Genomic DNA, 56752 nt, shown 5'->3' on the forward strand with positions numbered 1-56752 from the left:
GGGATGGTGATGGTCTGTCCGTTGGACAGGGTGACCGCGAACGGCGAGCCCGTGACCGGGTTGTTSACCGMGACGGTGTACGTGAGCGAGCCACCTTCGGCGATGGTGCCCGCCGACGCGGTGAGCGTCACCGTGGTGGTGTCGATCGTGTCGTCGATGCGGGTGACGGCGGCGGCCGGGTCGACGGCCAGCGCGATGCCCCCACCGGCGGTGCCGGTGATGGTGGCGCTGACGCTGGACGCATCGAGGTAGACGTCGTCGCTGCCGGCCACCGGCAGGCTGTAGATGCCGGTGGTCTGGCCGGCCAGCACGGTGATGACACCGCCGTTGGACAGCGACACGGTGAGGTCGGACAGCGGCGCCTGCGTGAGCGTGGCGGTGTAGACGATGGTGCCACCGGCTTCGGTGATGGCCGCGGTGGCCGTCAGCGTGACGGTGGAGATGTCGTTGTCGACGATGCCGGTGGTGAGGCTGCCATTCGTGCYGCTGACCACCAGGTTCTCGAAGCCGCCGCCGGTGGCGGTGCCGAGCGTGAGGGTGAAGCCCTCGGCACCTTCGGCGAGGGTGTCGTCGAGGGTGGCCAGGCTGAAGTTGGCGCTGCTGGCGCCGGCCGGAATGGTGACGGTGGCCACGCCSGTGAAGTCGGCGCCGTTGGCGGCCGTGCCGGTGTAGGTGASCTGCACGGTGACCGGGGTCAGCGTGGGGCTGGTCAGCGAGACGGTGTAGGTGGCGGAGGCGCCYTCGGCGACCGAGGTGCTGCCCGACAGGCTCAGYGTGGTGGTGTCGGCGTTGTCCACCACGGTGGTGGTGGCGGAGCCCGACGTGTCCAGCGATTCGAACGTGCCGCCGGTGTGGCCGGTGACGGACGTGGTGACGGTGTCGTCGGCCTGGACGTAGGCGTCGTCGGCGCGCACGGCAAACGCCGCGCTGGAGCCGGAGGTCTGGCCCACCGGGATGGTGATGGTCTGGCCATTGCTCAGCGTGAGCACGACCGGGGAACCGGCGACGGCGTCGCTCAGCGTGGCGGTGTAGACGATGGAGCCACCTTCGGTGACGAGCGGCGTGGCCGYGAGCGTCAGCGTGGTGGCATCGGTGTCGTCGGTGACCGTGGTGGTGGCGGTGGACGCGGTGTCGACGGCCTCGAAGTTGCCACCGGTGGTGCCGGTGATGGACACGACGGTGTCGACCGAACCTTGCACGTGGNGTCAGCGTGGTGGCATCGGTGTCGTCGGTGACCGTGGTGGTGGCGGTGGACGCGGTGTCGACGGCCTCGAAGTTGCCACCGGTGGTGCCGGTGATGGACACGACGGTGTCGACCGAACCTTGCACGTGGRCGTCGTCGGCCCGCACGGCGATGGACGGACTGGTGGCGGCGCTGGCGCCCACCGGGATGGTGACGACCTGGCCGTTGCTCAGCGTSACGGCGAACGGTGCACCCGTGACCGGGTTGTTCACCGAGACGGTGTAGGTGAGGGTGTTGCCTTCGGCGATGGTCGTGGCCGACGGGGTCACCGTGACGACGGTCTGGTCGGTGTTGTCGGTGACGGTGGTCGTGGCGGTGCCCGACGTGTCCAGCGATTCGAAGTTGCCACCAGTGCGGCCGGTGACCGTCACGTTCAGGGTGTCAGTGCCCTGCACATCGGCATCGTCGGCACGGACCGCGAACGGCGTGGTGGCGCCCGTGGTCTGGCCCACGGGGATGGTGATGGTCTGGCCGTTGCTCAGCGTGAGCACGACGGGAGAACCCTGCACCGCGTTGCTGAGCGTGGCGGTGTAGGTGATGGACCCGCCTTCGGTGACCGAGGCGGCCGAGGCATCGAGCACCAGCGTGGTGGGGTCGCTGTTGTCGGTGACGGTGGTGGTGGCGGTCGAGGCCGTGTCCACGGCCTCGAAGTTGCCACCGGTGGTGCCGGTGATCGACACGACGGTGTCGACCGGCCCTTGCACCTGGACGTCGTCCGGACGCACGGCCACCGCGGCGCTGGAGGCCGAGCTTGCCCCCACCGGGATGGAAACCGTCTGGCCGTTGGACAGCGTGACCAGCAGCGGCGAACCCGTGACCGGGCCATTGACCGCCACCGTGTACGAGATCGAACCGCCTTCGGCCACCGTGGCGGCCGACGGGGTGACGGTGACGACGGCCACGTCGGCGTCGTCGGTCACGGTGGTGGTGGCCGTGGCGGTGGTGTTGACCGCCTCGAAGTTGCCGCCGGTGCTGCCGGTGATGGACACGACCGTGTCGGCGGCGCCTTGGGCGTAGGCATCGTCGGCGCGCACGGCGGTGGCCGGCCCGGTGGCCGAGCTCTGGCCCACGGGAATGGTGAGCGTCTGGCCGTTGGACAGCGTGACGACAAACGGGCTGCCGGTGACCGGGCCGTTGACCGCCACCGTGTAGACGATGGAGCCGCCTTCGGCGACCGATGCGGTGGACGCGCTGAGCGACACCGTGGCGGTGGAGCCGTTGTCGGTCACCGTGGTGCTGACACTGGTGAACGAGGTGCCGACCGATTCGAAGTTGCCACCGGTGGCCGCGGCCACGCCCACGACCAGCGGCTGGTCGCCCTGCACGTACGGATCGTCGCCGCGCACCGCGAACGGGGCGCTGCTGCCGGTGCTCTGGCCCACGGGGATGGTGATGGTCTGGCCGTTGGACAGCGTGAGCACCACCGGCGAGCCGGCGACGGGGTTGGACAACGTGGCGGTGTAGACCACGCTGCCGCCCTCGGTGACCGACGCGGACGAGGCCGACAGGGCCACCGTGGTGGCGCTGGCGTTGTCGGCAACGGTGGTGGTGGCTGCCGGGCCGGTGGCCACGGATTCGTAGCTGCCGCCGGACATGCCCGCCACGCCGACGCTCAGCGTCTGCGTGCCTTGCGCATAGGCGTCGTCGCCACGCACGGGGAGCGGCGAACCGGTGGCCGCGCTGTCGCCCACCGGGATGGTGATGGTCTGGCCGTTGGACAGCGTGACAACCAGCGGCGAGCCCGTGACCGGGTTGTTGACCGACACGGTGTACGTGACGGCACCGCCTTCGGCGGCCGTGGCCGTGGAGGCCGTGACACTGACCGTGGTGGCGGTGTTGTTGTCGGTGACGGTGGTGACCACCGGCGTGCCGGGTGACACCGCCGGAAATTCGCTGCCGGTGGTGCCGGCCACGCCCACGCTGACGGGCTGGCTGCCCTGGGCGTAGACGTCGTCGCCGCGCACGGTCACGGGGGCAGACGTGCCGGTGGTCTGGCCCACCGGGATGGTGATGGTGGCGCCGTTGGTGAGCGTGAGCACGAGCGGCGTGCCGGTGACGGGCTGGGTCACGGTGGCGGTGTACACCACGGTGCCGCCTTCGGTGACGGTGGGCGCCGAGGCGGTGAGGCCGACGGTGGGGGTGGCCGGGGCGGGTTCGGCCGCCGTGTCTGCCGTGTCCGCCGTGGCGGGCGCGGTGGTGATGGGTTCGACGTTGGCGGCGGGCGCGCCGTCGTTGGCCTGGGCGAACGAGGCCGGGGAGGCGGACTCGCTGATGCGGCCCACACGAAGGCCTTCCTGCAGCCCGCCTTCACCGCCACCACCGAGGCCGGCCGCCGGGGCGGTTTCGTCGGTGGGGTTGTCGACTTCGGCAATGACACGGTCGATGTCGGTGGTGTCGAGCGGCGTGGGCTTGGCCGCCACGGTGGCGGGTTGTTCATCGGGCGCGAGTTGCACGATGCCGTCCTGCGTGGTGAGGATCGTGTCGCCCTTGTGCACCTGGTCACCGAGTTGCAGCACCCGCACCTTGCCGTCCGCTGAGCGGACCATGGCCGAGCCTCCCCAGAGTGCGGTCACGGTGCCGTTGAGGGTTTGAATCAGGGTGGGCATGGGCGATCCTCAGCTAGTGCTGCGCAGAATGGCGTCGAGAATACCGGAGGTGGCTGCGCCTTATGTGGTGGAAGAGGGTGCTTTTCCGTGAACAGATTCACTGGAAGGCCGCTGCCTGGTGTGCATAGGCGGCGGCGAGGCAAGGGTTTTTCCGGCAGGCGTGGCCATTCAGATCGGTATATCGGCAGGGTTTCCGGGAACTTGAGAAGTTTTTTCGGAATACTGCCGCGATGCCAATGTCACTCAGGCTGCGGGGTATTCGTGACGGGAATCACGCCGGGGCGGTGTTGCGCCCGCCCGGAGATTCGTCGGGTCAGCGTTCGCGCAGTGCGTAGGCCTTGGCCTTGAGCACCGGCTTGAGCAGGTACGACAGCACGGTCTTCTGGCCGGTGAGGATGTTCACCTCCGCCGTCATGCCCGGGATGATGGGCATCTTTTCACTGAAGTTGGTCCGCGTGGTGCGCACCCGCACGAGGTAGAACGCGTTGCCCCGTTCGTCCACCACGGTGTCGGGGCTGATGTTCTCCACCTTGGCGTCGAGGCCGCCGTAGATCGAGAAGTCGTAGGCGGTGAACTTCACCAGCGCCTCCTGTTCGGGCCGGATGAACGCGATGTCCTTCGGCGCGATGCGCGCTTCCAGCACCATTTCGTCGTCGAGCGGCACGATCTCCACGATGTCCTTGCCCGGGGTGACCACCCCCCCCACGGTGTTGGCCAGCAGCCGCTGGACCCGGCCGCGCACGGGTGAACGCACCTGTGATTTGTCGACCTTGTCGGTCAGCGCCACGGCGCCCTCGTTGAGCGCGTTGAGCTTGCCGAGCACCTCAGCCAGGTCCTTGCGGGCGTCGTTGCGGAACTGGATCTCGGTTTCCTGGGCCTTGCGCTGCGCTTCGCCGATGGCCGCCTGCACCCGCGCGATCTGCGCCGAGGCCTGCTCGGATTCCCCGCGCGACCGCGAGATGTCGCGCTCGAGCCGCAGGATTTCCACCTCGGAGACCGCGCCGCTCGCGAGCAGCGGGCGGGTCTTCGACAACTCCTGCTGGCCCAGATCGAGTGCCCGCTCTGCCGACACCTTGCGAGAGCGCATCTCGGCGAGTTCCTGCTGGCGTTGCTGCAGTTGCTGCCCGTTGATGGACAGCAGCGTGGCCAGCTCGGACCGCTTGGCTTCATACAACTGCAGCTCGCCCAGCAGGATGCGTTGCTCTTCCGGGTCGTTGGTGGCGGTGGCCGGCGGCTGGAACGGCGAATTCTCGGCAAGCGCCCGCAGGCGGGCCTGGCGGGCACGCAAGGCAAACCCCTGGGCGTTGGATTCCCGCACCCCGGACGTGGCCCGGGTCTCGTCGATCTTCAGCAGCAGTTGTTTTGCCTCCACCACCTGGCCTTCATGCACCAGGATCTCGGACACGACACCGCCGTCGAGCGCCTGCAGCACCTGCAGCTGGCGCGAGGGCACCACCTTGCCGTCGCCCCGGGTCACCTCGTCCACCTTGGCCAGGCCGGCCCACAGCAGCAGCAGCGCGAGGATCACGACGGCGGAGCGCACGATGGCCTGCGCGCGGTGGGTTTCCTGGCGGGACATCAGCCCGTCGGCCTCGGCCTCGAAGTTGCGGAAACCGGCCTGCTGCGCCGCGCCGGCGGTGGTGGCCGTGGCGCCGAAGACGCGGCGGGTGAGGGGCTCGATCAGCACGCGGATCCGTTCGAGCACGGCCAGGATGACCAGCCCGGCGCGGATCAGCACATTGTGGGTGCGGCCTGCCGGCCCGCCGGCGGGGACGAGTCTCGGGGTGTCGCTCATGCTGCGCGCGCGATGCGCCCCGTGGACAGTGCTTCCATGATGCGGTCGCGCGGGCCGTCGGCCACGATCTTGCCGCCGTCGATGACGATCACGCGGGTGACCATGGCCAGCAGCGAGGTGCGGTGGGTCACGAGCACGACGGTCTTGTTCTCGGCGAACTTGGTGATGTTCTGGGTGATCTGGGCTTCGGTGGAGAAGTCCATCGCACTCGTGGGTTCGTCGAGCAGCAGGATGGGCGCGTTGTGCAACACCGCGCGGGCGAGGCCGATGCCCTGGCGTTGCCCGCCCGACAGTGATTCGCCGCGTTCGCCCACCGGCATGTCGAAGCCGCGGGGGTGGCGGTGGATGAAGCTGGTCATGCCGGCCAGTTCAGCCGAGGCCACGATGGCGCTGTCGTCGGCGTACGGCAGGCCGAACGTGATGTTGTCGCGCAGCGTGCCGTAGAAGAGGGTCACGTCCTGCGAGACGTAGCCGAGGTTGCGGCGCACGTCGGCCGGGTCGAGCTGGCGCACGTCGATGCCGTCGATCAGCACGGCGCCGTCGGTGGGCTGGTACAACCCCATGATGAGCCGTTCGATGGTGCTCTTGCCCGACCCCACGCGGCCGATCAGGGCCACGCGTTCACCGGCGGCGATCTTGAAGGTGAGCCCGTCGAGGGCCACGTCCTGGCGGCCGGGGTACGAGAACTTGACGTTGCGGAACTCGATCTCGCCGCGCAGTTGCGGGCGCTGGATGAAGTTCTCGCCGGGCGGGCGTTCCACCGGGCGTTCCATGATCTTGTTCAGCGAGTCCAGGGCGGTGCGGGCGCCCTGGTACTGCATCAGCAGGCCCACGATCTGCCCGGCGGGGCCGAGCGCGCGGCCAGCCAGCATGGACGAGGCGATGAGGGCGCCCATGGTGAGGTCGCGCAGGCCGATCAGGTGCACGCCGATGATCACGATGGCCACCGTGACGGCCTGCGTGAGCCAGCCGGTGCCGTAGCTGGCCGATGACGACAGCGCCCGCATCTTGACGTTGGTCTGCGACAGGAACACGTTGGCCCGTTCCCAGCGGCCCTGGATCACGCCCTCGGCGCCCAGCGACTTGATGGTCTCGATGCCGGTGAGGCTTTCGATCAGCGTGGCGTTGCGCTGGGCGGACGCCTGGTAGGTGGTCTGCGACAGCTCGTGCAGCCGGTGCTGCAGCACGTAGCCCATCACGAGGATGACGGAAAACGCCACGAGGACCGGCAGCGCGAGCCAAGGCGAGATCCACGCGAGCACGATCACGAACAGCAGCGCGAACGGCAGGTCGATCAGGGCGGTGACGGTGCTGGACGCAATGAAGTCGCGCACCTGCTCGAAGCCGCGCAGGTTGGACGCGAACGACCCCACCGACTCGGGTCGGTTCTCGAGCCGCATGCCGAGCACGCGCTCCATCAGCCGCGCCGACAGCTGCACGTCGATGCGGGCGCTGGCCTCGTCGACGAAGTGGCTGCGCAGCAGTCGCATGAACAGGTCGCCGCACATGATCAGCACGACACCGACCGACAGCGTCCACAGCGTCTCGATGGCGTTGTTGGGCACCACGCGGTCGTAGACGTTCATGGTGAACATCGGGAACGCCAGCGCGAAGAAGTTGACCAGCAGCGCGGCCCACAGCACGTCGCGGTAGACGAAGCGCTGTTCGAGGATGGCACCCCAGAACCAGTGGCGGTTGCGCACTGAACGCACTTCTGGCGTGCGGGCGTCGAAGCGGAAATGCGGCCGCACGAACAGCACCACGCCGGTGAACCGGGCGGCGAGGTCGTCGTGCGTGAGGCGCACCGACCCCTGGCCGGTTTCGGGCAGCAGCACGCGGGCTTCCGTGCCGTCGGCGTTCCAGCCGAGCAGCACGCAGGCCTTGTTGTCCTTCAGCACGAGGATGGCGGGCAGGGCGGCCCGGTCGATGGCGGCGAGCGCCAGGCGCTGCAGCTTGGCCGACATGCCGGCGCGTGCCGCGGCCCGTTCGGCCAGTTCGAGCGACAGGCGGCCCCTGCCGCTGACGCCAAGTGGCAGCCCGGCCGACAGCGAGGCGCGCGACGCAGCCTGGCCATGAAGGCGGCACAGCTCGACCAGGCAATCGAGCAGGGGGTCGGGGTGGATGAGGTCTTCGCGCAGCCGCTGGGTGGCGGCGTCGGCCGTCACTGGCGGCGCGGAGGTGCCAGGGGCTGCGGGAGGGGGTGTCGAGGGGCCTGGTTCAGACATCGTTGGAGACTAATGCTCACCGGATATCGGCACAAAGCAATTCGTATTGACCCCGGCGCCGGTCCGCGAAATAGTGCTTGAGCGTTTCGCGCACGGTGCGGAAGGCCAGTTCGTCCCACGGCACGTCGGCTTCCGAGAACAGGCGGGTCTCGATGGTCTCGGGGCCGGGGGCGAAGTCGGTGTCGAGCAGGCGGGCCCGATAGAAGAAATGCACCTGGCTCACGTGCACCACGTTCAGCAGCGAATACAGGCCTTGCAGCTCCACGCGGGCACCGGCTTCCTCGGTGGTTTCCCGCACGGCACCTTCTTCGGTGGTTTCGCTCAGTTCCATGAAACCGGCCGGCAGCGTCCACAGGCCGTAGCGCGGTTCGATGTTGCGCCGGCACAGCAGCACCTGGTCGTTCCACACGGGCAGGGTGCCCACCACGTTGAGCGGGTTTTCGTAGTGGACGGTGCCGCACGCGGTGCAGGTGGCGCGTTCGAGGGAGTCGTCCGCGGGCACGCTGTACACCGTGGGCGACCCACAGGCCTTGCAATGCTTGATGCTGCGCAGTTGGAACATGGCGGGCAGTGTAGCGCTGCGCAAGCCGCGCTTTCGCGTGGCATCATCGCCGACATTCCTGACGTCACGAGGTCCCTCCGATGAGCCATGTGCTGACCCCGCCTCCTGTTGCCACCGTCCCGGTCGCGGGCAGCGATCCCCAAGCCACGTTTCCGGTGCGCCGCATCTACTGTGTGGGCCGCAACTACGTGGACCACCAGATCGAGATGGGCGGTTCGGGCCGCGAGGAGCCGTTCTTTTTCCTGAAGCCGGCAGATGCCGTGCTGCCCGTGCGCGACGGCGAAACCGGCCAGATGCACTACCCCGGCCTCACGAAGGACCTGCACCACGAGGTGGAACTGGTGGTGGCCATCGGGCGCGGCGGCCGCGACATCCCCGTCGATCAGGCCCTCGGCCACGTGTGGGGCTATGCCGTGGGCCTCGACATGACGCGCCGCGACCTGCAGGGCGAGGCCAAGAAACTGGGCCGCCCCTGGTGCACCGGCAAGGGGTTCGACGAATCCGCCCCCATCAGTCCCATCCGTCCGGCCGCGGCGTGTTACATCAACGCCGCCACCACCATCGCGCTCGACGTGAACGGTGCCAAGCGCCAGCACAGCGTGATCGGCAAGCTGATCTGGAGCGTCCCCGAGATCATCTCTAAAGTGTCGCAAGCGTGGGACCTGGCCCCGGGCGACCTGATCTTCACCGGCACGCCCGAAGGGGTGGCGAAGGTGGTGGTGGGTGACACCCTCGCGGCCCGCATCGACGGCGTCGGTGCGCTGCGCGTGCAGCTCGTCGAACGCTGAGAAGGACGGCCTTGCAGCTGTTCAACTACTTCCGGTCTTCGGCATCGTTCCGGGTGCGCATCGCACTCGCGCTGAAGGGGCTCGCGTACGACTACGTCCCCGTCCACCTGCTGAAGAACGAACAGCTCAAGCCGCCGTTCAGCGAGCTGACCCCCACGCACCTGGTGCCGCTGATGAAGGACGGCGAGCACACGCTCGTGCAGTCCATCGCCATCGTCGAGTACCTCGAGGAAACACACCCCACGCCGCCGCTGCTGCCGGCCGATGCCCTCGGCCGGGCCCGCGTGCGGGGGCTCGCCTTCGACGTGGCCTGTGAAATCCACCCGCTCAACAACCTGCGCGTGCTGCGCTACCTGACCCGCGAACTCGGTGCCGACGAGGCGGCCAAGGAAGCGTGGTACCGGCATTGGGTGGAAGAAGGCCTCGCGGCCATCGAGGCCCAGCTCGCCGGCAGCCCGGCCACCGGCCGGTGCTGCCACGGCGACACCCCCACGCTGGCCGACATCGTGCTCGTGCCGCAGATCTTCAACGCCCGGCGCATGTCGTGCCGGCTCGACCACGTGCCCACGGTGCTGCGCATCGTCGACCACTGCATGACCCTTGACGCCTTCGTGAACGCCCAGCCTTCGGCCTGCCCGGACGCGGCCGCATGAACCCCGACTGGCTCCGGCCCGATTGGTCCGTCGCCGGCGCGGGCGGGATGATGAGCACCCGGGCCGGCGGCCAAAGTACCACCCCCTTCGACCGCCTGAACCTTGGCAACGGGGTGGGTGACGACCCTGCCGTGGTGGCGCGCAACCGCGCCATCTTCCGGGCCGCCACCGGCGGCGCGGCACCCGTGTTCCTGAAGCAGGTGCACGGCACGCGGGTCGTGCGGCTCACCGCGCAGCATGCCGCCTCCAACGCCACGGTGGAGGAGGCCGACGCCAGCATCACCACCGAGCCGGGCCTGGCCTGCACGGTGCTCGTGGCCGATTGCCTGCCCGTGCTGTTCACCGCGCCCGAGGGCCGCGCGGTGGGTGCGGCGCACGCGGGCTGGCGTGGCCTGCGGGGCGGGGTGCTCGAGGCCACGCTGCGCGAGGTGTGTGCTGCCGCGGTGTGTGCCCCGGACGAGGTGTCCGCCTGGCTTGGCGCCTGCATCGGGCCGCGCCGCTTCGAAGTGGGCCCCGATGTGCTCGAGGCCTTCGGGGCAGCCCACGACACCACCGTGGCCGCGTGTTTCGCGCCGGTGCGGCCGGGCAAGTGGCTGGCCGACCTGCCGCGCCTTGCCCGCATGCGCCTGGCCACGGCCGGGGTCACCCAGGTGAGCGGCGGAGCCTGGTGCACCGTCGAAGACCCGTCACGGTTCTTTTCGTTCCGGCGGGACGGGGTCACCGGCCGCATGGCCGCGGCCGTCTGGATCGCCCCCGGGGCCGGCCGCCGCGTCGGCTGATTCGGCGGCCCGGCGTGCGCGCCGGCGGCCCGGCGTGCCCATGACGTACAGCACGATGGACAACGGCAGCGCGCCGTACAGCAAGAAGGTGACGATCGCGCCGAGCACGGTGCCGGCCGGATTGGTGGCTTCCGCGAGGGCCATCATCAGCACGACATACATCCAGGCGATGGTGACGAGATACATGGGATTCCGAACCGGGAGCTTTGGGGCGAGAATGGATCGAACTGAAGCTCCCGCCACCCGTGCCCCCGAAGGAGACCTGTGAACAACCGAGCCGTTCCTGAACCCCGCATCACCGAAGCCCTGGAGGCCTTCGGCGCCACGGCGACGAACATGCTGAAGTCCGTGTCGGGCCTGAGTGTGCCACTGCCCGCACTCACCGAACTGCAGTCCGAGTACCTGCGCCAAGCCACGGAATTGTGGAACCGATCGATGAACTTCGGTTCACCGAAAGGTGCCGGCGATGAACCCGCACCGAAGATCGGCGACCGCCGGTTTGCCGCACCCGAGTGGCAGGCCGATCCGGCCTCGTCGTTCGGCGCCCAGATGTACCTGCTGAACGCGCGCACGCTGCTCAAGCTCGCCGATGCGGTGCAGGGCGACGACAAGCCGCGGCAGCGGCTCCGGTACGCGGTGGAGCAGTGGGTGGCCGCCGCGTCGCCCGCGAACTTCCTCGCCACCAACCCGGAAGCCCTGAAGAAGGCGGTCACCAGCCAGGGCGAAAGCCTGAAGGACGGGCTCGCCCGCCTGGTGAGCGACCTGCGCCAGGGGCACCTGTCGCAGACGGACGAGACGCTCTTCGAGGTGGGCCGCAACGTGGCCACCACCGAGGGCCACGTCGTGTTCGAGAACGACCTTTTCCAGCTGCTCGACTACAAGCCGCTGACGGCCAAGGTGCACGAGCGTCCATTGCTGATGGTGCCGCCGTGCATCAACAAGTACTACATCCTCGACCTGCAACCCGCCAACTCGCTGATCCGCTACGCGGTGGAGCAGGGCCACCGCGTGTTCGTGGTGAGCTGGCGCAACGCCGACGAGTCCATGGCCCACATGGGCTGGGACGACTACATCGAGGAAGGCGCCATCCGGGCCATCGACCTCGTGCAGGAGATCAGCGGCTCCGACACCATCAACACGCTGGGCTTCTGCATCGGTGGCACCATCCTGGCCACCGCCTTGGCCGTGCTGGCCCACCGGGGGCGCCAGCCCGCGGAAAGCATGACCCTCCTGACGGCGTTCCTCGACTTCACCGACACCGGTGTGCTCGACCTGTTCATCGACGAGGCCATGGTGAAGATGCGCGAACTCACCATCGGCCCCGAGAGCCCCACCCAGGGCGGGCTGCTGAAGGGCCAGGAACTCGCCTCCACGTTCAGCTCGCTGCGGCCGAACGACCTGGTGTGGAACTACGTGGTGGGGAACTACCTGAAGGGCGAGACCCCGCCCGCGTTCGACCTGCTGTACTGGAACAGCGACAGCACGAACCTGCCCGGCCCCATGTACTGCTGGTACCTGCGCCACACGTACCTCGAGAACAACCTCGTCAAGCCGGGCAAGGCCGTGGTGTGCGGCGCGCCGGTGGACTTGGGGTCGATCGACCTGCCCGTGTATGTCTACGGCTCCCGCGAGGACCACATCGTGCCGTGGGACGCGGCGTACCGGAACCTGACCGCGTTGAGCGGCAACAAGGGCCAGACGCGGTTCGTGCTGGGCGCCTCGGGCCACATCGCCGGGGTGATCAACCCGCCGGCAAGCAAGAAGCGGAGCCACTGGGTGGGCGCCAATGGCAAGGCCCCGGCCACCGCCGACGCCTGGCTGGAGCAGGCCACCGAACACCCGGGCAGCTGGTGGCCCGACTGGGCCGCCTGGCTCAAGCGCCATGCGGGCGCCCAGGTGGCGGCACCCAAACGGCCCGGTTCTCGGGATTTCCCGCCGATCGAAACCGCTCCTGGCCGCTATGTCAAGCAGAAAGCCTGACACCTTGACGCGCCGTCCCCCGAAGCAGACATTCCCTTCATTCCCATCCCCTTCTCGGAGACTCTCCCATGACTGACATCGTCATCGTTGCCGCCGCCCGCACCGCTGTGGGCAAGTTTGGTGGTTCCCTTGCCAAGACCGCCGCACCAGAATTGGGCGCTGCCGTGATCGTCGACCTGCTGCGCCGGGCCAAGCTCGCCGGTGACCAGATCAACGAAGTGATCCTCGGCCAGGTGCTGACCGCTGGTTCAGGGCAGAACCCCGCCCGCCAGACCGTCGTGAAGAGCGGCCTGCCGCAGAGCGTTCCGGCGCTGACCATCAACGCCGTGTGCGGGTCCGGCCTCAAGGCCGTGATGCTGGGCGCGCAGGCCATCCGCGACGGCGACAGCGAAATCATCATCGCCGGCGGCCAGGAGAACATGAGCCTGGCGCCCCACGTGCTGCCCAACTCGCGTGACGGCCAGCGCATGGGCGACTGGAAGCTCGTCGACACCATGATCACCGACGGCCTGTGGGACGTGTACAACCAGTACCACATGGGCATCACCGCCGAAAACGTGGCGAAGAAGCACAGCATCAGCCGCGAAACGCAGGACGCGTTCGCGCTGGCCTCGCAGCAGAAGGCCGTGGCCGCGCAGGACGCCGGCAAGTTCAAGGACGAGATCGTGCCGTTCTCGATCCCGCAGAAAAAGGGTGACCCGGTCGTGTTCGCGGCCGACGAGTTCATCAACCGCAAGAGCACGGCCGAGGCCCTCGCCGGCCTGCGTCCGGCGTTCGACAAGGCGGGTGGGGTGACGGCCGGCAACGCGTCGGGCCTCAACGACGGCGCTGCCGGCGTGGTGCTCATGACCGCCAAGAAGGCCGACCAGCTGGGCCTGACCCCGCTCGCGCGCATCAAGAGCTACGCCACCGTGGCCCTCGACCCGTCCATCATGGGCATGGGTCCGGTGCCGGCCTCGCAGAAGGCGCTGCAGCGTGCCGGCTGGAAGGCGTCCGACCTCGACCTGCTCGAGATCAACGAAGCCTTCGCGGCCCAGGCCTGTGCGGTCAACAACGAGATGGGCTGGGACACCAGCAAGGTCAACGTCAATGGCGGCGCCATCGCCATCGGCCACCCCATCGGCGCGTCCGGCTGCCGCATCCTCGTCACGCTGCTGCACGAAATGCAGCGCCGCGACGCCAAGAAGGGCATTGCCAGCCTGTGCATCGGGGGTGGCATGGGCGTTGCGTTGACCGTGGAACGCTGATCAGTTTCCCGAGACCGCGGGCACACCCGCACGGCTGGCGCGTGCGGCGGGTCGGGTGCCCGGCAAAAACGGTTCATGCCAGGCCGGTTACAAGGGGGAACCCGGTTGACCGGCGAACGACAGAGGGGGACGCTAGGGTCCTGGCCAACCCCCATTCAACGATCACAAGGAGAGGTAAATGACCCAGAAGGTAGCGTACGTCACGGGTGGCATGGGTGGCATCGGAACCACGATGTGCCAGCGGCTGCACAAGGACGGTTTCAAGGTGATCGCCGGCTGCGGACCCAGCCGCGATTTCAAGAAATGGCTCGACGAACAGACGGCCCAGGGCTACTCGTTCTATGCCTCGGTGGGCAACGTCGGTGATTGGGACTCCACCGTCGGCGCGTTCCAGAAGGCCAAGGCCGAACACGGCCCCATCGACGTGCTGGTCAACAACGCCGGCATCACCCGCGACGGCATGTTCCGCAAGATGAGCCGTGCCGATTGGGACGCCGTCATCGAGACCAACCTCACCAGCCTGTTCAACGTGACCAAGCAGGTCATCGAGGACATGCTCGAGCGGGGTTGGGGCCGCATCATCAACATCAGCTCGGTCAATGGCGAAAAGGGCCAGTTCGGCCAGACGAATTACTCCGCCGCCAAGGCCGGCATGCACGGCTTCACGATGGCCCTGGCCCAGGAAGTGGCGAACAAGGGCGTGACGGTCAACACCGTCAGCCCGGGCTACATCGCCACCGACATGGTGAAGTCCATCCGCCAGGACGTGCTCGACAAGATCGTGGCCGGCATCCCCGTCAAGCGCCTGGGCACGCCAGACGACATCGCGTCCATCGTGGCGTGGGTGGCGTCCGACGAATCCGGGTTTGCAACGGGTGCTGACTTCAGCGTGAACGGCGGCCTGCACATGGGCTGATGTACGGCGGCGTGGCGATTCCGGCGCAAGCCGGGATCTCCACCCTGTGCAGGCGAAGCGGCTTCCATCCAGGCGAAGCAGGCTCCGTTTCGTCATCCGGCCCACGCCGGAAACCATCGCCACCGGGCTTCCCGGTCGGCGATACTCCTTCCCGATTCAACATCAGGACCGACCGTTCCGGATCGGGGGGAAACTCGAATGAACGCGCTTGTCTGGCGCCGATGGGGCGCCCGCGTAGGCGCAGCATGGGCCATGGCTTTCCTGGCCACCACCGCCCAGGCCGACCCGGCAACCCGCCGCCCGGTCGAACTCTTTGCCAGCTTGCCGCTGCTGTCCCACGTGGTTCTGTCCGCGGACGGCCAACAGGTGGCCGGCCTGATGAACGAGGGCGACCGCACCTTGGTCGTGACCCGCGCTGTCGACGGCGGGAAACTCACCGGGGTGCTGACCAACGACAACCAGCAGTTCCGCATCCGCTGGGTGCGCTGGGTCGGCAACGAGCGCCTGCTCATCTCCGTGGAGTTCGCGTCACGGCGGGATTTCGTCGGCACCGCGGAGACCCGCCTGTTGTCGGTGAAACCCGACGGCACGGGGCTGTTCCCGTTGATCGAAAGCCCGAGTGTGGCCGGTGGCCTCATGGGCAACCGGGTCACGCAGCAGATCCAGGACCGCGTGATCGACTGGATGCCCGGGGATGGCCAGCACGTGCTGCTGGCCCTCAGCGAACCCGAGCGTGTGCTGCCGGCCGTCTACAAGGTGAACGTGGCCACCGGCGCTCGCAAGATGGTGAAGACGCCGGAGCGTGACACCTACACCTGGCTGTCGGATGCCCGGCACCGCGTGCGGGTGGGTGTGCGCAATACAGGCGAGGCGCGCGAAGTGCGTGTCTGCGACCCGGACGGCAAGAACTGGCGTACCGCGTGGAAGTGGGAACACCTCGAGGATGCGGTGACCCCACTCGGGTTCGGCGTCGATCCGCAGGAGTTGTACGTGGCGGCCTACCACGACGGCCGCCTGGCGGTGCAGTCGGTGCGGCTGGATGATCCCGCGCTGGCGCGAACGGTGCGCTTCAGCCACCCGACGCAGGATGTGTACGGAAACCTGGTGCGCCTGCCCGGTACCGGCGAAGTGATCGGCGTCGGCTCCGACGACAGCGAAGGCGAAGGCGATGGCCCGGGGGCTCGCCCGGAGCTGTGGAATCCCGCGTGGCGCGCGCAGATGCGGGCGGTGGACGCCGGGTTGCCTGGGCGGGAGAACCGGCTGCTGCAAATCGGCACCGACGGCCAGCGGTACCTGCTGCACTCCAGCGGCAACGGCAAACCGGGTGTGTACTACGTCGGCGACCGGCGCACCGGCGACCTGTTCGAGCTGGGGGCGATGTACCCTGGCCTGGACCCCGCCGAGCTGATGGGCAAGCACCCCGCCACGATCAAGGCGCGCGATGGCCTGGACCTCAATGCGTACCTCACGCTGCCCGCCGGACGCCGCCAGGGCGATGGCGGTGCGCCGCTGCCGATGGTGCTGCTGCCCCACGGCGGCCCGCACAGCCGCGACGACATGGACTTCGACACCTGGACCGAGTTCCTCGCCGACCGCGGCTACGCCGTGCTGCAGGTCAACTTCCGGGGTTCCGTCGGCTACGGTCACGCCTTTGCCACCGCCGGCCTCAAGCGTTGGGGCCTGGAAATGCAGGACGACCTGACCGACGCGGTGCAATGGGCCGCGGCCAGTGGCATCGCCGATCCGGCGCGCGTCTGCATCGTGGGCGCGAGCTACGGCGGCTACGCCGCCTTGATGGGCGCCGTGAAGACCCCCGACCTCTACAAGTGCGCGGTGAGCTTTGCCGGTGTCTCCGACCTGCCTGACCTGATCGCCCACCAGAGCGATTACGTGCTCGGGCGCGAGGCCATGGAAGTGCTGGTGGGCAGTGCCTGGGGCGACCGCGAGCGGCTGCGCGCCACATCGCCGGCGCGGCACGCCGACCAGATCCGGGTGCCCGTGCTGCTGGCACACGGCACGTCCGACCGCGTGGTGCCGGTGGACCAGAGCGAGACCATGGCCAAGGCCCTGCGCCGCGCGGGCAAGCCGCACCAGTTCATCACGTTCGACAAGGGCGACCACTTCCTGAGCCGCTACACCCACCGGCTCGCGTTTTTCAAGGCGCTCGAAACATTCCTCGATCAACATCTGCAGCCTGCGGGACCCGCCGCCCAGAAGAGTTGACATGACCGGCCGCGCGGCGGTGTTCCCGATCGAAGCGCACTGCTGCTTGGAATAGCTGGCCCTGCACGGCCGTATTGCGAGAACTGTTCAGTTCTTCGATGATGAACACTCATCCGAAGAAGATCGCCTCCTGATGCTTGGCAGGAGTTCCGGGGCCAAGCTGCTCATCGTCTGTCATTGCGAGCGTGAACACGGCGAAGTCATTCGCATCATCTCTGCCCGCAAAGCAACCAAGCGCGAGAGCGCGTTCTATCAAGGAAGGTGGCCAGTCATGAAAACTGAATACGATCTCTCCAAGCTGAAGTCCCGCAAGAACCCATACGCATCAAAGCTGAAGAAGCCAGTCACGATGGGCGTGGTGAGCACCGACGTCACCAGCCCTCAACTGGTACGCGGGCCCATGGGCGCGCTACCTGGTGGACGACACCGCGTGCACGATCCTGAACTTCCACAAGGTGCGCGCCAAACGCGACCCGAGGGCCGCGTGATCAGGCGCTGATCGCGTCGAGCAGTTCGGTCTCGATCTCGATCTGTGCCCGGTTCTGCTGCAGCGCCGGGCCGTCGATCAGGAAGATGTCTTCCACCCGCTCGCCCAGCGTGATGATCTTCGCGAGTTGCAGGTTGATGTGGTGCCGCGCGAGCACCCGGGCGATGGAAAACAGCAGGCCGGAGCGGTCGCTGGTGGACACCCCGAGGATCCAGCGCTGCGCCCGTTCGTCGGGCCGCAGTGTGACCCGCGGCGTGACCGGGAACGACTTCACGCGCCGCGACAGGCGGCCCCGGTTGGGCTGGGGCAGGGGCCCCTCGTCCTTCAGCGCAATGGTGGCCTGCGTCTCGACGAGCGAGATCAGGTCGCGGTAGTGCTGGTCCATCTGCGGGCTGATCACCTGGAAGGTGTCGAGCGCGTAGCCGGCCCGCGTGGTGTGCACCTTGGCCTCGAGGATGTTGAAGCCGGCGCCGTCGAAGTAGCCGCAGATGCGGGCGAAGAGGTCCTGGCGGTCGGGTGAATACACGAGCACCTGAAGCCCTTCACCCACCGACGACAACCGGGCGCGTACCACCGGTTCGGTGCTGTCCACGTGCCGGAACAGCGAGCGGGCGTGCCAGGCGATCTCGCCGGCGTCGTGCCGCGCGAAGTAGCTCAGTTCGAGCGTCTTCCACAGCGGCTGCTCGGTGCCCGGGAGCATCGAATACAGGTTCAGCGTGTGGCGAGCGTCCTGCTTGCGGCTTTCGATGTCGGCATCGAGGTTGGGCTTGGCCCCCCCGAGCGCGCGCAGCGTCAGGCGGTACAGGTCTTCCAGTAGCTTGCCCTTCCACGCATTCCACACCTTCGGGCTGGTGCCGCGGATGTCGGCCACCGTGAGCAGGTACAGCGCGGTCAGGCGCCGCTCGCTGCCGAGCATGCGGGCGAAGTTCTGGATGACGTCGGGGTCGCTCAGGTCTTCCTTCTGCGCGATGCGGGACATCGTCAGGTGGCCCGCCACCAGGAATTCGACCAGCGAGGTGTCTTCCTTGTCGATGCGGTGGTCGCGGCAGAAGCGGCGCACCTCGGTGGCACCGAGTTCGGAGTGGTCGCCGCCGCGGCCCTTGGCCACGTCGTGGAAGAGGGCCGCGATGTACAGCAGCCAGGGCTTGTCGAAGGTGGACGCCAGCTGCGAGCAGAACGGGTATTCGTGGGCGTGTTCGGCGATGAAGAAGCGCCGAACGTTGCGCAGCACCATCAGGATGTGCTGGTCCACCGTGTAGACGTGGAACAGGTCGTGCTGCATCTGGCCCACGATGCGGCGGAACACCCACAGGTAGCGGCCCAGCACGCTCGTCTGGTTCATCAGGCGGAACGCGTGCGTGTGGCCTTCGGGCGACTGCAGGATGCGCATGAACATCGCATGGTTCTGCGGGTCGCGGCGGAAGTCGCCGTTCATCACCTCGCGGGCGTTGTACAGCGCCCGCAGCGTGCGGGCCGACAGGCCGTCGAGCCCCGGCGTCTCCTGGAACACCAGGAAGGTTTCCAGGATGGCGTGCGGCTCGCGTTCGTACAGGTCGTCGCTGGCCACCTCCAGCATGCCGCCGCGGTCGAAGAAGCGGTCGTTGATGGGCTGCATGGGCGTGCCGCCCGAGCCGTTCACCCGTTCCTCGATGTTGAGCATCAGGATCTGGTTGAGCTGCGTGACCGCCTTGGCCGCCCAGTAGTAGCGGCGCATCAGCACCTCGGAGACCCGCTGGCCCTTCGTGGGCTGGTAGCCGAAGCTTTCGGCCACGGCGGTCTGCAGGTCGAACACGAGGCGGTCTTCGCGGCGGCCGGCCACGAGATGCAGGCGCGCGCGGATGAGCCGCAGCAGGCCCTCGTTGCGCTGCAGCTGTTTCACCTCGAACGGGGTGATCAGGCCCTTGGCGGCGAGTTCGTTCCAGGTCTTGCCGAGGCCGGCGGCGCGGGCCACCCACATCAGCACCTGCACGTCGCGCAGGCCGCCGGGGCTTTCCTTGCAGTTGGGTTCCAGCGAGTACGGGGTGTCCTCGTACTTCTGGTGGCGCTGGCGCATCTCGAGCGTCTTGGCACGCAGGAAGGCCTTGGCGTCCATCGCGTCGAGGTTGGCGCGGTGGAACGTGTTGTAGAGGCGCTTGGCGCCGCAGAGGTAGCGCGATTCCAGCAGCGCGGTCTGCACGGTGACGTCGGCGAGGCCCTCGGCCACGCATTCGTCCACGGTGCGCACGCTGGAGCCGATTTCGAGGCCGATGTCCCAGCAGGCGGTGATGAACCCTTCGATGGACGACTTCAGCGCGGCGTTCGCGTCGTCGGCGCCCGATGGCAGCAGCACCAGCACGTCCACGTCGGAGTAGGGGAACAGCTCGCCGCGGCCGTAGCCGCCCACGGCCACCAGCACCGCGCCGGGCGGCATCATGGCGTGTTCCCACAGGTCGGCGAGCGTGCCGTCGACATGGCGGCACAGCGCGCGCAGCAGCTTGGCCGCCGCCGCCGCGGTGGCGCGGGATTCGCCGAAGGTCTTCAGCAGCCCGGCCTTGCCTTCGCGGAAACGCGCTCGCAGTGCGGCAACACCGTTGGGTGGGCGGCTGGCTTCGGCCACGGCCGACATGGGTGCGTCAGCCCGCCACGGCGACGGGGGACGACTGCGCCACCACGAAGTCGGGCAACGGGGGGCTGCCGGCCGACAAGGTGAGCACCTCGTAGCCGGTGTCGGTGACGAGGATCGTGTGTTCCCACTGCGCCGACAGCGACCGGTCCTTCGTGACGATGGTCCAGCCGTCGTAGGGCTTGTTGCCCTTGCGGTCGTCCTTGATGTCCTTGCGGCCGATGTTGATCATGGGCTCGATGGTGAAGATCATGCCCGGCACCAGTTCCTCGAGCGTGCCCGGGCGGCCGTAGTGCAGCACCTGCGGTTCCTCGTGGAATCGCTGGCCCACGCCGTGGCCGCAGAATTCGCGCACGACGGAGTAGCCGGCGTTTTCGGCGAATGTCTGGATGGCGTGGCCGATGTCACCCAGGCGCGCACCCGGCTTGACCTTCACGATGCCCTTCCACATGGCGTCGTAGGTCACGCTGCACAGGCGCGATGCGGCGATGGATGCCTTGCCCACGAGGAACATGCGGCTGTTGTCGCCGTGCCAGCCATCCTTGATGGTGGTGACGTCGATGTTGATGATGTCGCCGTGCTTGAGGGGGATGTCGTTCGGGATGCCGTGGCACACCACCTCGTTGACCGACGTGCACAGGGAGGCCGGGTAGGGCGGGTGGCCCGGGGGCTGGTAGTTCAGCGTGGCCGGGACCGTGCCTTGCACGTTGACCATGTAGTCATGGGCCAGCTGGTCGATCTGGCGCGTGGTGATGCCCGGCACGATGTGCGGGGTCAGCATGTCCAGCACTTCGGAGGCCAGTCGGCACGCCGTGCGCATGCCGGCAATCCCGGCGGCGTCTTTGATCACGATGCTCATGGCGCCAATTATCTCACCGAGCCCTTAAAATCCCGGATTCACCGTTTCGCATCCATCGGTTGCGTCCGGCTTTTCACACTTGACCCCCCGCCAGCGTGACTTCTACCTCCAAGCATCTCCTGCATTTCGAAGGCGGCAACGCCCTGTCGGCCTTCCGCGCCCAGGCGCTGCTGCCCCGGTTGCAGGCTGTCTCCCCCCGCATCACCGGTGTCTCGGCCCGCCACGTGCACTGGGTCTGGAGCGAGTCCCAGCTGCCGTCACCCGCCGTGGCCACGCTCGAGGCGCTGCTGCGCTACGGCGACGCCTACGCCGGCCCGAGCGACGGGGCGCTCATCGTCGTGGCACCGCGCCTGGGCACCGTGTCGCCGTGGGCCTCCAAGGCCACCGACATTGCCCACAACTGCGGCCTCGCCATCAAGCGGGTGGAGCGGGTCACGGAATTCCGGCTGTCGCTGAAATCCGGCTTGCTGGGCGGCACCAAGGCCCTCTCGCCCGAGGAGTTGCAGGCCGCCGCCGCGCTGCTGCACGACCGCATGACGGAAAGCGTGCTGCTCCAGCGGGAAGACGCCATCCACCTGTTCGACGAACAGACCGGCCGCCCCATGGAACACGTGGACGTGCTGTCGCTCGGCCGCTCGGCGCTGGTGTCGGCCAACAAGGACTTCGGCCTGGCCCTGTCCGACGACGAGATCGACTACCTGGTGGACGCCTTCACGGGCCTGAAGCGCAACCCAACCGACGTCGAGCTGATGATGTTCGCGCAGGCCAACAGCGAACACTGCCGCCACAAGATCTTCAACGCCAACTTCACCATCGACGGTGAAGCGCAGGAACACTCGCTGTTCCAGATGATCCGCAACACCCACAAGCTGGCCCCCCAGCACACCGTCATCGCCTACAGCGACAACGCGTCGGTCATGGAAGGTGGCACCATCGAGCGCTGGCTGCCGCAGGGCGAGGCCGAGCAGTACGGCCCGCGCGAGGACACCGTGCATGTGCTGATGAAGGTGGAGACCCACAACCACCCCACGGCCATCTCGCCGTTCCCCGGTGCGTCCACCGGTGCTGGCGGGGAAATCCGTGACGAAGGCGCCACCGGGCGCGGGTCGCGGCCCAAGTCGGGCCTCACCGGCTTCAGCGTGTCGAACCTGAACATCCCGGGCACCGACGAGCCGTGGGAGCAGAACCCCTACGGCAAGCCCGAGCACATCGCGAGCCCGTTGCAGATCATGATCGACGGCCCGCTGGGCGGCGCTGCGTTCAACAACGAGTTCGGCCGCTCGAACCTCGCCGGCTACTTCCGCGTGTACGAGCAGACCGTGGGCGAGGGCGCCGACGCCATCCGCCGCGGTTACCACAAGCCCATCATGATCGCGGGCGGCCTGGGCCAGATCTCCGCCTCGCAGACGCAGAAGGTGCAGTTCCCGGCCGGCACGCTGCTGATCCAGCTGGGCGGCCCCGGCATGCGCATCGGCATGGGTGGCAGTGCCGCCAGCTCCATGGCCGCCGGCGCCAACGCCGCCGAACTCGATTTCGACTCGGTGCAGCGCGGCAACCCGGAAATCCAGCGCCGTGCGCAGGAAGTCATCAACCACTGCTGGGCCCTGGGCGCGTCCAACCCCATCCTGGCCATCCACGACGTGGGCGCGGGCGGCATCTCGAACGCGTTCCCCGAGCTGGTGGACGGCGCGTCGCTGGGCGCCCGTTTCGACCTGCGCAAGGTGCCGCTCGAGGAATCGGGCCTGGCCCCGAAGGAAATCTGGTGCAACGAGAGCCAGGAGCGCTACGTGATGGCCGTCTCGCCCGAGGCGCTGCCCGCGTTCGAGGCCTTCTGCACCCGCGAGCGCTGCCCGTTCGCGGTGGTGGGCGTGGTCACCGCCGAGAAGGACCTGGTGCTGGAAGACGGCCCGGGCGGCGAACAGGCCATCAAGATGCCCATGGACGTGCTGCTGGGCAAACCGCCCAAGATGCACCGCGACGTCAAGCGCGTCGAGCGCCAGTTGAAGCCCGTGGACCTCACCGGCGTGCCGCTCCAGAAGGTGGCCTTCGACGTGTTGCGCCACCCCACGGTGGCCAGCAAGCGGTTCCTGATCAGCATCGGCGACCGCACCGTGGGTGGCCTCAACAGCCGCGACCAGATGGTGGGCCCGTGGCAGGTGCCCGTGGCCGACTGCGCCGTCACGATGGCCGACTACGCCGGCTTCCAGGGCGAAGCCATGAGCATGGGCGAGCGCACGCCGCTCGCGTCGCTCGACGCGCCGGCGTCCGGCCGCATGGCGGTGGCCGAGGCCATCACCAACCTGCTGGCCGCCCCCATCGACCTGCCCCGCGTGAAGCTCAGCTGCAACTGGATGGCCGCCTGCGGTGAACCGGGTGAAGACGCCGCGCTGTACGAGACGGTCAAGGCCGTGGGCATGGAACTGTGCCCGGCGCTGGGCATCAGCGTGCCGGTGGGCAAGGACAGCCTGTCCATGCGCACCCGCTGGACGGACCAGAACGAGGCGCGCCAGGTCACGGCCCCCGTGAGCCTCGTGGTCACCGCGTTCGCCACGCTGGCCGACGTGCGTCCCACGCTCACGCCGCAGCTGCAGGCGGGTGACACCACCCTCGTGCTGATCGACCTGGGCCAGGGCCAGAACCGCCTGGGCGGCTCGATGCTCGCGCAGGTGTTGAACCAGTTCGGTGACCGGGTGCCCGACGTGGACGACCCGGCGCTGCTCAAGTCGCTGGTCTCGGCCATCAATGCGTTGCGCGCGCAGGGCCGCGTGCTCGCCTACCACGACCGCAGCGATGGCGGCCTGTGGGCCGCGGCCTGCGAGATGGCCTTCGCCGGCCACCTGGGGCTGAGCCTGAACGTCGACATGCTCGTGACCGAAGGCGACGGCATCAGCGACAGCCGCGCCGAATATGGCGATTCGAAGAACTGGGCCGGCCAGGTCGGTGCCCGCCGCGAGGAACTGACGCTGCGCGCACTGTTCAGCGAAGAACTGGGCGCCGTGATCCAGGTGCCCACGGCCGTGCGCAACGAGGTCATGCAGACCCTGCGCGAGCATGGCCTGAGCAAACACAGCCACTTCATCGGCAAGACGAACGACCGCGGCCTCGTGGAAGTGTGGCGCGACACGAAACCCGTGTTCTCGGCCCCGCTGGCCGACCTGCACCAGGCGTGGGACGACGTCAGCTGGCGCATTGCCCGCCTGCGCGACAACCCGGCCTGTGCCGACGAGGAACATGCGGCCGCCGGCCGCGCGGACGACCCGGGCCTGCACGTGCACCTCACGTTCGACCCGAAGGAAAACGTCGCCGCCCCCTTCGTCAACACGGCTCGCCCGAAGATCGCCATCCTGCGCGAGCAGGGGGTCAACAGCCACATCGAGATGAGCTATGCGATGTCGAAGGCCGGTTTCGACACCTTCGACGTGCACATGAGCGACCTGCAATCGGGCCGCGCGGTGCTGTCGCAGTTCCAGGGGTTCGTGGCCTGCGGCGGCTTCAGCTACGGCGACACGCTGGGAGCCGGCGAAGGCTGGGCTCGTTCGGTGATGTTCAACCCGGCGCTGGCCGAGCAGTTCGAGGCATTTTTCAAGCGCCAGGACACCCTCGCGCTGGGCGTGTGCAACGGCTGCCAGATGATGGCCGCGCTGTCGCCCATCATCCCGGGTGCCGAACACTGGCCCAAGTTCACCCGCAACCGCAGCGAGCAGTTCGAGGCCCGCCTCTCGCTGGTCGAGGTGCTGGAAAGCCCATCGGTGTTCCTGACCGGCATGGCCGGCAGCCGGTTGCCCATCGCGGTGGCCCATGGCGAGGGGTTCGCCGACTTCTCCCAGCGCGGGGACGCCGTCAAGGTGCAGCGTGCCATGCGCTACGTGGACCACCACGGCGCGCCCACCGAGGCCTACCCGTTCAACCCGAACGGCAGCCCGGACGGCCTCACCGCCGTCACCACCCCGGACGGCCGTTTCACCGCGCTGATGCCGCACCCGGAGCGTGTGTTCCGCAACGTGCAGATGAGCTGGACCAGTGGTGACCGCAGCGATGCGAGCCCGTGGTCGCGCCTGTTCGCCAACGCGCGGCGCTGGGTGGGTTGATCGGGTCGATGTCGAACTGAAATCCTGCAATCGCAGGCATTCTGGTTTCGATTGGCACTGGTTTCATGGAAGTTCCTGCGCTCGCAGGAATTTCTTGTGCATCCGTCCCGGTTCACGAAGGGCAGCCCAGCAGGACCGGCCGAGGGGATGTGCAGGCGACTGGGCAAGGTGGTTTCCCGCCTCCCCGCAGAGCGGCCGTTGTTGGAACAGGGTACAAAAGCGCATGCGGCCGGAGCCGCCTTTCCGGAGACCACCATGCTGTACCGCCCGCTTGCCACCATCTCCCTCACCACGGCCGCCGCGCTGGCCGGCTGCGGCATCGCCCCGCTCGATGCGCAGTGGAAAGACCCGGCGCACCCCGCCGAATCACTGCGGGGCACCACGGTGCTGGTCGTCTGCGAATCGGACGAACAGGTCGTCAAGCAGATGTGCCAGGACCGCGTGGCGGCGGAACTGCGGGCGCTGGGCGCCAATACCGCGCTGGTGCCCTACAGCGTGGACCCCACGGCCACCCGGCTGTCCGACGAGGCCCGTGCGGTCAAGGCGCGCGCCATCTTCAGCACGAAACTCTCGCCCGACGTGCCGCGCTACGGCAGCAGTTCGGGGGTGTCGGTGGGGTTCGGCATGGGTGGCGGGTTCGGTCACCGCGGGTTCGGGGGCGTGGGGGTTTCCGCCCCCATCGGTGGCAGCCGCATCAGCCAGGGCTACGTGGCGAACGCGAGCCTCAGCGACGTGGCCAGCGGGCGCCTGATGTGGACCGGCAAGGCCAGCACACGCAGTTCCGAAGACCTGAACTGGCAGGTGGATTCGCTGACCAAGGCGGTGGTGGGCGGCGCGCAGCAGGCCGGGTTCTTCTGAATCCCGCTCGACCCCCACGGGGGGCGGGTCGGCAGAGCCGCTCAGCCGCTCAGTGCCCGTCGATCAACTGCGACACGCCCTGCGTGCGAGCGAGCCACAGGTAGGCTGCCGCGTCGGCATCGAGTTCCCGGTAGCCCTCGGTGGCCAGCAACTCGCTGGCGATGTCGTCGGCGCGGATGCCGCTCAGGCGCGGGTCCACTTCGACGAGCGTGCGGGCGCACAGCAGCTGCCACACCTGCGACTCGGGCGAGTCGTCGAGCGGCTCCACCAGGAGGTCCTGTTCGATGTCGATCTCGTCGTCGGGAGAGATGGCCATGGCGGGGGGCTCCTCGCGCCGGGTTGCAACACCTTGCAGTTATAGGTCCAAGTGGGATGACGCGCAGCGGGTGGGGCGATGGACGGCGGTAGCCGGACGACGGGCGGCACTTCTGCGGCCACCGAGGACCATCACGCGATTTGCTTCGTTTCCCGACAGGCGTGGCGCTGGAACACTGGCGGTCTGGTCCCTTTTGCAGCCCGATCATGAAACGCCGTACCTTGCTCCAAGCCGCCGCCGGCTCGCTGGCCGCCCCCTCCTTGCTGCGCGCCGCCGAGCCGCTGAAGACGCTGCGCCTCGACTACGCCTACTACTCGCCATCGAGCCTCGTGATCCGCCGTTTCGGCTGGCTCGAGGAAGACTTCGCCAAGGACGGCACCACGGTCAAGTGGGTGCTCAGCGCCGGCAGCAACCGCGCGCTCGAGTACCTCAACAGCAACAGCATCGACATCGGTTCGTCGGCCGGCCTGGCCGCGCTGCTGTCGAAGGCCAACGGCACCCCCATCAAGGCGCCGTACATCTTCTCCCGCCCGGAGTGGACCGCGCTGGTGGTGCGCAAGGACTCGGACATCCGCACGCTCGCCGACCTGAAGGGCCGGAAGGTCGCTGCCACGAAGGGCACCGACCCGTATCTCTTCCTGCTGCGGTCGCTGCACACGGTGGGCCTCAAACGCCAGGACATCGAACACGTGCCGCTGCAACACGCCGATGGCCGCGCCGCGCTCGAGCAGGGCCGGGTGGACGCCTGGGCCGGCCTTGACCCGCACATGGCCGCGAGCGAACTGTCCACCGGGGCGAAGCTGATCTACCGCAACGTGGCGTTCAACACCTATGGCTTCCTCAACGTGCGGGAGGATTTCCTCGCGCAACAGCCCGATGCCGTGCGCCGCGTGATCGCGTCGTACGAACGCGCCCGCAAATGGATCGTCGCGAACCCCGCCGGCGCAGCCCGCATCCTGTCGGAAGAGGCCAAGGTGTCGCTCGAGGTGGCGTTGCTGCAGATCAAGCTGCGCACCGACCTCAGCAACCCGCTGCCCGGTGCCGAACACGTGAAGGCGCTGCAGGCCGCGTCGCCCATCCTGCTCGACGAGGCGCTCGTCAAACCGGGCACCGACCTGAACCGCATCGTCACCGACCTGGTGGACACCCGCTTCGCACGGTCGCAACTCGCGAAGGCCTGAGATGGCCGCCGATCCCCACCTCGTGCTGACCGCCGGCGCCGAAGCACCGGTGCCCGGTCTCGCGCGGCAGGGACCGCCGCGCTGGCTCGGTGCCGTGGTACCGGTGGGGCTGGTGGCGGCCCTGGAACTGGCGGCGCGCCTGGGCTGGGTGCCGCCCAACCTGCTGCCTCCGCCAAGCGAGGTGCTGCAGACCCTGTGGTCGCTCGCGGGCCAGGGCCTGGCAGGCCATGTGGCAGCCAGCAGCCTGCGGGTGCTCGCCGGGTTTGCCGCCGGCGGGGCGGCGGCCCTCGCGGTCGGCGCCGTCGTGGGCCTGAGCCGCCGCATGGAAATGCTGCTCGACCCCACGTTCCAGGCGCTGCGTGCCATCCCGTCGCTCGCGTGGGTGCCGTTGCTGCTGCTGTGGCTCGGCATCGATGAGTCACCGAAGCTCGTGCTGATCGCGATCGGCGCGTTTTTCCCCGTCTACATGGGCGTCGCGTCCGGCTTTCGCGACGTGGACCGCAAGCTCGTGGAGGTGGCGCGCATGGCCGGCCTGTCGCCGCTGGCGCTGGTGCGCCGCGTGCTGCTGCCGGCGGCGCTGCCCGCCGTGCTCACCGGCCTGCGCAACGGCCTGAGCCTGGCCTGGATGTTCATGGTGGCCGCCGAGTTGATCGCCGCCACCCAGGGGCTCGGTTACCTCCTCACCGACGGCCGCGAGACGAGCCGCGCCGACATCGTGCTCGCCGCCATCGTGCTGCTGGCGCTGCTCGGCAAGTTCACCGACACGCTGATGCAGCGCCTGGAACACCGCCTCCTCGCGTGGCGTGACACCTTCGACACCCGATGACCGCACCCGCGTTGCTCGACGTCCACCTCCACCGCAAGTCCTTCGGCCAACGTCTGATCCTGCAGAACGTGCGGCTTGGGGTCGCCGAGGGCGAGGTGGTCACGCTCGTGGGGGCCAGCGGCTGCGGCAAGAGCACGCTGCTGCGCATCGTGGCCGGGCTCGACACCGCCCACGACGGCGCGGTGCACCTCGCGGGCCAGCGCCTGCAGGGGCTGACCCGTGACGTGCGCTTCGTGTTCCAGGAGCCCCGGCTGTTCCCCTGGCTGACCGTGGCGCAGAACATCGCCTTCGACCTGGGGAACACCGGCCACCGCCATCCGCGCGTGGCGCAACTGATCGACGAGGTGGGCCTCACCGGTCTCGGTGACGCACTGCCCAGGCAACTGTCCGGCGGCCAGGCCCAGCGGGTGGCCATCGCCCGTGGCCTGTTCACACAACCTCGTGTGCTGTTGCTCGACGAGCCGTTTTCGGCCGTCGATGCGTTCACCCGCATGAAGCTGCAGGACCTGCTGCTGAAGGTGGCCCGCACCCACGGCATCACGCTGCTGATGGTGACCCACGACATCGACGAGGCCGTGCACCTGAGCGACCGGGTGCTGGTGCTCGAGGCCGGCCCGGGGCGCGTGAGCGCCGAGGTGGCCATCACGCTCGACCGGCCGCGCCATCGCGATGACCCCCGGGCGCCGGCCTTCTCGGCCGAGGTGCGGCGCGCGCTGCAGGCCGCGCACGCGTTCTGAAGGCTCCCAGGATCAGCCCGCGAAACCGCCCTCGGCTAGGAAGTGCTGCTCGGCGCGGGTCGAGTAGCGCCCCAGCACGTCGTTGCGGTGCGGGAAGCGGCCGAACCGCTCGATGATGTCCAGGTGCAGCCGCGCGAACTTGAGCGTGTCCGCGTCAAGGCGTTCGTTCAGCGCGACCGAACGGTGCTGGTCGACCAGCAGTTCCGAGTGCATGAAGGGCAGGTAGACGAACGGGCGAAGCGCCGGTTCCACCGCCTGGTCGAAGCCGTTCGCGATGGCGGTGTTGGCGATGGCGCGCGCCTGCGCGTCGGTGGCGAACATGCGGGCCGTGCCGCGGAACGCGTTGCGGGGGAACTGGTCCAGCAGGATCAGCAGCGCGAGCGCCCCTGGCGCGGTGGCGGCCCAGTCGTCGAGCGAACCCGCCGCCGCGGCCTCATGGGCGGGCAGGAAGCGGGCGCGGAATTCATCGTCGAAGGCGGTGTCCTTGCGGAACCAGCGTTCCGGACCGGCGTTCTGCCAGAAGGCGATCACGTCGTCGGCGGTGCAGGGCGAGGAGGTCATGGGCGGCTCGGGCGCAGTGGCGACACCCGAGCGTATGTGATTTCTGCCGATGCAAACCCGTTTTGCTTCGTTTTCAACAGATCGGCGCCTGCGTACTGTCTCGACTTCGACAACACAAGGGGACACGATCATGAACACGACGCGCCGCCAGGCCCTTCTTTCCGCCGCCGCGATCTCGTTCGGCTTGCCGCACCTCGCACAGGCCCAACCGAAGGGCCAGCTGCGCATCGGCTACCAGAAGTACGGCACGCTCACCTTGCTGAAGGCCCGCGGCGACCTGGAAAAGCGCCTCGCGCCCCAAGGCATCGAGGTCAAGTGGACCGAGTTCCCGGCCGGCCCTGCGCTGCTCGAGGGCCTGAACGTGGGCTCCATCGACTTCGGCACCGTGGGCGAAGCCCCCCCGATCTTCGCGCAGGCGGCTGGCGCCGACCTGGTGTACGTGGCCAACCAGCCGCCGGCCCCGAAGGCCGAGGCCATCCTCGTGCCGAAGACCTCCACGCTGAAGACCGTGGCCGACCTCAAGGGCAGGAAGGTCGCCCTCAACAAGGGCTCGAACGTGCACTTCCTGCTGGTCAAGGCGCTGGAGAAGGCCGGCGTGGCCTACAAGGAAGTGCAGGTCGTGTACCTCGCACCGGCCGACGCCCGTGCCGCGTTCGAGAAGGGGGCGGTCGATGCCTGGGTGATCTGGGATCCGTTCTTTGCCGCGGCCGAGAAGCAGTTGGGCGCCCGCATCCTCGCCGATGGCACGGGTCTGGTCGCGAACCACCAGTTCTACCTGGCCTCGCGCGGCTATGCCGACAAGCAGCCGCAAGTGATCCAGGCCATCGTCGAGGAACTCGGCAAGCTCGACGCGTGGGCGGAGGGCAACGCGAAGGAAGTGGCGAAGTTCCTCGGGCCGCAGATCGGCCTCGACGAATCGATCTCCGAAGTGGCGGCCGCGCGTTTTGCCTACGGCATCAAGCCCATCACGAATGCGGTGGCCGCCGAGCAGCAGAAGATCGCCGACGCGTTCCATGAGCTGAAACTGATCCCGAAGGCGATCCGCATCGCCGACGCCTTGCCGGGTGTGAAACGGGCATGATCCGCCGCCACCTCGTCCTCACGGCACTGCTGGCCTTCGGCTTGCCGGCAAGCATCAGCGTGGCCGCGGCGCCCGAGTTGCCAACCTTGCGCATCGGCTTCCAGAAGGCCGCGGCCAACCTCGTCATCGTCAAGCAGCAGCGCTTGCTGGAGACCCGGCTGCCGAACACGAGGGTGCAGTGGCTCGAATTTCCGGCGGGCCCGCAGCTGCTCGAAGCGCTGTCGGTGGGCGCGCTCGACTTCGGCCTCACGGGTGACTCCCCGCCCGTGTTCGCGCAGAGCGCGGGCAAGGACCTGCTGTACGTGGGTGCCGAGCCGGCGAAGCCCCTCAGCTCCGCCGTGCTGGTGCCTGCCGACTCGCCGCTGAAGACGCTGGCCGACCTCAAGGGCAAGCGCGTGGCGTTCCAGAAGGGATCGAGCGCGCACTACCTGATCCTGCGCGCGCTCGACCGCGCCAAGCTCAAGTGGGCCGACATCACCCCCATCTACCTGCCGCCGGCCGATGCCCGCGCCGCGTTCGAGAAGGGCGCAGTCGACGCCTGGGCCATCTGGGACCCGTTCTACGCGGCCACCGAGCTGTCGATCAAGCCGCGGGTGCTCGCCAATGGCGTGGGCTTGTCGGGCAACAACTCGTTCTACCTGGCTTCGCGGCCCTTTGCCGAGCAGCACCCGCGGGTGCTGAAGGTGCTGTTCGACGCGCTGACCGAAGCCGACACCTACGTGCAGTCCAACCGCAAGGACGCGGCGCAGCTGCTCGCCGAGTTCAGCGGCCTGAACCTCGCCACGGTGCACCTGTTCGTGTCGCGCCGCCCACCGTCGCCCGTGGGCCCGCTCGGCCCGAAGATCGTGGCCGACCAGCAGCTCGTGGCCGACACCTTCTTTCGCCTCGGCCTGATCCCCAGGCCGGTGAAGGTCGCCGACCTCGTGTGGGCACCCGGCCGCGCCGTGCCCGCGGTGGCCGCCCGCTGACTTCCTCTCTCTCTCCTGGTCCATCCCCATGAAGATCCTCTGGTTCATTCCCACCCACGGCGACTCGCGTTACCTCGGCACCAGCAAGGGCGCCCGTGTCGCCACGCTCGACTACTTCCGCCAGGTGGCCATCGCCGCCGACAGCCTCGGCTACGAAGGTGTGCTGCTGCCCACGGGCCGCTCGTGCGAAGACTCCTGGATCGTCGCGGCCGCGCTGATCGAGGCCACGCGGAACCTCAAGTTCCTCGTGGCGTTGCGGCCCGGGCTCGTGCAGCCGTCGCAGTCGGCCCGCATGGCCGCCACGTTCGATCGGATGTCCAACGGCCGGCTGCTCGTCAACCTCGTGACCGGCGGGGACGCCGAGGAACTCGAAGGCGACGGCCTGTTCCTGCCGCATTCGGAGCGCTACGAACTGTCTCGCGACTTCCTCACCATCTGGCGCGAGGTGCTGGCGCACAGCCACGACGGCACGCCGTATTCGTACGACGGCAAACACCTGCAGGTCAGGGGCAGCAAGGTGCTGTACCCGCCCGTCAACAAACCGTACCCACCCATCTTCTTCGGTGGTTCGTCGGAGGAGGCGCACGAGCTGGCGGCCGAGCAGCTGGACACGTACCTCACGTGGGGCGAGGCGCCTGATGCGGTCGCCGCGAAGGTGGCCGACATCCGGCAGCGCGCTGCCAGGCACGGCCGCACGCTCGAGTTCGGCATCCGCCTGCACGTGATCGTGCGCGAGACCGAGGACGAAGCCTGGCGCGCCGCAGCCGAACTGGTGTCGCACCTCGACGAGGCCACCGTGGCCGCGGCGCAGAAGAAGTTCTCGCAGATGGACTCGGTGGGCCAGCGCCGCATGGCCGAGCTCAACAAGGGCAAGTTCAACAAGGCCAACATCCGCGAGGGCCTCGAGGTGTCGCCGAACCTGTGGGCCGGCGTGGGCCTCGTGCGCGGCGGGGCCGGCACGGCCCTGGTGGGCAACCCGCAGCAGGTGGCCGACCGCATCAAGGAATACGCCGACCTCGGGCTCGAGTACTTCATCCTGTCGGGCTACCCGCACCTGGAGGAAGCACACCGGTTCGCCGAACTCGTGTTCCCGCTGCTGCCGCTGAAACTGCGCGACAAGCTCGCCGCGCAGAACCTGACCGGGCCGTTTGGCGAGATCGTCGCCAACACGTACGTGCCCAAGGTCTCGCAGAGCTGAGGGGCGGCCACCGTGTCACAGACATCCAGCTCTCCGTTTGACCGCTTCACGGCCCGGCCGTGGGTCCAGGCCGCGTTGCCGTGGCTATTCCCCGTGCTGGTGCTCGTCGCCTGGCAGGTGTCGTCGCAGGCCGGGTGGTTGTCCACCCGCGTGCTGCCCGAACCTTGGGCCGTGTTGAAAGCCTTCTGGGCCCTCACCGTGTCCGGTGAAATCTGGCAGCACGTGGCCACGAGCACGTGGCGCGCGATGGTGGGTTTTGCCATCGGTGGCGGCCTGGGCCTGGCGCTCGGGTTGCTGACCGGCACCTTCAAGTCGGCCGAGACACTGCTCGACTCCACGCTGCAGATGATCCGCAACATCCCGGCGCTGGCGCTGATCCCGCTCGTGATCCTGTGGTTCGGCATCGACGAGGCGGCCAAGCTGTTCCTCGTGGCGCTCGGGGTGTTTTTCCCGGTGTACCTGAACACGTTCCACGGCATCCGGTCGGTGGACAAGGGCCTGATCGAGATGGCGCGCAGCTACGGCCTGTCGGGCTGGCCGCTGTACCGCCAGGTGATCCTGCCCGGGGCCATGGCATCCATCCTCGTGGGCGTGCGTTTCTCGCTCGGGCTGATGTGGGTGCTGCTGATCGTCGCGGAAACCATCTCCGCCCAGGCCGGCATCGGCTACATGACGATGAACGCCCGCGAGTTCCTGCAGACCGACGTGGTGCTGGTCGGCATCCTGCTCTACGCGCTGCTCGGCAAGCTGGCCGACGTGGCGGCCAAGGGCCTGGAACGCTGGTGGTTGCGTTGGCACCCCGGTTACCAGGCCGCACCGAAGACCTGAAAAGACCCATCCCATGAGCCAGCAACACCTCACCCTCCCGGCCGGCGCCGCGTTCGCGCCCGCCCGTCCCCAGGCCACCGCGCGCGTGGCCCGGCCCCATGGCGCGGCCGTGCACGCGCAGGCCATCGTCAAGCGTTATGGCGGCCGCGAGGTGCTCCAGGGCGTGGACCTGCGCCTGGCGCCCGGCGAATTCGTCTCCATCGTGGGCCGCAGCGGTTGCGGCAAGAGCACGCTGCTGCGCTTGCTGGCAGGCCTCGAGTCGGCCGACGCAGGACAGATCACGTTCGACGGCGAGGCGGCGTCGCTGCACCGCCAGGACATCCGCATCATGTTCCAGGACGCGCGCCTGTTGCCGTGGAAGCGGGTGGTCGACAACGTGGCGCTGGGCCTGACGGGCCCGGACGCCAAGGACCGCGCGCAAGAAGCCCTGGCCCAGGTGGGCCTGGCCGAGCGGGCCAAGGAGTGGCCCGCGGTGCTGTCGGGCGGCCAACGACAGCGTGTGGCGCTGGCCCGGGCGCTGGTGCACGCCCCGCGCCTGCTGCTGCTCGATGAACCGTTGGGGGCCCTTGACGCGCTGACCCGCATCGAGATGCACCGGCTGATCGAACGCCTGTGGCAGCGCCACGGCTTCACGGCACTGCTCGTGACCCACGACGTGGCCGAATCGGTGGCGCTGGCCGATCGCGTGGTGTTGATCGAAGACCACCGCATCGCGCTCGACGACCCCATCGGACTGCCGCGCCCGCGCCACCGCAACCCGGCATTCGCGGCGCACGAGGAGCGCATCCTGAACCGCGTGCTGCAGCAGCCCGAGAACGAGGCAGCCGCCCCGGGCTGGGCACCCGAAACCACCGCGGCCCATGGCTTGAGGTGGGCCATTTGACGCACGCTTACTCGCAAATCGCATTTCGTTCGGCTTTTTCATTCGTTCTCCAAGTGAGCGCCGTTTCCTACGATGCACAGCAAGCGGACACCTTGTTCGCATTCCCCTGACCCGAAGGACTTTCTCGATGACTCACTCCCGTTCCCTGCGGCACCTGCTCACGGTCACCACCCTCGCACTGGCCGCAGGCAGCGTCTGGGCGAAGGACATCTCGCTGCTCAACGTGTCGTACGACCCCACCCGCGAGCTGTACGTCGAGTACAACGCCGCGTTTTCGAAGTACTGGAAGGCCAAGACCGGCGACACGGTCACGGTCAAGCAGTCGCACGGCGGTTCGGGCAAGCAGGCACGCTCGGTCATCGACGGCATCGACGCCGACGTCACCACGCTGGCCCTGGCCTACGACATCGACGAGATTTCCGAGAAGGCCAAGCTGATCAAGCCCGACTGGCAGAAGCGCCTGAAGCACAACAGCTCGCCGTACACGTCGACCTACATCTTCCTGGTGCGCAAGGGCAACCCGAAAGGCATCAAGGACTGGGGCGACCTGGTCAAGCCGGGGGTGTCGGTGATCACCGCCAACCCGAAGACGTCCGGTGGCGCGCGCTGGGGATACCTCGCCGCCTACGGCTACGCGCTGCGCCAGCCGGGTGGCAACGACGCCAAGGCCCGCGAGTTCGTCGGCAACCTGTTCAAGAACGTGCCGGTGCTCGACTCGGGCGCCCGTGGCTCCACGGTGACGTTTGCCGAACGCGGCATTGGCGACGTGCTGCTTGCCTGGGAAAACGAGGCCCACCTGTCCATCAAGGAATTCGGCGACGGCAAGTTCGACATCGTCTACCCGCCCAGCAGCATCCTGGCCGAGCCGCCCGTGACGGTGGTGGACAAGGTGGTGGACAAGCGCGGCACCCGTGACGTGGCCAACGCGTACCTCGAGTACCTGTACAGCAACGAGGGCCAGGAGATCGCCGCGAAGAACTTCTACCGCCCGATCGACGAGAAGGTGGCTGCCAAGTACGCCAAGAACTTCCCGAAGGTGAGCCTGTTCACCATCGACGAGGTGTTCGGCGGCTGGACGAAGGCGCAGAAGACCCACTTCGCCGACGGCGGCGTGTTCGACCAGATCTACACAAAAAAGTAGGCCCCCCAGTCGCTTCGCTCCTGCCCCCAGGGGGCGACCCCGGGTCGGCCGGCGAAGCCGGTCCTCGCGGGTGGCTTGATGGGCGGCTTGCTGCGCTTGCCTTGTTTGACGCCCGGTTCTTTTTGCCGGGCGTTTCCTTATGCGGTTTTCGACTAAGCAACGAGGAAACGCGTTGTTTACGTTTGTATCAGGCGTCCTTTACGATCCGCTGTTGCTTTTTCAACAGGCCTTCCTGCCATGACTTCTGCCGTTGTTTCCCGCCGCGCCACCCTCGCTGCCGTTGCCGCCACGCTGCTGATGGGCGCCGCACCCGCCACGTGGGCGGCTGGCCCGACGCTGTTGAACGTGAGCTACGACGTGGCCCGCGAGTTCTACAAGGACTACAACGCCGTGTTCATCGCCCACTGGAAAAAGACGACGGGCGAGGACCTGACCGTCAACCAGTCGCACGGCGGTTCGAGCAAGCAGGCCCGCAGCGTGGCCGATGGCCTCGAGGCCGACGTCATCACGATGAACCAGGCCAACGACATCGACTTCCTGCACGACAAGGGCAACCTCGTGCCGGCGGACTGGGCCAAGCGCCTCCCGAACAACGCCGCTCCCAGCACCTCCACGTCGGTGATCCTGGTGCGCAAGGGCAACCCGAAGGGCATCAAGGAGTGGGCCGACCTGGGCCGCCCGGGCGTGTCGGTGGTGATCCCGAACCCGAAGGTCTCGGGCAACGGGCGCTACACGTACCTGGCCGCCTGGGGCGCTGCGCTCAAGTCGGGCAGCGACGCTGCCAAGGCGCGTGACCTCGTCACCCGCATCTTCGGCAACGTGCCGGTGTTCGACGGCGGCGGCCGTGCCGCCACCACCACGTTCGCGCAGCGCAACATCGGCGACGCGCTGGCCACGTTCGAGAGCGAGGTGCCGCTGATCCTGAAGGAGTTCGGCAACGACTTCGACGTGGTCTACCCCACCACCAGCATCCTGGCCGAGAACCCCGTGTCGGTGATCGACAAGGTGGTGGACCGCAAGGGCACGCGCAAGCAGGCCGAGGCCTACCTGAAGTACCTGTGGTCCGACGAAGGCCAGGAAATCGTCGCGAAGCACAACCTGCGCCCGCGGTCGGAGAAGGTGCTGGCCAAGTACGCGAAGCAGTTCCCGAAGATCAACCTCTTCACCGTCGACGAGGTGTTCGGCGGTTGGACGAAGGCCCAGAAGGAGCACTTCGACGACGGCGGCATCTACGACCAGGTGATCGCCGCCGCCAAGAAGCGCTGATCGCACGCCCCGGGCCGCCCGCCGGCCCGGCGTTTCCTCTCAAACTCCACGCCCCATGTTCCTCTCCCGCACGCTCCTGAAGCGGCACAGCGTGTTGCCGGGCTTCGACCTCGCGCTCGGCTTCACGGTGATGTACCTGTGCTTCATCGTGCTGATCCCGCTGTCGGCCGCGTTCCTGAAGACGTTCACGCTCACCTGGCCCCAGTTCTGGGACACGGTCACGTCACCCCGGGTGATGGCCTCGTATCGCCTCACGTTCGGCGCGTCGTTCGCGGCCGCCATCGCCAACGCCTTCTTCGGCCTCATCATCGCGTGGGTGCTGGTGCGCTACGACTTCTTCGGCAAGCGCTTCATCGATGCGCTCGTCGACCTGCCGTTCGCGCTGCCCACGGCCGTGGCCGGCATCGCGCTCACCGCGCTGTACGCCGGCAACGGCTGGATCGGCCAGTACCTCGCATTGATCGGCGTGAAGGTGTCGTACACACCGCTCGGCGTGTTCGTCGCGCTCACGTTCATCGGCCTGCCATTCGTGGTGCGCACGCTGCAACCGGTGCTGGAAGACCTGCAGAAGGAGCTCGAGGAGGCCGCCGCCACGCTGGGCGCCACGCGTTGGCAGACCTTCACCCGCGTGCTGTTCCCGATCATGATGCCGGCGCTGCTGACGGGCTTCGCGCTCGCGTTCGCCCGCGCCCTCGGCGAATACGGCTCCGTGATCTTCATCGCCGGCAACATGCCCATGGTGTCCGAGATCACCCCGCTCCTCATCATCACGAAGCTGGAACAGTACGACTACGCAGGCGCCACGGCGATCGCCGTGGTGCTGCTGGTCGTGTCTTTCGTGATGCTGCTGGCCATCAACCTGATCCAGGCCTGGGCGCGCAAGCGCCAGGGAGGCTGAACGATGACCACCTTGAATACCACCGCAGACGCCGCCGTGCCCGCGGTCTCCGTGGGCCAGGTGCGCAAGTCCGCGCTCGCGGCCACGGCCGAACCCGCGTGGGTGCGCTGGGCGCTGATCGGCACGGCGCTCGCGTTCCTGACCGTGTTCCTGTTCGTGCCGCTGGTCGCGGTGTTCGTCGAGGCCTTCAAGAAGGGCGCCGACGTGTACTTCGCGGCCATCGTCGATGCCGACGCGCTGTCGGCCATCAAGCTCACGCTGATCGCCGCGGTCATCTCGGTGCCGCTGAACCTGGTGTTCGGCCTTGCCGCGGCGTGGTGTATCGCGAAGTTCGACTTCCGCGGCAAGAACGTGCTGCTCACGCTGATCGACCTGCCGTTTTCGGTGTCCCCGGTCATCGTGGGCCTGATCTACATGCTCGTGTTCGGGTTGCAGGGCTGGTTCGGTGAATGGCTGCGCGACCACGACCTCAAGATCGTGTTCGCGGTGCCCGGCATCGTGCTGGCCACCGTGTTCGTCACCTTCCCGTTCGTGGCCCGCGAGCTGATCCCGCTGATGCAGGCGCAGGGCCAGGAGCAGGAAGAGGCGGCGCGGGTGCTAGGCGCCTCGGGCTGGCAGATGTTCCGCCGCGTGACGCTGCCCAACGTCAAGTGGGCGCTGCTGTACGGCGTGATCCTCTGCAACGCGCGTGCGATGGGCGAGTTCGGTGCGGTGTCCGTCGTGTCGGGCCACATCCGTGGCCAGACCAACACGATGCCGCTGCACATCGAGATCCTCTACAACGAATACCAGTTCGCCGCGGCCTTCGCGGTGGCATCGCTGCTGGCATTGCTGGCGCTTGTCACCATGGCCCTGAAATACATCGTCGAGCGCCGCGTCAGGCGCGAAGTGCGCCTCGCAAGCGAGAACCAAGGAGTTACCCCATGAGCATCCAGGTCCGCAACCTGAACAAGCGGTTCGGCGCCACGGTCGTGTGCGACAACCTGAACCTCGACATCCCGTCCGGCGAACTCGTTGCCCTGCTGGGCCCGTCGGGCTCGGGCAAGACCTCGCTGCTGCGCATCATCGCGGGTCTCGAGCGGCCCGATTCAGGCTCGGTGCTGTTCCACGGCAACGACACCACCCACGACGACGTGCGCGACCGCAACGTCGGCTTCGTGTTCCAGCACTACGCGCTGTTCGCGCACATGAGCATCTTCGAGAACGTCGCGTTCGGCCTGCGGGTGCGCCCGCGCGCCACCCGCCCGTCCGATGCGAAGATCCGCGAGAAGGTGATGGAGCTGCTCAAGCTCGTGCAGCTCGACTGGATCGCCGACCGCTACCCGCACCAGCTCTCCGGTGGCCAGCGCCAGCGCATCGCGCTGGCCCGTGCGCTGGCGGTGGAGCCGAAGGTGCTGCTGCTCGACGAGCCATTCGGCGCGCTCGATGCCAAGGTGCGCAAGGAACTGCGCCGCTGGCTGCGCCGCCTGCACGACGAGGTGCATGTCACCAGCGTGTTCGTCACCCACGACCAGGACGAGGCCATGGAAGTGGCTGACCGTGTGGTGGTGATGAACAAGGGCCGCATCGAACAGGACGGCACGCCCGACGAGGTGTACGACCGCCCGGCCACGCCGTTCGTGCTGCAGTTCCTCGGTGACGTGAACCTGTTCCATGGCCGCTTCGGCCACGCCCCGGGAGGTGCCACGGAGGCGGGCGAGGTGAGCTACGTGCGCCCGCACGAACTCGAGATCCTGCCCGTGGCCACCGAAGGTGCGTTGCCCGTGACGCTGTCGCAGGCGCTCACCGTGGGGCCGCAGACCCGCATCGAGTTCAAGCGCCTGGACGACGGCAGCTACGTCGACGTCGAGATGCCGCGCAGCGAGTACAACGCGCTGCGCCAGCGCCTGAACCTCGACACCGGCAGCCAGGTGCACCTGCTGCCGCGGCGTGTCACGCGCTTCTCGGCGGGGCAGAACCCCGTGGCGAGCGAAACGACGGATCCGGCGTCGATGATCTGACCCTGGCGCTCAGGCGCCATCGTCATCGAGGTCCTGGGTGTCGCGCACGACACCCAGGCGCAGCCCCAGCACGCCCAGCACACGGTTGACCGACTGCACGTTGCCGGCGCTGTCGCCGCGCTCCAGGTTCTGCAGCGTTTTCAAAGAGACGCCGGCCAGCGCAGAGAACTCGGCGGCGGTCAGGCGCATCGTGGTCTTCAGGTGGCGGATCACCTGGTGCAGCGGCCACGACGGGTTTGCCAGCACATCGTCGACAGCTTGCTTGCGCAGCGTCAGTTGCTGGCTCAGCGGCAGTTCGTTGTAGCGCTTGTCCATGCGGTGCTCCGCGCTCCACGCTCAGCGCAGGTTCTCGAGCTGGCGGACCTGGGCGTCGATGCCCGGTGCCAGATGGCTGAGCACCTCGTGCTCGATGCCGATCGACTCGCCGTGGTCGCGCACCGCGAGCAGCGCCGGGGCCATGGACCGCAGGCCTTCGGCAAGGTGGTCACGGTCAAGCGCCGCGGGCGGGCGGCCCCTGGCCGCTTGGCACACTGCGTCGAGCACCCGGGCCCAGTCAGGGGCGCCCCCGTCGTTGCCCTCCCACCGGATGCGGCGCGCGATGCCGTCGGGGTGCATGTACATCGGCACGAAGTCGAACAACGGCGTCAGGCGCACGACGCCCTGGTCATCGCGCTGCACCGCGGTGTTGCGGGCATGGTTGTCCTTGTTGCCGAGCGCGAGGTTCGCGACATCGCGCCGCAGGTATTCCAGCACTTCCGCCTGAGGATCGGTGCATCGCAGCACCAGCTGCCGGCAGACGTCATCGTGGCTGGGCACCGTGATGAATCCCACCTTGCCGGTCAGCGTCGCGATGCTTTCCTGTGCGAGGCGGATCACCTGGGGCGCGGCAGCATCGGCATCGACGCGCCGGTCGAAGCGCGGGATGAACAACGCCCGTTCGCGAAAGACGAGGTCGGCGTGAACACGCAGGCCCAGCAAGCGTGCAGCCTGCATGTAGGGCGCCTCGTGCCGGAGGATGCGGGCCAGGTCGGCGTCGGCACCGCGTCCGAACTTGACGATGAAGTGTTCGGTGGCCTCGCTATCGGGCAACGTGTGATCGAGGTAGAGCAGGCCGTCCCGGCCGCGGGTCAACAAGATCTTGGGCCACTCGCCCTGCACGCCTGACGAGCCGGCGACAAACAGGCCGTGGGACGCCAGGTGTTCCGCGAAGTCTTCCCCGCGTCGAGCCACTTCGGCGTCGGTGAACCCCTGGGTGGGGCCGGCACGGGCGGCCAGCCACTCGGCGGCTTCCTTGACGCGCAGGTTGCCGATGGGGTTGCCCGCGCCAGCCAGCAGCAGCGGCCAGTCGGCTTCGGACTGGGCGGTGGCTGGCAGTTGCAGGCGTTTCAGCAGTTCACCGCGGCCGAACCCTTGAGGCAGCGCATCGACCAGGAACACCGGCCAATGGGGCAGTTCGAGGGCCTTCAGGCCCACCGGGGTTCGGCAACTGAACGCTGCCGCGTCGCGTCGCCCCGCGTGGGCCACGGCCCAGTCGGCCGCATAGCCGGTGTAGGACCGGGCCTGCCAGCCGGCGTTCACCGGGCCGAACAGGCTGGTGGAGCCGGCGTCGTGCCAGGCGCCATCCAAATGGAGCTGAAGCGTGCATGCGTCTATCATTTCGGCAAAACATTACCATGAAAGCGGGGGGCAAAGGCTTCATTCAGGGTGGTATTTTGCCTAAATATGATTGCAAGGGGTTCGCCGGATCACAGCTCCCCGATGCGTTCCCCAGGGCTCGTCGCCATCGCCTTCTGCACCACATCGCGGGTCAATGTGGAAGCGAAGGTCTCGATGAAGTCGTAGACGTAGCTGCGCAGGAAGCTGCCGCGGCGAACCGCGAGCTTCGTCAGGTTGATCGCGATCAGCTGGCCTGCGTCGATGGCGCGCAGGTTGCGATCACGCTCTTCGTCGAACGCGATGGATGCCACGATGCCCACGCCCAGGCCCAGCTCGACGTAGGTCTTGATCACGTCCGCGTCCATGGCGGTCAGCACCAGGTCGATGGGCAGGCCGGCTGCTTCGAAGGCCTCGTCGATGTGGATGCGGCCCGTGTAGCCGGCGCCATACGTGATGATCGGGAACTTCGACAGGCGCTGCAGCGTGAGCGGTTCGCCGTCGAGCAGCGGGTGGTCGGGCGGCACGATCACGCTGTGGGTCCAGCGGTAGCAGGGCAGGGCGACCAGGTTGTCGTACTTGTCGAGGGCCTCGGTGGCAATGCCGATGTCGGCCTCGCCCGAGATCAACATCTCGGCCACCTGCTTGGGTGAGCCCTGGTGCAGGTTCAGCGTGACCTGCGGGTAACGCTGGCGGAAGTCACGCACCGCGCCGGGCAACGCGTAGCGCGCCTGCGAGTGGGTGGCCGCGATCGACAGCCGGCCGTTCGCCTGTTGCGTGAATTCCTCGCCGGCACGGCGCAGGTTGTCGGCGTCGTTCAGCATGTTCTCGACGATGGGCACGATCAGCGTGCCCACCTCCGTCAGCGACGTGAGCCGCTTGCCCGCACGCACGAAAAGGTCCACCCCGAGTTCTTCCTCGAGTTCGCGGATCTGGCGGCTGACACCGGGTTGCGACGTGTGCAGCACCTTGGCCACCTCGGTGAGGTTGTAGCCGCAGCGAACCGCTTCACGGACCGAGCGCAGTTGTTGAAAATTCATGGGAGGGGACCGGCAGAAAAAACGGGCCGAAGCCGGCCCGCGTGCGTGAGGGGCGAGTGCCTTACTTGTTCGGCTGCGGCGTGAGGCGCAGGTACGGCGTGACAGCGGTGTACCCCTTCGGGAACTTCTGCTTGATGACCTCGGGGTCCTGGATGGACGGCACGATCACGACGTCGTCACCGTCCTTCCAGTTGCCGGGCGTGGCCACGCTGTGCGAGTCGGTCAGCTGCAGCGAGTCGATCACGCGGAGGATCTCGTCGAAGTTGCGGCCGGTGCTGGCCGGGTACGTGATGGTCAGGCGGATCTTCCTGGCCGGGTCGATCACGAACAGCGAGCGCACCGTGGCCGTGGTGCTGGCGTTCGGGTGGATCAGGTCGTACAGCTCGGAGACCTTGCGGTCCGCGTCCGCGAGGATCGGGAACCCCACCACGGTCTTCTGGGTGGTGTTGATGTCGTTGATCCACTTGGCGTGCGACTCGACCGCGTCGACCGACAGCGCGATGGCCTTGACGTTGCGCCTTGCGAACTCGTCCTTCAGCTTGGCCGTGAGGCCGAGCTCGGTGGTGCACACCGGCGTGAAGTCGGCGGGGTGGGAGAACAACACACCCCAGCTGCTGCCGAGCCAGTCGTGGAAGTGGATCTCGCCCGCGCTGGATTGCTGGGTGAAGTCAGGGGCGGTGTCGCCGAGTTTCAAGCTGGCCATCGTGATCCTTGCTGTTGATTTCCGAACAGGGGGTCAGTATCCGAGGCACGCTTCGGTGAAGGAACAACTGATTCATGCTTTTCTTATGCGTTTTTCGCACAAGAGAAAACGGAGGCCACTGGCCTCCGTTGGCGGGGAGCCCGGCGGGTTCAGGGTGACGCGCGGGCCGTCGGGGCGGGTGCAGGCGCGTGGATGGCCGGCACCTCCGCCTGGGCCGCCGTGTGGGGCACGAGGCCGCCGGGCAACAGCGGCACGATCAGCAGGGCCACGATGTTGATGATCTTGATGAGCGGGTTCACGGCCGGGCCGGCCGTGTCCTTGTAGGGGTCGCCCACGGTGTCGCCGGTGACGGCGGCCTTGTGCGCCTCGGAACCCTTGCCGCCATGGTGGCCGTCCTCGATGTACTTCTTCGCGTTGTCCCATGCACCGCCGCCGGTGCACATCGAGATGGCGACGAAGAGGCCCGTGACGATGGTACCCATCAGCAGCCCGCCGAGCGCGGCCGGGCCCAGCAGCAGGCCCACCAGGATGGGCACCACCACCGGCAGCAGGCTCGGGACGATCATCTCCTTGATGGCCGCCCCCGTGAGCATGTCGACCGCGCGGCCGTACTCGGGTTTGCCGCTGCCGTCCATGATGCCCTTGATGTCGCGGAACTGGCGGCGCACTTCCTCCACCACCGCGCCAGCGGCGCGGCCCACGGCCTCCATCGCCATCGCGCCGAAGAGGTAGGGGATCAACCCGCCGATGAACAGGCCCACGATGACCATCGGTTCGGACAGGTCGAACCGCACGACCAGCCCGCGCGCCGTCAGCGCGTGGGTGTAGTCGGCGAACAGCACCAGGGCGGCCAGGCCCGCCGACCCGATGGCATACCCCTTCGTGACCGCCTTCGTGGTGTTGCCGACGGCGTCGAGCGGGTCGGTCACGTCGCGCACGGACTTGGGCAGCTCGGCCATCTCGGCGATGCCGCCGGCGTTGTCGGTGATGGGGCCGTAGGCATCGAGTGCCACGACGATGCCGGCCATGCTCAGCATGGCGGTGGCGGCCACGGCGATGCCGTAGAGGCCGGCCAGCTCGTACGACACGAGGATGGCGATGCAGACGAACAGCACCGGCCACGCGGTGGAACGCATCGACACGCCGAGCCCGGCGATGATGTTGGTGCCGTGCCCGGTGGTGGACGCCTGGGCGATGTGCTGCACCGGCTTGTAGTTGGTGCCGGTGTAGAACTCGGTGATCCACACCATCGCGGCCGTCAGCACGAGGCCCACGGCACACGCGCCGAACAGGCGCAAGTGCGTGTCTGCACCGAGTGCGTTGTCGGGCATCACCGCCTTCGTGATGAACCAGAAGCCGACGAGCGAGATGACCCCGGCCACCGTCAGCCCCTTGTAGAGCGCCGGCATCACGTTTTTCATGCCTGGGCTGGCCTTGACCGCGCTGCACCCGATGATGGAGGCGATGATCGAGAACGCGCCGAGCGTCAGCGGATACAGCACCGCGTACAGCGCGGCATTGGGCACCACCAGCGCGCCGAGCGCCATCGTGGCGATCAGCGTCACGGCGTAGGTCTCGAACAGGTCGGCCGCCATGCCGGCGCAGTCGCCCACGTTGTCACCCACGTTGTCGGCGATCACGGCCGGGTTGCGCGGATCGTCCTCCGGGATGCCGGCCTCCACCTTGCCCACGAGGTCGGCGCCCACGTCGGCCCCCTTCGTGAAGATGCCACCCCCGAGCCGCGCGAAGATGGAGATCAGTGACGCGCCGAACGCGAAGCCCAGCAGCGGCTTCAGCGTGCCCGCCAGCATCTCGGGGGCCACCGCGCCGCCGCGGGTGAGGAACATGAAAAAGAGCGTCACGCCCAGCAGGCCGAGGCCCACCACCAGCATGCCGGTGATGGCGCCGCCCTTGAACGCGACGTTGAGCGCCGGGGCGATGCCTTGCGTGGCCGCCTGCGCGGTGCGCACGTTGGCGCGCACCGAGACGTTCATGCCGATGAACCCGCACGCGCCCGACAGCACGGCGCCGAGCACGAACCCGCCCGCGGTGATGAGGTCGAGGAACAGGCCGATGAGGATGGCCAGCACGACGCCGACGATGGCGATGGTCTTGTACTGGCGCGCGAGGTATGCCGACGCCCCTTGCTGGATGGCCGCCGCGATCTCCTGCATGCGGGGGTTGCCAGGGTCCTGCTTCAGGATCCAGCTTCTCTGGATGAAGCCGTAGAGAACCGCGATCGCTCCGCAGGCCAGCGCGAGGTACGCCAGCAGGTTGGGCGCCAGGGGTTGGGACATTGGGGGACTCCTTCGTCGTCTGAACGTGGACTACTGGAACGGAACCGTCAAATGCCTTCGCCCCGGGTACCAACGTGGGGACGTGTAGCGGCGCATGCTAAGGGAACAACGGACCGAAGTCCTCATGGTGTTTTCCAGCGGTAAGGACACTGCAAGGGAACAGCCGTGCGAAAGGGTAAAATACGTGTTTTCCCGCGTCCGCAACCTGACCACCTACACCATGAGCCTGGACAAAGTGACCCCTGGGGCCAAAGCGCCCGAGCAGTTCAACGTGATCATCGAGATTCCGATGAACGCCGATCCCGTCAAGTACGAGGTGGACAAGGACAGCGGCGCCCTGTTCGTGGATCGCTTCATGAGCACGGCGATGCACTACCCGTGCAACTACGGCTACATCCCCCAGACGCTGTCCGACGACGGCGATCCGGTGGACGTGCTCGTGATCACGCCGTTCCCGCTGTTCCCGGGCGTGGTGGTGCCATGCCGCCCCATCGGCATCCTGAAGATGGAAGACGAGGCTGGCGGTGACGCCAAGCTGCTCGCCGTGCCCATCGACAAGATCCTGCCGATCTACACGCACTGGCAGAAGCCGGAAGACATGAACCCGCTGCGCCTGAAGACCATCCAGCACTTCTTCGAGCACTACAAGGACCTGGAACCCGGCAAGTGGGTCAAGGTCACGGGCTGGGAAGGCCCGGAAGCCGCCAAGGAAGAAGTCCTCAACGGCATCGCCGCGTACGCCAAGTCCGCCAAGGACTGAGAACGCCGCATCCGCAGCAGGAGGCCGCAGCGTGCTGCGGCTTTTTTCATGGCGTCAGCCGTTGCGCTCGCGCTGGCGGTACATCGCCTCGATGACGGCGTGCCGCGTCCAGAATGCTTCGGGCACCTGGCCGCGCAGGCGGTCCTCGAGGATGTCGGCGTGGGTGTGCCATCCGCCGCTGACGCTGCGCAGTTCGGCCGAGTCGGCGAGCCGGGTGTGCGTGAGCACGAGCCGCACCAGGTTGCCCTGGGGCACGAGTTCGAACATCACCTCCGACGCGGCCGGGCCCGGTCCCCAGGTGAACCCCAGCCGGTGCAGCGGATCAATCTGCGTGACGGTGCCGCGCAGCACGTGGCCGGCCTCCATCGCCCGGTAAGCCTCGGGCGTGGGTACCTTGACGGGAGAGAGGTCGGCATGCCGGAAGTGCAACTCCACCGCACCACCGAGCCGCAGTTCCATCGGGCCACCCGCGAGCCAGAGCGCGCGTTTGTCGGGGTCGGTCAGGAATTCCCAAACCCGTTCGGCGGGGCCGGGCAGCAGGCGCTCCATGCGCACGGTGCTGGCGGAAACCGGGTGGACATGCCCATCCACGGGATGCAGTTCACGGTCGAGCGTGGACAGCATGAAGTCCCAGCCGGCCCGTGTGCGCTGGGCGAAGTCGGCCCATTCGGCCGGGATCTCGTGCAAGAGGGTCAGCTCGCAACCACCCGGTGAATCGGCGACGGTGACGGTGACCCGCGACGATGCGGTGCCAGCCACGCCCCAGGTGAACACGAGGCGGCCGGGCCGCACGATCTCCAGGTATTCGCCGACATGGTCGAGCACCTGGCCCTGCCGCTCCACCTCGAATGAGAACCGGCCGCCCACGCGCGGGTCGAGGGTGAGGTGGCAGATGCGTTCGTCGCGCACCCCCGGGCCGAACATCCAGCGGCCGATCCAGGCCGGGTCGAGCCACGCGTCGAACACCCGGTCGGCGGGCACATCGAATCGGTGGGTCACGGTGACGGTGGTGTCGGTCATCGCGGGGTCTCCTGGCGGCGGCGCCGGTGGCCCAGGATGAAAGGTCCTGGTTTTGCTGTCAATGCGGAACTGTCCGGCCCGGCGCGCGCTCTACACTGCCTCTTTCGTTCCCGGAGCCTGTCCTTGCCCATGCTGCACCGAATCCTGAGCGTTGCCGTCGGCGTGTCTGCCGCATTGTTCGTCCAAGCGAGTACCGCCCAGGCCGCCCCGCCCGGGGTCACGAAGGTGCAGGCGGTGGAGGGCATCACCGAGTACCGGCTGGCCAACGGCCTGCAGGTGCTGCTGATCCCCGACGCCTCCAAGCCCACCACCACCGTCAACATGACGTACCACGTGGGCTCGCGCCAGGAGAACTACGGCGAAACCGGCATGGCCCACCTGCTGGAGCACCTGCTGTTCAAGGGTTCCAAGAAGCACCCCACGGTGTGGTCCGAGTTCACGAAGCGCGGCCTGGCCGCCAACGGCAGCACGTGGTTCGACCGCACGAACTACTTCGCCAGCTTTGCCAGCAACGAGGACAACCTGCGCTGGTACCTCGGCTGGCAGGCCGACGCCATGGTCAACAGCTTCATCGCCCGCAAGGACCTCGACACCGAGATGACCGTGGTGCGCAACGAGATGGAGATGGGCGAGAACAACCCGCAGCGCATCCTGTTCGAGAAGACGCTCGCCACCATGTTCCAGTGGCACAACTACGGCAAGAACACCATCGGCGCGCGCACCGACGTCGAAAACGTCGACATCCCGCGCCTGCAGGCCTTCTACCGCACGTACTACCAGCCCGACAACGCCACGCTGATCGTCTCGGGCAAGTTCGAACCGGCCAAGGTACTCGGCTGGATCGCTGCCGACTTCGCGCGCGTTCCCAAACCGTCGCGCAAGCTGCCCATGCAGTACACGCTGGACCCGGTGCAGGACGGCGAACGCAGCATCACGCTGCACCGCGTGGGCGGTGTGCCGCTCATCAACGCGGCCTACCACGTGCCCCCAGGCGCGAGCCGCGACTACGCGGCCATCGAACTCATCAACCTCGTGATGGGCGACACCCCGTCCGGCCGGCTGCACAAGCGGCTCACCGAGCAGCAGCTCGCTGCCGCCACCTACGCCTTCGCGGAGGGCCTCGCGGAACCGGGCTTCACGCTGTTCGGCGCGCAGCTCGCCCCTGGGCAGGACGTGGACAAGGCCCGCGCGGCGCTGATCGCCACCGTCGAGTCGGTGGTCACCGAACCCATCACCGACGAAGAGTTCAAGCGCGCCCAGGCCAAGTGGCTCAAGGACTGGGAGCAGGCCTTCACCAACCCGGAAACCGTGGGCGTGTCGCTCAGCGAGTCGGTGGCCCAGGGCGACTGGCGCCTCTTTTTCCTCACCCGTGACCGCGTGCAGGCCCTGACGCTGGCCGACGTGCAGCGCGTGGCGGCCGAGCGGCTGCTGCCCAGCAACCGCACGCTGGGTGTCTATGTGCCCACCGAAAAGCCGGCCCGCGCGCCGTTGCCGGCCCGCGTGGACATGGCGGCCGAACTGAAGGCGTTCAAGCCGCAGGCCGCCGCGGCCTCCGTGGAGGCGTTCGAGGCCACGCCGGCCAACATCGACCGCCGCACCGAACGGTTCGACGTCGGCGGCCTGAAGGTGGCCGTGCTGCCGAAGGGCGCCCGAGGTGGCGCCGTGCGCGCCACGATGACCCTGCACTTCGGCAACGAAAAGACGCTCTTCGGGCAGAACGACGTGCCCGCCGCCGTGGCCGCGTTGCTCGACAAAGGCACCACCACGCTGTCCCGCCAGCAGGTGCAGGACCGCCTGGACGCGCTGAAGACCGAACTCGCGATCGGTGGCGACGACGGCACCGTGTCGGTCTCGCTGCAGACGCGGCGCGAGCACCTTGCCGACGCGGTGCTGCTGGTCGCGGACCTGCTGCGCAACCCGGTGTTTCCGGCCGATGCCGCCGAAGAGCTGCGCCGCCAGTCGCTGTCGGGCATCGAGCAGCAGCGCCGTGAGCCGGGCGCGCTGGCCTCCAACACGCTGGCGCGCCACGGCAATCCGTACCCGCGCGGTGATGTGCGCCACGCGCGCACGTTCGACGAAATGGAGCAGGACGTGCGTGGCATCACGCTCGAGAACGTCAAGGCGTTCCACAAGCGCTTCTACGGGCTGTCGCGCGCCGAGTTCGGCGCGGCGGGAGACGTCGACGTGCCGGCCCTGAAGGCCGCGTTGCAACAGGGCTTTGGCGACTGGCAGGGTGGTGAGCCCTACACCCGCGTCCCGGACCCCATCGTGCCGGTCAAGCCGGAACGCTTCATGCTGTCCACCCCCGACAAGCAGAACGCCAACTTCCTGGCACGCCTCGACGTGCCGCTGGCCGACACCGACGCCGACTACCCGGCGCTGATGATGGCCAACTACCTGCTGGGCGCCGGCGGCAGCTCGCGGCTCTGGAAGCGCATCCGCGAGACCGAGGGCCTGTCGTACGACGTGCGCACCGGCGTCAGCTGGAACAGCCAGGAGCCGCATTCGTCGTGGACGGGCAGCGCCATCTTCGCGCCGCAGAACCGCGCCAAGGTGGAAGCCTCGTTCAACGACGAGCTGGCCAAGGCCTTGAAGTCGGGTTTCACGGCGCAGGAACTGGCCGAAGGCAAGAACGGCCTGCTGTCCTTCCGCCGCCTGTCGCGCGCGCAGGACGGCGTACTCGCGTCGGCGCTCGCCAACAACCTGCACCTCGGCCGCACGTTCGCGGTGTCGGCCAAGGTGGACGACGCACTGTCGAAGCTGACGGTGGAGCAGGTCAACGAGGCCCTGCGCCGCTACGTGAAGCCGTCCGACCTGGTGGTGGTGTTCGCCGGCGACTTCAAGCCTTGAACGGCCGGCGCTCGCCCAGCTCCTCGAGGTAGTTCGCCACCCCTTCGCCCTCGCGGGCGAGGTGGTCGGCCACCGCCTCCGAAAACTGCGGGTGTGCCAGCCAGTGGGCCGACCAGGTCTGCACCGGCAGCAGCCCGCGGGCCATCTTGTGTTCCCCCTGGGCGCCGCCCTCGAACCGGCGGTAGCCCTGCGCGATGCACCAGGCGAGAGGCTGGTAGTAGCACGCCTCGAAGTGCAGGTTGGGCACGTGTTCCACGGCGCCCCAGTAGCGGCCGAAGGCATTGCGGCGGTCCGGGTCGATGGCGATCAACGACGCGGCCACGCGTTGCTCACCGCGCCACGCCACGAACAGCAGCCAGTGCCGTGCCATCGTGCGCTGCATGCGCTCGAAGAAGTCGCGCGTGAGGTACGGCGTGGAGCGATGCTCCTGGTAGGTCTGGCCGTAGCAGCGGTGGAAGAAGTCCCACAGGTCCGGGGTAATCGCGTCGCCCTCGTGCGAGGTGAATGTGACACCCGCTTCCTGCACGCGGCGGCGTTCTTGCTGGATCTTCTTGCGCTTGTCGCGGTTCAGGTCGGCGAGGAAGTCGGCGAAGTCGGCGTAGGGTTCGGGCTCGCGCTGGGTCCAGTGGAACTGCACGGTGCTGCGCATCAGCCAGCCCGCGGCCCGCGCGGCGGCCTGGTCGGCCTCGTCCAGGAACAGCACGTGGGCAGACGACAGCCCGGCCTGGGTGGCGAACTGGGTCATGCCTTCGAGGAGTGCAATGCGCGAGGCCTGGTCGCGGGCCAGCAGGCGCGGCCCGGGCACCGGCGTGAACGGCACGGCCGACAGCAGCTTCGGGTAGTAGCGCAGGCCGTGGCGGTGGTAGGCGTCGGCCCAGGCCCAGTCGAACACGTACTCGCCGTACGAGTGGTCCTTGACGTACAGGGGGCACGCGGCCACCAGTTCGCCGCCCGCCGACACGGTCAGGAAGCTCGGTGACCAGCCCGTATCCTCGGTGGCGCTGCCCGACGCGGTGGCGGCGAGCAGGTAGGCGTGGCGGGTGAAGGGGCCCGCCGACGGCTGGGCGTCATGCAGGCGGTCCCACGCGTCGGCGTCGATGTCCGCCGGGCTGCCGACTACCCGGATGACATAATCGTCCGAGCCGTTTTTTCGATCCATATGCCTTCCAATCCCCGCGTCAAAGTCGCTCTTGCACAGATCAACGCCACCGTGGGTGACCTGGGTGGCAACGCGCGCAAGATCATCGAATTCTCACGGCGCGCCTACGAGCAGGGCGCGCGCGTGGTGCTCACCCCCGAGCTGAGCCTGTGTGGCTACCCGCCCGAGGACCTGCTGCTGCGCCCCGCGTTCATGCAGGCATGTTCGCAGGCTCTGCGCGACTGCGCTGCCGCACTCGCCGATTTGCCCGGATTGTCTGTGGTCGTCGGCCACCCGCACGCCATCGACGACACCGCCGGGCTGCGCACGCGCTCGCAGTCGGTGCCACACCGGCTCAACGCCGCGTCGGTGCTGGTCGAGGGGCGCATCACCGCCACGTACGCCAAGCGCGAGCTGCCCAATTACCAGGTGTTCGACGAACGCCGCTACTTCGTCTCGGGCCGCGACGCGGGCCTGGGCCCCGTCGTGTTCGAGTCGGGCGGGGTGACGTTCGGCCTCAACATCTGCGAAGACGCCTGGTTCGACGAACCGGGCCGGGCCGCCAAGGCAGCCGGCGCCCAGGTGCTGTGTGTGCTCAACGCGTCGCCGTTCCACCTGGGCAAGGTGGCCGAACGCGAGGAGCGCATGGCCGAACGTGCCCGCGACACCCGCCTGCCCGTGCTGTATGCCCACCTGACGGGTGGGCAGGACGAGGTGGTGTTCGACGGCGCCTCGTTTGCGGTGGACGCCGAAGGGCACATTGCCGCACGGGCCCCGATGTTCGAAGAAGCGCTGGTGCTGCTCGACGTGTCGGCGGACGGGGTGGCGGGCGACGTGGCCCCGGTGCCGTCCCTCGAAGGGCAGGCCTGGGGCGCTCTCGTGACCGGCGTGCGCGATTACATCGGCAAGAACGGGTTCCCCGGCGCCTTGATCGGCCTCAGCGGGGGCATCGATTCGGCGCTGGTGCTGGCCGTCGCGGTGGATGCCATCGGTGCCGACAGGGTGCGCGCCGTGATGATGCCGTCGCCGTACACGGCCGACATCTCCTGGATCGACGCCCGCGACATGGCTGCGCGGCTGGGCGTGCGGTACGACGAGATCTCCATCGTGCCCGAGTTCGAGGCCTTCAAGCAGAGCCTGGCCACCGAGTTCGCCGGCCGCGCCGAGGATGCCACCGAGGAAAACATCCAGGCCCGCATCCGCGGCACGCTGCTGATGGCGCTGTCGAACAAGTTCGGCAGCATTGTGCTCACCACCGGCAACAAGAGCGAGATGGCCACCGGCTACTGCACGCTGTACGGCGACATGGCCGGCGGGTTCGCCGTCATCAAGGACGTGGCCAAGACCCTCGTGTACCGCCTGGCCCTCTGGAAAAACGCCCAGGGCGCCGAGGTCATCCCCGAGCGCATCATCACGCGCCCCCCGTCGGCCGAGCTGCGCCCCGACCAGACGGACCAGGACAGCCTGCCGCCGTACGAGGTGCTCGACGCCATCCTGCAGCGCTACATGGAAGACGACCAGGCCATCGGCGACATCGTGGCCGCGGGCTTTTCCCCGGCCGACGTGGAGCGGGTCACCCGGCTCATCAAGATCAACGAGTACAAGCGCCGGCAGGCCCCGGTGGGCATCCGGATCACCCACCGCGCGTTCGGGCGGGATTGGCGTTACCCCATCACCTCCGGGTTCCGCGCTTAAACTACGCCTATTCCCCTCTATCTGGAGACCTTGCATGAAACAAATCACCGCGATCGTCAAACCGTTCAAGCTCGAGGAAGTGCGCGAGGCGCTGGCCGAAGTCGGCGTCACCGGGCTGACGGTGACCGAGGTGAAGGGTTTCGGGCGCCAGAAGGGTCACACCGAGCTGTACCGGGGTGCCGAATACGTGGTCGACTTCCTGCCGAAGGTCAAGGTCGAGGTGGTCGTCAAGGACGGCGACGTGGACCGCTGCATCGAGGCCGTGGTGAAGGCCGCCAAGACGGGCAAGATCGGCGACGGCAAGATTTTCGTCACCGCCGTCGAGCAGGTGGTGCGCATCCGCACCGGTGAAACCGACGAAGCTGCCGTCTGATCCTTCTCTTTCCTGATCCCTGTTCCTGTTCCTGATCCTGTTGAATCTCCATCGGGCCCGCCACGTGCGGGCCTTTTTTTGGGGGGGCGCCAGGGTCAGATCAGCCGGTAGTCATCCGGAGCGGGGGACTGCCCGGCCTGGTGCGCCAGCCGGCGCAGCAGTTCCGCGGGGTCGGTGCCCACCTGGAGCAGCCGGTGCTGGGCGGTGCCCACGAAACCGCTGTCGACCGAGTTGCCGAGAAATGCGAGCAGCGGGTCGTAGTAGCCCGCCACGTTCAGCAGGCCCACCGGCTTGTCGTGGTAACCGAGCTGCCGCCAGGTCCACACTTCGAACAGTTCCTCGAACGTGCCGATGCCGCCGGGAAGCGCCACGAAGGCGTCCGCCCGCTCGGCCATCATCGTCTTGCGCTGGTGCATGGTTTCGACGACATGCAGCTCGGTGAGCCGGGGATGCCCCAGCTCGCGCACCATCAGCGTCTGGGGAATCACCCCCACCACCGGCGCACCCGCGGCCAGCGCGGCGTCGGCCACGATGCCCATCAGGCCCGCGCGCCCGCCGCCGTACACCAGTTGCCAGCCCTGCTGGCCGATGAGGGAGCCCACGGCGCGTGCCGCTTCCGCGAATGCGGGGTCGGTGCCGGGGCTCGAGCCGCAGTAGACGCACAAGGTGGGCATGGGGTCTTCTCCCTCAGGCGAAAAAACGTTGCCAGGCGATGGTGAGCCAGGTGGCGCTGGCCAGCATCACCGACAGGAACACGGCGGCGCTGGCCTGGTCCTTGGCCCGTTTCGAGAGTTCGTGGCGGTCGAACGAGATGCGGTCGATGGCGGCCTCGATGCCCGAGTTCAGCAGCTCGACGATCATCACGAAACCCACCGAACCCACCAGCAGCAGGGTTTCGAGCCAGGTGCGGCCGAGCCAGAAGGCCGTGGGCACGAGCACCACGGCGGCCCAGGTTTCCTGGCGGAAGGCGCTTTCACCCCGGTAGGCGGAGGCGAGCCCCTCGAAGGAGTAGCCGATGGCGCGGACGACACGGTCGAGGCCGATGCGCCCCTTGTATGGATTGGTCATGGGCGGCGATTGTGCCTTGGGCCTGCGTCAGCGCGTTGACGGGCGGCGCTCGTGCTGGACGTCGATGAGGCGGGTGCCACAGAGTGCGTCGTGGAGGAACTGGCGGTCGGGGCGCAGCAGCGCGAGCAAGCCGTAGGCCACGACGTTCACTCCGGCTGCATAGAGCGCCTGCTCCCGGCTCCAGCCCACGGCCCAGGCGGCCATCACGCCTGGCGCGAACCACAGGTAGGCCGCGGCATAGCGGGCGGCGGCGCGCTGCAGCGTGAGGGGCGAGCCGCTGGCCGTCACGAGCCGGATGTGCCAGGTCTGCATGGGCAGGGTCTGGCCCCGGCGGGTCCAGAACCAGGTGAAGTACGCACCGAAGATCAAGAACGCGGCGATGCGGGCGGCGGTGTCCTGCTGGTGGCCGGTGATCGCGATGAACAAGGCCCCGACGGCACCGGACACCAGCGCCACGCCGAACAGCACCACCACCTCGTACAGCAGCGAGGCGAAGCGGCGGCGCAGGCTGGGTGTCGTGGTGGAAGCGGCCCCGGCGGTCAGCGTGGCCGTCATGGCCGGGCCACGACCAGGGGCGCCGAGGCGGCGGTGGCCGAGCCGGTGGCAGCCCCTTGGGCGCCGCGCTTGGGCAGCAGGGTCTTGCTGTCGACGAACGACGCGCCGGTGGCGATCTTGGGCAGGCCGGGCTGCTGGTGCGCTGGCGGGGTGGGGCGCTTGGTCACGAGGTTCGTGGTGGCCCCGGGCTGGGCCTGGGCGATGGACGGGGCGATGGCGTTCGGCCGGGCCACGGCGTTGTTGGGCACGAGCGTGGACTTGGTGGGCGGCTCCTCCCGGCGGACACGGCGCTCGGGCGGGGCGGGCGTGGCCCGTTCGGCCAGCTGGCGCTGCTGTTCGGGGGGCAGCGACTTGTAGGCCTCCCAGCGGGCCTTGCGGTCCTCGGCGGGCACCTGCTGGGCTTCCTTGTAGTTCAGGCGGGCCTGCCCGCGCTCGCGCGGGCTCAGGTTGGCCCATTCGGTCATGCGGGCCTGGACGCGTTCACGCTCCTCGGGGTGCATGGCCGGCAGGCGGTCGGCGACCTCGATCCACTTGACCTTGCGGTTGGCCTCGATGGTGTGCCATTCCTGCTGCAGCGGGCGCAGCGCGTTCTGCTGCGCCGTGCTGAGCGACGCCCAGGAACGACCCTCGCCCGCCTGTGCGGCCGCACGCGGCGACGCTGGCTGCGCATGCGCCGCGAACCCGGCGATGCCGGCCAGGGCACACACCACGCACCACGAAGCGATGGAACGGGAGAAGGGCACGGTTCGGATCCGATCAGTCCTGGGGCGATTTCAAGAATTCCACGAAGCCGGGGTCGCTGTAGGCGGACGGGGGGAGGTCGTCGGAGAGCAGCGAGGCGTCGATTTCGGCCGCGGCGGACACCTGGTTGCTGCCGTGCCAGTCCTGGATCAGCATCAACCCGGCCACCAGCGCCACGAGGGGCAGCAGCGCGCCGAGCTTCAGCCACCAGCCGGAGCCGCCGTCGGACGGGGCGCCCGGCCAGGTGAGCGTGGCCCCGGCGCGGGAGGCCGCCACTTGCGGGGCTACCTCGGTGCGCACCGCGCGGGCGCGCTGGATGGCCTGCTCGCGGGCGACGCGGAGGCGCTCGGTGATGTCCTGGGGCAGGGCCTCGGCGCGGGCGGTCAGGTGCGCCGTCGCGCGCAGCGCGAAGCGGGCCTCCAGGGCCTCGGTGTTGGGTGTGGCGCCCGGCCGTTGCGAATTCATAGCGTGATCCCCTTGGTCTTCAAGCTCGCTGCCAGTGAATGCACGGCCCGGGAGCAGTGTGTCTTGACACTTCCCTCCGAGCAGCCCATCACCGCCGCCGTTTCGGCGACATCGAGTTCCTCCCAGTAACGGAGCAAAAAGGCTTCCCGTTGACGCGTTGGCAAACGAGACACCTCTCCGTCGATCAAAAGCAGGATCTGAGCCCGTGAAAACGAGTCTGCCGCGCTTTCCGTGGCAGAACTCTCGTCCTGTCCCGCGAGGGTTTCCAGGAGGTCGTGGTCGCCGTCGTCGCTGGACGATTCGAATTCGGAAAAGTTCCGGAACAGCGCGCCGCGCACCTTCTGGCGGCGGAACCAGTCCATCGTGGCGTTCGTCAGGATGCGCTGGAACACGAGCGGCAGTTCGGCCGCGGGACGGTCCGCGTATTTCTCCGCGAGCCGGATCATCGAGTCCTGGACGATGTCGAGGGCGGCATCGTCGTCCCGGACGGCGTACACCGCGCGCTTGAAGGCGCGCCGCTCCACGCTTTTCAGGAAGTCGGACAGTTCTTTGTCGGATGCCAAGGAATTGCGCCCGGGGAAATCAGGCTTGGTCGAAAA

At 68.1% G+C, this 56752-nt stretch carries 49 protein-coding genes and 1 pseudogene; 27 read left to right on the forward strand and 23 right to left on the reverse strand.

Going from position 1 to position 56752, the window contains the following annotated elements; all coding sequences use genetic code 11:
* The 5 genes and pseudogenes from ASC87_RS33770 to ASC87_RS12995 form a co-directional block, all read right to left on the reverse strand.
* A partial coding sequence (locus ASC87_RS33770; RefSeq protein WP_200954354.1) for an immunoglobulin-like domain-containing protein occupies positions 1-1199 on the reverse strand: 1199 nt, incomplete at its 3' end.
* A 5-nt stretch (positions 1200-1204) separates the two neighbouring features.
* Positions 1205-3849: pseudogene (locus tag ASC87_RS33775) on the reverse strand (immunoglobulin-like domain-containing protein); the annotation flags it as partial.
* A gap of 313 nt (positions 3850-4162) precedes the next feature.
* Complete coding sequence (locus ASC87_RS12985) at positions 4163-5644, reverse strand: HlyD family type I secretion periplasmic adaptor subunit (RefSeq protein ID WP_082568603.1); 1482 nt, start codon at positions 5642-5644, stop codon at positions 4163-4165.
* Positions 5641-7869, reverse strand: a complete 2229-nt coding sequence (locus ASC87_RS12990) for a type I secretion system permease/ATPase (protein ID WP_056662133.1) — start codon at positions 7867-7869, stop codon at positions 5641-5643. The genes ASC87_RS12985 and ASC87_RS12990 overlap by 4 nt, the downstream gene beginning before the upstream one ends.
* A gap of 16 nt (positions 7870-7885) precedes the next feature.
* The gene (locus tag ASC87_RS12995) at positions 7886-8431 is read right to left on the reverse strand and encodes an NUDIX hydrolase (RefSeq protein ID WP_056662376.1); all 546 of its coding nucleotides are present in this window, start codon (positions 8429-8431) and stop codon (positions 7886-7888) included.
* 80 nt (positions 8432-8511) lie between these two features.
* On the opposite strand from ASC87_RS12995, the gene ASC87_RS13000 reads away from it, so the two are divergent.
* Genes ASC87_RS13000 through pgeF form a run of 3 tightly spaced genes read left to right on the forward strand, consistent with a single transcriptional unit; the run spans position 8512 to position 10651 of the window.
* Positions 8512-9219, forward strand: a complete 708-nt coding sequence (locus ASC87_RS13000; protein WP_056662136.1) for a fumarylacetoacetate hydrolase family protein — start codon at positions 8512-8514, stop codon at positions 9217-9219.
* 11 nt (positions 9220-9230) lie between these two features.
* Positions 9231-9872 (forward strand): maleylacetoacetate isomerase, encoded by a 642-nt coding sequence (gene maiA / locus ASC87_RS13005; RefSeq protein WP_056662139.1) that lies wholly within the window; start codon positions 9231-9233, stop codon positions 9870-9872.
* Entirely contained in the window at positions 9869-10651 is a 783-nt protein-coding gene (gene pgeF / locus ASC87_RS13010) for a peptidoglycan editing factor PgeF (protein ID WP_056662142.1), read from the forward strand. Before maiA ends, pgeF begins: the two co-directional genes overlap by 4 nt.
* Here pgeF and ASC87_RS30725 read toward each other — a convergent pair.
* Entirely contained in the window at positions 10559-10837 is a 279-nt protein-coding gene (locus ASC87_RS30725; RefSeq protein WP_082568604.1) for a hypothetical protein, read from the reverse strand. The two genes, pgeF and ASC87_RS30725, sit on opposite strands and share 93 nt — an antisense overlap.
* Positions 10838-10987: 150 nt before the next feature.
* On the opposite strand from ASC87_RS30725, the gene phaC reads away from it, so the two are divergent.
* From phaC to ASC87_RS33210, 5 genes are all read left to right on the forward strand, one after another.
* Positions 10988-12631, forward strand: coding sequence for a class I poly(R)-hydroxyalkanoic acid synthase (phaC, locus tag ASC87_RS13020; RefSeq protein ID WP_082568613.1), 1644 nt, complete (start codon positions 10988-10990; stop codon positions 12629-12631).
* A 68-nt stretch (positions 12632-12699) separates the two neighbouring features.
* The gene (locus tag ASC87_RS13025; protein ID WP_056662152.1) at positions 12700-13878 is read left to right on the forward strand and encodes an acetyl-CoA C-acetyltransferase; all 1179 of its coding nucleotides are present in this window, start codon (positions 12700-12702) and stop codon (positions 13876-13878) included.
* A 178-nt stretch (positions 13879-14056) separates the two neighbouring features.
* Entirely contained in the window at positions 14057-14794 is a 738-nt protein-coding gene (phbB, locus tag ASC87_RS13030; RefSeq protein ID WP_056662155.1) for an acetoacetyl-CoA reductase, read from the forward strand.
* 252 nt (positions 14795-15046) lie between these two features.
* A complete protein-coding gene (locus tag ASC87_RS13035; protein ID WP_056662159.1) occupies positions 15047-17017 on the forward strand; it encodes a S9 family peptidase in 1971 nt (656 codons plus the stop codon).
* Between the two features lie 73 nt (positions 17018-17090).
* Positions 17091-17516 carry a BrnT family toxin gene (locus tag ASC87_RS33210; RefSeq protein WP_255358927.1) on the forward strand — a complete coding sequence of 142 codons (426 nt, stop codon included), beginning with the start codon at positions 17091-17093 and terminating at the stop codon, positions 17514-17516.
* On the opposite strand, the gene ASC87_RS13040 is transcribed toward ASC87_RS33210, so the two are convergent.
* Positions 17506-20109, reverse strand: coding sequence for a [protein-PII] uridylyltransferase (locus ASC87_RS13040; RefSeq protein ID WP_056662161.1), 2604 nt, complete (start codon positions 20107-20109; stop codon positions 17506-17508). The two genes, ASC87_RS33210 and ASC87_RS13040, sit on opposite strands and share 11 nt — an antisense overlap.
* A gap of 7 nt (positions 20110-20116) precedes the next feature.
* Positions 20117-20965 (reverse strand): type I methionyl aminopeptidase, encoded by an 849-nt coding sequence (gene map / locus ASC87_RS13045; RefSeq protein WP_056662164.1) that lies wholly within the window; start codon positions 20963-20965, stop codon positions 20117-20119.
* 95 nt (positions 20966-21060) lie between these two features.
* Here map and purL point away from each other — a divergent pair, with 95 nt between their 5' ends.
* Positions 21061-25053 carry a phosphoribosylformylglycinamidine synthase gene (gene purL, locus ASC87_RS13050; protein ID WP_056662167.1) on the forward strand — a complete coding sequence of 1331 codons (3993 nt, stop codon included), beginning with the start codon at positions 21061-21063 and terminating at the stop codon, positions 25051-25053.
* Positions 25054-25308: 255 nt separating this feature from the next.
* Positions 25309-25911, forward strand: coding sequence for a hypothetical protein (locus ASC87_RS13055; protein ID WP_056662170.1), 603 nt, complete (start codon positions 25309-25311; stop codon positions 25909-25911).
* 49 nt (positions 25912-25960) lie between these two features.
* Here ASC87_RS13055 and ASC87_RS13060 read toward each other — a convergent pair whose 3' ends face one another.
* The gene (locus ASC87_RS13060) at positions 25961-26227 is read right to left on the reverse strand and encodes a hypothetical protein (RefSeq protein ID WP_056662173.1); all 267 of its coding nucleotides are present in this window, start codon (positions 26225-26227) and stop codon (positions 25961-25963) included.
* Between the two features lie 206 nt (positions 26228-26433).
* On the opposite strand from ASC87_RS13060, the gene ASC87_RS13065 reads away from it, so the two are divergent.
* Genes ASC87_RS13065 through ASC87_RS13075 form a run of 3 tightly spaced genes read left to right on the forward strand, consistent with a single transcriptional unit; the run spans position 26434 to position 28971 of the window.
* Positions 26434-27408: an aliphatic sulfonate ABC transporter substrate-binding protein gene (locus tag ASC87_RS13065; RefSeq protein WP_056662176.1), complete on the forward strand. Its 975-nt coding sequence runs from the start codon at positions 26434-26436 to the stop codon at positions 27406-27408.
* A 1-nt stretch (position 27409) separates the two neighbouring features.
* A complete protein-coding gene (locus ASC87_RS13070) occupies positions 27410-28234 on the forward strand; it encodes an ABC transporter permease (RefSeq protein WP_082568607.1) in 825 nt (274 codons plus the stop codon).
* Complete coding sequence (locus tag ASC87_RS13075) at positions 28231-28971, forward strand: ABC transporter ATP-binding protein (protein ID WP_056662179.1); 741 nt, start codon at positions 28231-28233, stop codon at positions 28969-28971. The genes ASC87_RS13070 and ASC87_RS13075 overlap by 4 nt, the downstream gene beginning before the upstream one ends.
* Positions 28972-28983: 12 nt before the next feature.
* Here ASC87_RS13075 and ASC87_RS13080 read toward each other — a convergent pair whose 3' ends face one another.
* The gene (locus ASC87_RS13080; RefSeq protein ID WP_056662182.1) at positions 28984-29532 is read right to left on the reverse strand and encodes a DUF924 family protein; all 549 of its coding nucleotides are present in this window, start codon (positions 29530-29532) and stop codon (positions 28984-28986) included.
* A 130-nt stretch (positions 29533-29662) separates the two neighbouring features.
* Between ASC87_RS13080 and ASC87_RS13085 the strand changes: the two genes are divergently transcribed.
* The 10 genes from ASC87_RS13085 (at position 29663) to ASC87_RS13130 (ending at position 39795) form a co-directional block, all read left to right on the forward strand.
* Positions 29663-30613: a sulfonate ABC transporter substrate-binding protein gene (locus ASC87_RS13085; RefSeq protein WP_056662185.1), complete on the forward strand. Its 951-nt coding sequence runs from the start codon at positions 29663-29665 to the stop codon at positions 30611-30613.
* Positions 30610-31581: a sulfonate ABC transporter substrate-binding protein gene (locus ASC87_RS13090; protein WP_056662188.1), complete on the forward strand. Its 972-nt coding sequence runs from the start codon at positions 30610-30612 to the stop codon at positions 31579-31581. Before ASC87_RS13085 ends, ASC87_RS13090 begins: the two co-directional genes overlap by 4 nt.
* Before the next feature lie 28 nt (positions 31582-31609).
* Positions 31610-32779, forward strand: coding sequence for an FMNH2-dependent alkanesulfonate monooxygenase (gene ssuD, locus ASC87_RS13095; RefSeq protein WP_056662190.1), 1170 nt, complete (start codon positions 31610-31612; stop codon positions 32777-32779).
* Between the two features lie 12 nt (positions 32780-32791).
* On the forward strand, positions 32792-33607 hold the full coding sequence (ssuC, locus tag ASC87_RS13100; protein ID WP_056662192.1) for an aliphatic sulfonate ABC transporter permease SsuC: 816 nt from the start codon (positions 32792-32794) through the stop codon (positions 33605-33607).
* A 13-nt stretch (positions 33608-33620) separates the two neighbouring features.
* A complete protein-coding gene (locus ASC87_RS13105; RefSeq protein WP_082568608.1) occupies positions 33621-34490 on the forward strand; it encodes an ATP-binding cassette domain-containing protein in 870 nt (289 codons plus the stop codon).
* Positions 34491-34617: 127 nt separating this feature from the next.
* The gene (locus tag ASC87_RS13110; RefSeq protein ID WP_056662195.1) at positions 34618-35631 is read left to right on the forward strand and encodes a sulfate ABC transporter substrate-binding protein; all 1014 of its coding nucleotides are present in this window, start codon (positions 34618-34620) and stop codon (positions 35629-35631) included.
* A 237-nt stretch (positions 35632-35868) separates the two neighbouring features.
* The gene (locus ASC87_RS13115; protein WP_082568609.1) at positions 35869-36897 is read left to right on the forward strand and encodes a sulfate ABC transporter substrate-binding protein; all 1029 of its coding nucleotides are present in this window, start codon (positions 35869-35871) and stop codon (positions 36895-36897) included.
* A gap of 55 nt (positions 36898-36952) precedes the next feature.
* A complete protein-coding gene (gene cysT / locus ASC87_RS13120) occupies positions 36953-37795 on the forward strand; it encodes a sulfate ABC transporter permease subunit CysT (protein ID WP_056662198.1) in 843 nt (280 codons plus the stop codon).
* 3 nt (positions 37796-37798) lie between these two features.
* Positions 37799-38722: a sulfate ABC transporter permease subunit CysW gene (gene cysW, locus ASC87_RS13125; protein WP_082568610.1), complete on the forward strand. Its 924-nt coding sequence runs from the start codon at positions 37799-37801 to the stop codon at positions 38720-38722.
* Positions 38719-39795: a sulfate/molybdate ABC transporter ATP-binding protein gene (locus tag ASC87_RS13130; RefSeq protein ID WP_056662201.1), complete on the forward strand. Its 1077-nt coding sequence runs from the start codon at positions 38719-38721 to the stop codon at positions 39793-39795. Before cysW ends, ASC87_RS13130 begins: the two co-directional genes overlap by 4 nt.
* A 9-nt stretch (positions 39796-39804) precedes the next feature.
* On the opposite strand, the gene ASC87_RS13135 is transcribed toward ASC87_RS13130, so the two are convergent.
* The 5 genes from ASC87_RS13135 to ASC87_RS13155 form a co-directional block, all read right to left on the reverse strand.
* Entirely contained in the window at positions 39805-40110 is a 306-nt protein-coding gene (locus tag ASC87_RS13135; RefSeq protein ID WP_056662204.1) for an XRE family transcriptional regulator, read from the reverse strand.
* 21 nt (positions 40111-40131) lie between these two features.
* Positions 40132-41451 carry a type II toxin-antitoxin system HipA family toxin gene (locus tag ASC87_RS13140; RefSeq protein WP_056662207.1) on the reverse strand — a complete coding sequence of 440 codons (1320 nt, stop codon included), beginning with the start codon at positions 41449-41451 and terminating at the stop codon, positions 40132-40134.
* 89 nt (positions 41452-41540) lie between these two features.
* On the reverse strand, positions 41541-42488 hold the full coding sequence (locus ASC87_RS13145) for a CysB family HTH-type transcriptional regulator (RefSeq protein ID WP_056662209.1): 948 nt from the start codon (positions 42486-42488) through the stop codon (positions 41541-41543).
* A gap of 61 nt (positions 42489-42549) precedes the next feature.
* Complete coding sequence (locus ASC87_RS13150) at positions 42550-43191, reverse strand: peroxiredoxin (RefSeq protein ID WP_056662211.1); 642 nt, start codon at positions 43189-43191, stop codon at positions 42550-42552.
* 149 nt (positions 43192-43340) lie between these two features.
* Positions 43341-45488 carry a sodium-translocating pyrophosphatase gene (locus ASC87_RS13155; RefSeq protein ID WP_056662215.1) on the reverse strand — a complete coding sequence of 716 codons (2148 nt, stop codon included), beginning with the start codon at positions 45486-45488 and terminating at the stop codon, positions 43341-43343.
* A gap of 220 nt (positions 45489-45708) precedes the next feature.
* On the opposite strand from ASC87_RS13155, the gene ppa reads away from it, so the two are divergent.
* Entirely contained in the window at positions 45709-46248 is a 540-nt protein-coding gene (ppa, locus tag ASC87_RS13160; protein WP_056662391.1) for an inorganic diphosphatase, read from the forward strand.
* A 54-nt stretch (positions 46249-46302) separates the two neighbouring features.
* Here the strand turns inward: ppa and ASC87_RS32745 are convergent, their stop codons facing one another.
* Positions 46303-47268, reverse strand: a complete 966-nt coding sequence (locus tag ASC87_RS32745; protein ID WP_200954356.1) for an SRPBCC domain-containing protein — start codon at positions 47266-47268, stop codon at positions 46303-46305.
* 129 nt (positions 47269-47397) lie between these two features.
* Here ASC87_RS32745 and ASC87_RS13175 point away from each other — a divergent pair, with 129 nt between their 5' ends.
* Positions 47398-50118 carry a pitrilysin family protein gene (locus tag ASC87_RS13175; RefSeq protein ID WP_157604028.1) on the forward strand — a complete coding sequence of 907 codons (2721 nt, stop codon included), beginning with the start codon at positions 47398-47400 and terminating at the stop codon, positions 50116-50118.
* Here the strand turns inward: ASC87_RS13175 and ASC87_RS13180 are convergent.
* Positions 50108-51277, reverse strand: coding sequence for a GNAT family N-acetyltransferase (locus ASC87_RS13180; protein WP_056662218.1), 1170 nt, complete (start codon positions 51275-51277; stop codon positions 50108-50110). The genes ASC87_RS13175 and ASC87_RS13180 overlap by 11 nt on opposite strands.
* Between ASC87_RS13180 and ASC87_RS13185 the strand changes: the two genes are divergently transcribed.
* Together ASC87_RS13185 and ASC87_RS13190 are read left to right on the forward strand one after the other, a co-directional pair.
* The gene (locus ASC87_RS13185) at positions 51278-52951 is read left to right on the forward strand and encodes an NAD+ synthase (protein ID WP_056662222.1); all 1674 of its coding nucleotides are present in this window, start codon (positions 51278-51280) and stop codon (positions 52949-52951) included.
* A gap of 34 nt (positions 52952-52985) precedes the next feature.
* Positions 52986-53324, forward strand: a complete 339-nt coding sequence (locus ASC87_RS13190; RefSeq protein ID WP_056662224.1) for a P-II family nitrogen regulator — start codon at positions 52986-52988, stop codon at positions 53322-53324.
* A gap of 95 nt (positions 53325-53419) precedes the next feature.
* On the opposite strand, the gene ASC87_RS13195 is transcribed toward ASC87_RS13190, so the two are convergent.
* The 6 genes from ASC87_RS13195 to ASC87_RS13220 are packed head-to-tail and all read right to left on the reverse strand — an operon-like array spanning position 53420 to position 56716.
* The gene (locus ASC87_RS13195) at positions 53420-53998 is read right to left on the reverse strand and encodes a TIGR00730 family Rossman fold protein (protein WP_056662227.1); all 579 of its coding nucleotides are present in this window, start codon (positions 53996-53998) and stop codon (positions 53420-53422) included.
* A 13-nt stretch (positions 53999-54011) separates the two neighbouring features.
* Complete coding sequence (locus tag ASC87_RS13200; RefSeq protein WP_056662230.1) at positions 54012-54392, reverse strand: diacylglycerol kinase; 381 nt, start codon at positions 54390-54392, stop codon at positions 54012-54014.
* Between the two features lie 27 nt (positions 54393-54419).
* Entirely contained in the window at positions 54420-54947 is a 528-nt protein-coding gene (locus tag ASC87_RS13205) for an RDD family protein (RefSeq protein WP_056662233.1), read from the reverse strand.
* Positions 54944-55690: a DUF3106 domain-containing protein gene (locus tag ASC87_RS13210; RefSeq protein ID WP_056662236.1), complete on the reverse strand. Its 747-nt coding sequence runs from the start codon at positions 55688-55690 to the stop codon at positions 54944-54946. The genes ASC87_RS13205 and ASC87_RS13210 overlap by 4 nt, the downstream gene beginning before the upstream one ends.
* Positions 55691-55703: 13 nt before the next feature.
* Complete coding sequence (locus tag ASC87_RS13215) at positions 55704-56153, reverse strand: DUF3619 family protein (protein ID WP_056662239.1); 450 nt, start codon at positions 56151-56153, stop codon at positions 55704-55706.
* On the reverse strand, positions 56150-56716 hold the full coding sequence (locus ASC87_RS13220) for an RNA polymerase sigma factor (RefSeq protein ID WP_056662242.1): 567 nt from the start codon (positions 56714-56716) through the stop codon (positions 56150-56152). The genes ASC87_RS13215 and ASC87_RS13220 overlap by 4 nt, the downstream gene beginning before the upstream one ends.
* Between the last annotated feature and the right edge of the window lie 36 nt (positions 56717-56752).

It is taken from the genome of Rhizobacter sp. Root1221 (assembly GCF_001425785.1).
Classification (GTDB): Bacteria; Pseudomonadota; Gammaproteobacteria; order Burkholderiales; family Burkholderiaceae_C; genus Rhizobacter.

Excerpts from the sequence above, each read along its gene's own strand:
- ASC87_RS12985 (WP_082568603.1), bottom strand. The coding sequence starts at position 5,644 with ATGAGCGACACCCCGAGACTCGTCCCCGCCGGCGGGCCGGCAGGCCGC.
- ASC87_RS12990 (WP_056662133.1), bottom strand. The coding sequence starts at position 7,869 with ATGTCTGAACCAGGCCCCTCGACACCCCCTCCCGCAGCCCCTGGCACC.
- ASC87_RS12995 (WP_056662376.1), bottom strand. The coding sequence starts at position 8,431 with ATGTTCCAACTGCGCAGCATCAAGCATTGCAAGGCCTGTGGGTCGCCC.
- ASC87_RS13000 (WP_056662136.1), top strand. The coding sequence starts at position 8,512 with ATGAGCCATGTGCTGACCCCGCCTCCTGTTGCCACCGTCCCGGTCGCG.
- pgeF (WP_056662142.1), top strand. The coding sequence starts at position 9,869 with ATGAACCCCGACTGGCTCCGGCCCGATTGGTCCGTCGCCGGCGCGGGC.
- ASC87_RS30725 (WP_082568604.1), bottom strand. The coding sequence starts at position 10,837 with ATGTATCTCGTCACCATCGCCTGGATGTATGTCGTGCTGATGATGGCC.
- phaC (WP_082568613.1), top strand. The coding sequence starts at position 10,988 with ATGCTGAAGTCCGTGTCGGGCCTGAGTGTGCCACTGCCCGCACTCACC.
- ASC87_RS13025 (WP_056662152.1), top strand. The coding sequence starts at position 12,700 with ATGACTGACATCGTCATCGTTGCCGCCGCCCGCACCGCTGTGGGCAAG.
- phbB (WP_056662155.1), top strand. The coding sequence starts at position 14,057 with ATGACCCAGAAGGTAGCGTACGTCACGGGTGGCATGGGTGGCATCGGA.
- ASC87_RS13035 (WP_056662159.1), top strand. The coding sequence starts at position 15,047 with ATGGCTTTCCTGGCCACCACCGCCCAGGCCGACCCGGCAACCCGCCGC.
- ASC87_RS13040 (WP_056662161.1), bottom strand. The coding sequence starts at position 20,109 with ATGTCGGCCGTGGCCGAAGCCAGCCGCCCACCCAACGGTGTTGCCGCA.
- map (WP_056662164.1), bottom strand. The coding sequence starts at position 20,965 with ATGAGCATCGTGATCAAAGACGCCGCCGGGATTGCCGGCATGCGCACG.
- ASC87_RS13055 (WP_056662170.1), top strand. The coding sequence starts at position 25,309 with ATGCTGTACCGCCCGCTTGCCACCATCTCCCTCACCACGGCCGCCGCG.
- ASC87_RS13060 (WP_056662173.1), bottom strand. The coding sequence starts at position 26,227 with ATGGCCATCTCTCCCGACGACGAGATCGACATCGAACAGGACCTCCTG.
- ASC87_RS13065 (WP_056662176.1), top strand. The coding sequence starts at position 26,434 with ATGAAACGCCGTACCTTGCTCCAAGCCGCCGCCGGCTCGCTGGCCGCC.
- ASC87_RS13070 (WP_082568607.1), top strand. The coding sequence starts at position 27,410 with ATGGCCGCCGATCCCCACCTCGTGCTGACCGCCGGCGCCGAAGCACCG.
- ASC87_RS13075 (WP_056662179.1), top strand. The coding sequence starts at position 28,231 with ATGACCGCACCCGCGTTGCTCGACGTCCACCTCCACCGCAAGTCCTTC.
- ASC87_RS13080 (WP_056662182.1), bottom strand. The coding sequence starts at position 29,532 with ATGACCTCCTCGCCCTGCACCGCCGACGACGTGATCGCCTTCTGGCAG.
- ASC87_RS13085 (WP_056662185.1), top strand. The coding sequence starts at position 29,663 with ATGAACACGACGCGCCGCCAGGCCCTTCTTTCCGCCGCCGCGATCTCG.
- ASC87_RS13090 (WP_056662188.1), top strand. The coding sequence starts at position 30,610 with ATGATCCGCCGCCACCTCGTCCTCACGGCACTGCTGGCCTTCGGCTTG.
- ssuD (WP_056662190.1), top strand. The coding sequence starts at position 31,610 with ATGAAGATCCTCTGGTTCATTCCCACCCACGGCGACTCGCGTTACCTC.
- ASC87_RS13105 (WP_082568608.1), top strand. The coding sequence starts at position 33,621 with ATGAGCCAGCAACACCTCACCCTCCCGGCCGGCGCCGCGTTCGCGCCC.
- ASC87_RS13110 (WP_056662195.1), top strand. The coding sequence starts at position 34,618 with ATGACTCACTCCCGTTCCCTGCGGCACCTGCTCACGGTCACCACCCTC.
- ASC87_RS13115 (WP_082568609.1), top strand. The coding sequence starts at position 35,869 with ATGACTTCTGCCGTTGTTTCCCGCCGCGCCACCCTCGCTGCCGTTGCC.
- cysT (WP_056662198.1), top strand. The coding sequence starts at position 36,953 with ATGTTCCTCTCCCGCACGCTCCTGAAGCGGCACAGCGTGTTGCCGGGC.
- cysW (WP_082568610.1), top strand. The coding sequence starts at position 37,799 with ATGACCACCTTGAATACCACCGCAGACGCCGCCGTGCCCGCGGTCTCC.
- ASC87_RS13130 (WP_056662201.1), top strand. The coding sequence starts at position 38,719 with ATGAGCATCCAGGTCCGCAACCTGAACAAGCGGTTCGGCGCCACGGTC.
- ASC87_RS13135 (WP_056662204.1), bottom strand. The coding sequence starts at position 40,110 with ATGGACAAGCGCTACAACGAACTGCCGCTGAGCCAGCAACTGACGCTG.
- ASC87_RS13140 (WP_056662207.1), bottom strand. The coding sequence starts at position 41,451 with ATGATAGACGCATGCACGCTTCAGCTCCATTTGGATGGCGCCTGGCAC.
- ASC87_RS13145 (WP_056662209.1), bottom strand. The coding sequence starts at position 42,488 with ATGAATTTTCAACAACTGCGCTCGGTCCGTGAAGCGGTTCGCTGCGGC.
- ASC87_RS13150 (WP_056662211.1), bottom strand. The coding sequence starts at position 43,191 with ATGGCCAGCTTGAAACTCGGCGACACCGCCCCTGACTTCACCCAGCAA.
- ASC87_RS13155 (WP_056662215.1), bottom strand. The coding sequence starts at position 45,488 with ATGTCCCAACCCCTGGCGCCCAACCTGCTGGCGTACCTCGCGCTGGCC.
- ppa (WP_056662391.1), top strand. The coding sequence starts at position 45,709 with ATGAGCCTGGACAAAGTGACCCCTGGGGCCAAAGCGCCCGAGCAGTTC.
- ASC87_RS32745 (WP_200954356.1), bottom strand. The coding sequence starts at position 47,268 with ATGACCGACACCACCGTCACCGTGACCCACCGATTCGATGTGCCCGCC.
- ASC87_RS13175 (WP_157604028.1), top strand. The coding sequence starts at position 47,398 with ATGCTGCACCGAATCCTGAGCGTTGCCGTCGGCGTGTCTGCCGCATTG.
- ASC87_RS13180 (WP_056662218.1), bottom strand. The coding sequence starts at position 51,277 with ATGGATCGAAAAAACGGCTCGGACGATTATGTCATCCGGGTAGTCGGC.
- ASC87_RS13185 (WP_056662222.1), top strand. The coding sequence starts at position 51,278 with ATGCCTTCCAATCCCCGCGTCAAAGTCGCTCTTGCACAGATCAACGCC.
- ASC87_RS13190 (WP_056662224.1), top strand. The coding sequence starts at position 52,986 with ATGAAACAAATCACCGCGATCGTCAAACCGTTCAAGCTCGAGGAAGTG.
- ASC87_RS13195 (WP_056662227.1), bottom strand. The coding sequence starts at position 53,998 with ATGCCCACCTTGTGCGTCTACTGCGGCTCGAGCCCCGGCACCGACCCC.
- ASC87_RS13200 (WP_056662230.1), bottom strand. The coding sequence starts at position 54,392 with ATGACCAATCCATACAAGGGGCGCATCGGCCTCGACCGTGTCGTCCGC.
- ASC87_RS13205 (WP_056662233.1), bottom strand. The coding sequence starts at position 54,947 with ATGACGGCCACGCTGACCGCCGGGGCCGCTTCCACCACGACACCCAGC.
- ASC87_RS13215 (WP_056662239.1), bottom strand. The coding sequence starts at position 56,153 with ATGAATTCGCAACGGCCGGGCGCCACACCCAACACCGAGGCCCTGGAG.